At 54.1% G+C, this 56385-nt stretch carries 57 protein-coding genes, 1 tRNA gene and 1 pseudogene; 24 read left to right on the forward strand and 35 right to left on the reverse strand.

What is annotated here, in order from left to right:
• Both cas10 and WBP50_RS11140 read right to left on the reverse strand, forming a co-directional pair.
• Window positions 1-1672: type III-A CRISPR-associated protein Cas10/Csm1 (cas10, locus tag WBP50_RS11135; protein ID WP_423934505.1), on the reverse strand; the 1672-nt coding region annotated here is incomplete at its 3' end.
• Between the two features lie 330 nt (window positions 1673-2002).
• The gene (locus WBP50_RS11140; RefSeq protein ID WP_423934507.1) at window positions 2003-2179 is read right to left on the reverse strand and encodes a hypothetical protein; all 177 of its coding nucleotides are present in this window, start codon (window positions 2177-2179) and stop codon (window positions 2003-2005) included.
• 264 nt (window positions 2180-2443) lie between these two features.
• On the opposite strand from WBP50_RS11140, the gene WBP50_RS11145 reads away from it, so the two are divergent.
• Both WBP50_RS11145 and WBP50_RS11150 read left to right on the forward strand, forming a co-directional pair.
• Window positions 2444-3226, forward strand: coding sequence for a hypothetical protein (locus WBP50_RS11145; protein WP_423934509.1), 783 nt, complete (start codon window positions 2444-2446; stop codon window positions 3224-3226).
• Between the two features lie 162 nt (window positions 3227-3388).
• A complete protein-coding gene (locus tag WBP50_RS11150; protein WP_423934510.1) occupies window positions 3389-3574 on the forward strand; it encodes a hypothetical protein in 186 nt (61 codons plus the stop codon).
• A 388-nt stretch (window positions 3575-3962) separates the two neighbouring features.
• On the opposite strand, the gene WBP50_RS11155 is transcribed toward WBP50_RS11150, so the two are convergent.
• Window positions 3963-4490, reverse strand: coding sequence for a hypothetical protein (locus tag WBP50_RS11155; RefSeq protein WP_423934512.1), 528 nt, complete (start codon window positions 4488-4490; stop codon window positions 3963-3965).
• A 22-nt stretch (window positions 4491-4512) separates the two neighbouring features.
• Between WBP50_RS11155 and WBP50_RS11160 the strand changes: the two genes are divergently transcribed.
• Window positions 4513-5181 (forward strand): L,D-transpeptidase, encoded by a 669-nt coding sequence (locus WBP50_RS11160; protein WP_423934513.1) that lies wholly within the window; start codon window positions 4513-4515, stop codon window positions 5179-5181.
• A 16-nt stretch (window positions 5182-5197) separates the two neighbouring features.
• Here WBP50_RS11160 and bchY read toward each other — a convergent pair whose 3' ends face one another.
• Together bchY and WBP50_RS11170 are read right to left on the reverse strand one after the other, a co-directional pair.
• A complete protein-coding gene (gene bchY / locus WBP50_RS11165; RefSeq protein WP_423934516.1) occupies window positions 5198-6436 on the reverse strand; it encodes a chlorophyllide a reductase subunit Y in 1239 nt (412 codons plus the stop codon).
• Window positions 6417-7418, reverse strand: coding sequence for an SPOR domain-containing protein (locus tag WBP50_RS11170; RefSeq protein WP_423934517.1), 1002 nt, complete (start codon window positions 7416-7418; stop codon window positions 6417-6419). The genes bchY and WBP50_RS11170 overlap by 20 nt, the downstream gene beginning before the upstream one ends.
• Before the next feature lie 180 nt (window positions 7419-7598).
• On the opposite strand from WBP50_RS11170, the gene xseA reads away from it, so the two are divergent.
• Window positions 7599-8807 (forward strand): exodeoxyribonuclease VII large subunit, encoded by a 1209-nt coding sequence (gene xseA, locus WBP50_RS11175; RefSeq protein ID WP_423934519.1) that lies wholly within the window; start codon window positions 7599-7601, stop codon window positions 8805-8807.
• On the opposite strand, the gene kdsB is transcribed toward xseA, so the two are convergent.
• The 5 genes from kdsB to WBP50_RS11200 are packed head-to-tail and all read right to left on the reverse strand — an operon-like array spanning window position 8785 to window position 11943.
• On the reverse strand, window positions 8785-9528 hold the full coding sequence (gene kdsB / locus WBP50_RS11180; RefSeq protein ID WP_423934522.1) for a 3-deoxy-manno-octulosonate cytidylyltransferase: 744 nt from the start codon (window positions 9526-9528) through the stop codon (window positions 8785-8787). The two genes, xseA and kdsB, sit on opposite strands and share 23 nt — an antisense overlap.
• Window positions 9525-9977, reverse strand: coding sequence for a D-aminoacyl-tRNA deacylase (gene dtd / locus WBP50_RS11185; RefSeq protein ID WP_423934524.1), 453 nt, complete (start codon window positions 9975-9977; stop codon window positions 9525-9527). The genes kdsB and dtd overlap by 4 nt, the downstream gene beginning before the upstream one ends.
• Window positions 9974-10273, reverse strand: coding sequence for a DUF167 domain-containing protein (locus WBP50_RS11190; protein ID WP_423934527.1), 300 nt, complete (start codon window positions 10271-10273; stop codon window positions 9974-9976). Before WBP50_RS11190 ends, dtd begins: the two co-directional genes overlap by 4 nt.
• An 11-nt stretch (window positions 10274-10284) precedes the next feature.
• Window positions 10285-10572: an Asp-tRNA(Asn)/Glu-tRNA(Gln) amidotransferase subunit GatC gene (gene gatC, locus WBP50_RS11195; protein WP_423934529.1), complete on the reverse strand. Its 288-nt coding sequence runs from the start codon at window positions 10570-10572 to the stop codon at window positions 10285-10287.
• Window positions 10573-10599: 27 nt separating this feature from the next.
• Complete coding sequence (locus WBP50_RS11200) at window positions 10600-11943, reverse strand: citrate synthase (protein WP_423934532.1); 1344 nt, start codon at window positions 11941-11943, stop codon at window positions 10600-10602.
• Between the two features lie 315 nt (window positions 11944-12258).
• Here WBP50_RS11200 and WBP50_RS11205 point away from each other — a divergent pair.
• A tRNA-Asp gene (locus tag WBP50_RS11205) sits at window positions 12259-12333 on the forward strand.
• A gap of 73 nt (window positions 12334-12406) precedes the next feature.
• Here the strand turns inward: WBP50_RS11205 and WBP50_RS11210 are convergent.
• Genes WBP50_RS11210 through WBP50_RS11220 form a run of 3 tightly spaced genes read right to left on the reverse strand, consistent with a single transcriptional unit; the run spans window position 12407 to window position 14421 of the window.
• Entirely contained in the window at window positions 12407-13450 is a 1044-nt protein-coding gene (locus WBP50_RS11210) for an OmpA family protein (protein ID WP_423934533.1), read from the reverse strand.
• Entirely contained in the window at window positions 13447-14196 is a 750-nt protein-coding gene (locus WBP50_RS11215; RefSeq protein ID WP_423934536.1) for an NYN domain-containing protein, read from the reverse strand. The genes WBP50_RS11210 and WBP50_RS11215 overlap by 4 nt, the downstream gene beginning before the upstream one ends.
• An 18-nt stretch (window positions 14197-14214) precedes the next feature.
• On the reverse strand, window positions 14215-14421 hold the full coding sequence (locus WBP50_RS11220; RefSeq protein WP_423934537.1) for a heavy-metal-associated domain-containing protein: 207 nt from the start codon (window positions 14419-14421) through the stop codon (window positions 14215-14217).
• A gap of 111 nt (window positions 14422-14532) precedes the next feature.
• On the opposite strand from WBP50_RS11220, the gene WBP50_RS11225 reads away from it, so the two are divergent.
• From WBP50_RS11225 to menE, 7 genes are all read left to right on the forward strand, one after another.
• Window positions 14533-15135, forward strand: coding sequence for a tetratricopeptide repeat protein (locus WBP50_RS11225; protein WP_423934540.1), 603 nt, complete (start codon window positions 14533-14535; stop codon window positions 15133-15135).
• Window positions 15136-15271: 136 nt separating this feature from the next.
• A complete protein-coding gene (locus WBP50_RS11230; RefSeq protein ID WP_423934543.1) occupies window positions 15272-16699 on the forward strand; it encodes an isochorismate synthase in 1428 nt (475 codons plus the stop codon).
• Window positions 16696-18447: a 2-succinyl-5-enolpyruvyl-6-hydroxy-3-cyclohexene-1-carboxylic-acid synthase gene (gene menD, locus WBP50_RS11235; protein ID WP_423934546.1), complete on the forward strand. Its 1752-nt coding sequence runs from the start codon at window positions 16696-16698 to the stop codon at window positions 18445-18447. Before WBP50_RS11230 ends, menD begins: the two co-directional genes overlap by 4 nt.
• Window positions 18447-19232, forward strand: a complete 786-nt coding sequence (gene menH / locus WBP50_RS11240) for a 2-succinyl-6-hydroxy-2,4-cyclohexadiene-1-carboxylate synthase (protein ID WP_423934548.1) — start codon at window positions 18447-18449, stop codon at window positions 19230-19232. Before menD ends, menH begins: the two co-directional genes overlap by 1 nt.
• Before the next feature lie 7 nt (window positions 19233-19239).
• Window positions 19240-20061: a 1,4-dihydroxy-2-naphthoyl-CoA synthase gene (menB, locus tag WBP50_RS11245; protein ID WP_423934551.1), complete on the forward strand. Its 822-nt coding sequence runs from the start codon at window positions 19240-19242 to the stop codon at window positions 20059-20061.
• Complete coding sequence (gene menC, locus WBP50_RS11250; RefSeq protein WP_423934554.1) at window positions 20058-21128, forward strand: o-succinylbenzoate synthase; 1071 nt, start codon at window positions 20058-20060, stop codon at window positions 21126-21128. Before menB ends, menC begins: the two co-directional genes overlap by 4 nt.
• On the forward strand, window positions 21116-22555 hold the full coding sequence (gene menE, locus WBP50_RS11255) for an o-succinylbenzoate--CoA ligase (RefSeq protein WP_423934557.1): 1440 nt from the start codon (window positions 21116-21118) through the stop codon (window positions 22553-22555). Before menC ends, menE begins: the two co-directional genes overlap by 13 nt.
• 100 nt (window positions 22556-22655) lie before the next feature.
• Here menE and WBP50_RS11260 read toward each other — a convergent pair whose 3' ends face one another.
• The 4 genes from WBP50_RS11260 to WBP50_RS11275 are packed head-to-tail and all read right to left on the reverse strand — an operon-like array spanning window position 22656 to window position 25689.
• A complete protein-coding gene (locus WBP50_RS11260) occupies window positions 22656-23204 on the reverse strand; it encodes a hypothetical protein (RefSeq protein WP_423934559.1) in 549 nt (182 codons plus the stop codon).
• An 8-nt stretch (window positions 23205-23212) separates the two neighbouring features.
• Entirely contained in the window at window positions 23213-23959 is a 747-nt protein-coding gene (gene dapB, locus WBP50_RS11265) for a 4-hydroxy-tetrahydrodipicolinate reductase (RefSeq protein WP_423934560.1), read from the reverse strand.
• 24 nt (window positions 23960-23983) lie between these two features.
• Window positions 23984-24868, reverse strand: coding sequence for a ParB/RepB/Spo0J family partition protein (locus WBP50_RS11270; protein ID WP_423934562.1), 885 nt, complete (start codon window positions 24866-24868; stop codon window positions 23984-23986).
• A 23-nt stretch (window positions 24869-24891) separates the two neighbouring features.
• On the reverse strand, window positions 24892-25689 hold the full coding sequence (locus WBP50_RS11275; RefSeq protein ID WP_423934563.1) for a ParA family protein: 798 nt from the start codon (window positions 25687-25689) through the stop codon (window positions 24892-24894).
• A gap of 227 nt (window positions 25690-25916) precedes the next feature.
• On the opposite strand from WBP50_RS11275, the gene WBP50_RS11280 reads away from it, so the two are divergent.
• The 6 genes from WBP50_RS11280 (at window position 25917) to WBP50_RS11305 (ending at window position 32990) form a co-directional block, all read left to right on the forward strand.
• Complete coding sequence (locus WBP50_RS11280) at window positions 25917-26510, forward strand: DNA-3-methyladenine glycosylase (protein ID WP_423934566.1); 594 nt, start codon at window positions 25917-25919, stop codon at window positions 26508-26510.
• Window positions 26511-27137: 627 nt separating this feature from the next.
• Window positions 27138-27509 (forward strand): hypothetical protein, encoded by a 372-nt coding sequence (locus tag WBP50_RS11285; RefSeq protein ID WP_423934568.1) that lies wholly within the window; start codon window positions 27138-27140, stop codon window positions 27507-27509.
• Window positions 27510-28114: 605 nt separating this feature from the next.
• The gene (gene mgtE / locus WBP50_RS11290) at window positions 28115-29497 is read left to right on the forward strand and encodes a magnesium transporter (RefSeq protein WP_423934571.1); all 1383 of its coding nucleotides are present in this window, start codon (window positions 28115-28117) and stop codon (window positions 29495-29497) included.
• Between the two features lie 36 nt (window positions 29498-29533).
• Window positions 29534-31210 carry a 4Fe-4S dicluster domain-containing protein gene (locus WBP50_RS11295; protein ID WP_423934574.1) on the forward strand — a complete coding sequence of 559 codons (1677 nt, stop codon included), beginning with the start codon at window positions 29534-29536 and terminating at the stop codon, window positions 31208-31210.
• A gap of 3 nt (window positions 31211-31213) precedes the next feature.
• Complete coding sequence (gene mnmA / locus WBP50_RS11300) at window positions 31214-32290, forward strand: tRNA 2-thiouridine(34) synthase MnmA (RefSeq protein ID WP_423934576.1); 1077 nt, start codon at window positions 31214-31216, stop codon at window positions 32288-32290.
• 25 nt (window positions 32291-32315) lie between these two features.
• A complete protein-coding gene (locus WBP50_RS11305) occupies window positions 32316-32990 on the forward strand; it encodes an alpha/beta hydrolase (RefSeq protein WP_423934578.1) in 675 nt (224 codons plus the stop codon).
• Window positions 32991-33064: 74 nt separating this feature from the next.
• On the opposite strand, the gene WBP50_RS11310 is transcribed toward WBP50_RS11305, so the two are convergent.
• A complete protein-coding gene (locus WBP50_RS11310) occupies window positions 33065-33868 on the reverse strand; it encodes a hypothetical protein (protein WP_423934580.1) in 804 nt (267 codons plus the stop codon).
• 237 nt (window positions 33869-34105) lie between these two features.
• Here WBP50_RS11310 and metH point away from each other — a divergent pair, with 237 nt between their 5' ends.
• From metH to WBP50_RS11330, 4 genes are all read left to right on the forward strand, one after another.
• Window positions 34106-37792 carry a methionine synthase gene (gene metH, locus WBP50_RS11315; RefSeq protein WP_423934583.1) on the forward strand — a complete coding sequence of 1229 codons (3687 nt, stop codon included), beginning with the start codon at window positions 34106-34108 and terminating at the stop codon, window positions 37790-37792.
• Between the two features lie 174 nt (window positions 37793-37966).
• Complete coding sequence (locus WBP50_RS11320) at window positions 37967-38428, forward strand: peroxiredoxin (protein WP_423934586.1); 462 nt, start codon at window positions 37967-37969, stop codon at window positions 38426-38428.
• Between the two features lie 241 nt (window positions 38429-38669).
• Window positions 38670-40112 carry an ABC transporter substrate-binding protein/permease gene (locus WBP50_RS11325; protein ID WP_423934589.1) on the forward strand — a complete coding sequence of 481 codons (1443 nt, stop codon included), beginning with the start codon at window positions 38670-38672 and terminating at the stop codon, window positions 40110-40112.
• Window positions 40109-40852: an amino acid ABC transporter ATP-binding protein gene (locus WBP50_RS11330; RefSeq protein WP_423934592.1), complete on the forward strand. Its 744-nt coding sequence runs from the start codon at window positions 40109-40111 to the stop codon at window positions 40850-40852. Before WBP50_RS11325 ends, WBP50_RS11330 begins: the two co-directional genes overlap by 4 nt.
• Before the next feature lie 35 nt (window positions 40853-40887).
• On the opposite strand, the gene WBP50_RS11335 is transcribed toward WBP50_RS11330, so the two are convergent.
• The 8 genes from WBP50_RS11335 to WBP50_RS11370 all read right to left on the reverse strand — a co-directional run bounded on the left by WBP50_RS11335 (window position 40888) and on the right by WBP50_RS11370 (window position 47591).
• Window positions 40888-41355 carry a putative molybdenum carrier protein gene (locus WBP50_RS11335; protein WP_423934594.1) on the reverse strand — a complete coding sequence of 156 codons (468 nt, stop codon included), beginning with the start codon at window positions 41353-41355 and terminating at the stop codon, window positions 40888-40890.
• A gap of 5 nt (window positions 41356-41360) precedes the next feature.
• Window positions 41361-41831, reverse strand: coding sequence for an SRPBCC family protein (locus tag WBP50_RS11340; RefSeq protein ID WP_423934596.1), 471 nt, complete (start codon window positions 41829-41831; stop codon window positions 41361-41363).
• Window positions 41832-41835: 4 nt separating this feature from the next.
• Entirely contained in the window at window positions 41836-43518 is a 1683-nt protein-coding gene (locus WBP50_RS11345) for a L,D-transpeptidase family protein (protein ID WP_423934599.1), read from the reverse strand.
• A gap of 14 nt (window positions 43519-43532) precedes the next feature.
• Window positions 43533-44258: a murein L,D-transpeptidase catalytic domain family protein gene (locus WBP50_RS11350; protein ID WP_423934600.1), complete on the reverse strand. Its 726-nt coding sequence runs from the start codon at window positions 44256-44258 to the stop codon at window positions 43533-43535.
• 274 nt (window positions 44259-44532) lie between these two features.
• Window positions 44533-45123, reverse strand: a complete 591-nt coding sequence (locus WBP50_RS11355) for a hypothetical protein (protein WP_423934602.1) — start codon at window positions 45121-45123, stop codon at window positions 44533-44535.
• Window positions 45124-45164: 41 nt separating this feature from the next.
• Window positions 45165-45893 carry an SIMPL domain-containing protein gene (locus WBP50_RS11360; protein WP_423934603.1) on the reverse strand — a complete coding sequence of 243 codons (729 nt, stop codon included), beginning with the start codon at window positions 45891-45893 and terminating at the stop codon, window positions 45165-45167.
• 88 nt (window positions 45894-45981) lie between these two features.
• Window positions 45982-46638, reverse strand: coding sequence for a hypothetical protein (locus WBP50_RS11365; protein WP_423934634.1), 657 nt, complete (start codon window positions 46636-46638; stop codon window positions 45982-45984).
• A gap of 191 nt (window positions 46639-46829) precedes the next feature.
• Entirely contained in the window at window positions 46830-47591 is a 762-nt protein-coding gene (locus tag WBP50_RS11370) for a DUF2278 family protein (RefSeq protein ID WP_423934606.1), read from the reverse strand.
• Between the two features lie 120 nt (window positions 47592-47711).
• Here WBP50_RS11370 and pgl point away from each other — a divergent pair, with 120 nt between their 5' ends.
• A complete protein-coding gene (gene pgl, locus WBP50_RS11375; RefSeq protein WP_423934609.1) occupies window positions 47712-48533 on the forward strand; it encodes a 6-phosphogluconolactonase in 822 nt (273 codons plus the stop codon).
• On the opposite strand, the gene zwf is transcribed toward pgl, so the two are convergent.
• The 3 genes from zwf to WBP50_RS11390 are packed head-to-tail and all read right to left on the reverse strand — an operon-like array spanning window position 48517 to window position 51255.
• Window positions 48517-49959, reverse strand: a complete 1443-nt coding sequence (gene zwf, locus WBP50_RS11380) for a glucose-6-phosphate dehydrogenase (RefSeq protein ID WP_423934611.1) — start codon at window positions 49957-49959, stop codon at window positions 48517-48519. The two genes, pgl and zwf, sit on opposite strands and share 17 nt — an antisense overlap.
• 13 nt (window positions 49960-49972) lie before the next feature.
• Window positions 49973-50872, reverse strand: coding sequence for a phosphogluconate dehydrogenase (NAD(+)-dependent, decarboxylating) (gnd, locus tag WBP50_RS11385; RefSeq protein ID WP_423934614.1), 900 nt, complete (start codon window positions 50870-50872; stop codon window positions 49973-49975).
• Entirely contained in the window at window positions 50869-51255 is a 387-nt protein-coding gene (locus tag WBP50_RS11390) for an Hpt domain-containing protein (protein ID WP_423934616.1), read from the reverse strand. Before WBP50_RS11390 ends, gnd begins: the two co-directional genes overlap by 4 nt.
• Window positions 51256-51534: 279 nt before the next feature.
• Here WBP50_RS11390 and WBP50_RS11395 point away from each other — a divergent pair, with 279 nt between their 5' ends.
• Window positions 51535-52017 carry a BCAM0308 family protein gene (locus tag WBP50_RS11395; RefSeq protein ID WP_423934619.1) on the forward strand — a complete coding sequence of 161 codons (483 nt, stop codon included), beginning with the start codon at window positions 51535-51537 and terminating at the stop codon, window positions 52015-52017.
• Window positions 52018-52108: 91 nt separating this feature from the next.
• Here WBP50_RS11395 and WBP50_RS11400 read toward each other — a convergent pair whose 3' ends face one another.
• From WBP50_RS11400 to WBP50_RS11425, 6 genes and pseudogenes are all read right to left on the reverse strand, one after another.
• Window positions 52109-52828: an SIMPL domain-containing protein gene (locus WBP50_RS11400; RefSeq protein WP_423934620.1), complete on the reverse strand. Its 720-nt coding sequence runs from the start codon at window positions 52826-52828 to the stop codon at window positions 52109-52111.
• Window positions 52829-52970: 142 nt separating this feature from the next.
• Window positions 52971-54101, reverse strand: coding sequence for a glycosyltransferase family 4 protein (locus tag WBP50_RS11405; protein WP_423934623.1), 1131 nt, complete (start codon window positions 54099-54101; stop codon window positions 52971-52973).
• 139 nt (window positions 54102-54240) lie between these two features.
• On the reverse strand, window positions 54241-54705 hold the full coding sequence (locus tag WBP50_RS11410; protein ID WP_423934626.1) for an aminoacyl-tRNA deacylase: 465 nt from the start codon (window positions 54703-54705) through the stop codon (window positions 54241-54243).
• A gap of 115 nt (window positions 54706-54820) precedes the next feature.
• Window positions 54821-55408 (reverse strand): outer membrane protein, encoded by a 588-nt coding sequence (locus WBP50_RS11415; RefSeq protein ID WP_423934629.1) that lies wholly within the window; start codon window positions 55406-55408, stop codon window positions 54821-54823.
• Window positions 55409-55544: 136 nt separating this feature from the next.
• On the reverse strand, window positions 55545-56123 hold the full coding sequence (locus tag WBP50_RS11420) for an outer membrane protein (protein ID WP_423934632.1): 579 nt from the start codon (window positions 56121-56123) through the stop codon (window positions 55545-55547).
• An 82-nt stretch (window positions 56124-56205) separates the two neighbouring features.
• Window positions 56206-56385, reverse strand: a pseudogene (locus tag WBP50_RS11425) (patatin-like phospholipase family protein); the annotation flags it as partial.

Genomic DNA, 56385 nt, shown 5'->3' on the forward strand with positions numbered 1-56385 from the left:
GCTGTGAATAGGTGATGATATCGTCATCCTTTAAAGGACGTTTTTCTCCTGTTTTTTCATCATCGTCCAGATAATCCTCCATGCTGCGTCCATACAGTTCAAGATGCTCTCTGAACCGCTTGATGGTTTCAGCTTCCCAACGTGGCAGGTCCTTAACGGCAAATCGGTAGTCTGAATAGCTACCTTCGAAGTCCGTTGAGTTGAATCGAACTGTTTTTTCGCTGCTGTCGGCTGTACTGCCATTGGTAAAATTCACGTCATATCCGATCGACCTGAAAAGCTTTTTCCACTCATCACCTTCCGATTCCGGGGTGGGATTCCCGAAACTTGAAACCTTGTAGGTTTTGCATCTCAATAATCCGGTAATATCCGTATACAGGTCGCCTTTTTTCGGCTTTTCGCCTGCTGAACGTTGTGTTCTGGGTTTAAATATCTCCTCACATCCCAATTGCCTGAATTTCTGCAGTTTTGCATCCTCAAGCAGTTTGTTCACGTCAGCCCATTTCCGGCCGAACTCGCTCATGAAGTCGCCGGGAGCAACATCAACAGAAGCAAGAGAAAGGTACAGTTCGTCGTCGATGAAGTCACGGTTGAGCAGACTCTGCATTATCTCTTTCCAGCACTCATCGAGCTGAGGCTCCCGGTATTTTGGAGCAAGGATGTAAAACCTGCCGCCACCGTTGTACAGAAGGTTTGCCGGTTTAAGCTTCAGTAAATCAAGAACCTTTCTTGCGCAAACATCTGCAAAAAGCTGTACGTAAAATGACCGTGCCTTGAGTGTTTTGGCTGCTTTTTTTGAAGGCACATTGAAAATGAATTTCTGGATGCCTGAAATATCCCCGCCAATCAGAATACATGGGACAGGCAATACGGTTTGCTCTTGTCCACCGGGCTTATAGCCGATAATTTCATTCTCTCTACCCTGCCATTTGCCATGTTGCCACTCGTCATACAAACAAAGCGCTATGGCTGCCGTAACCCTTGAATGGTCGAAAAGATTGATGTCCGGCCTGTCAAGAAGTGGTCCCTGTTTTCTGTTCGGAGTCTGGGCTGGAACGGTATTGAAATACTTCCAGAGCAGCGGCAACAACTCTTCATCATTTCGAACCTTTCCGAATGATTCCTTGAATTGATCGATGATCGGTCTGTACGCCTGCTGAGGAAACCTTGGAAACTGACCTGCTGGAAACAGCGCCTCCGGTTTCATGGAAAGTGGTGTCAGATCGTGGTATTCAAGGTCAGGAGCATAGTCATCTCCAGTTTTGTCGGTTAACCTGATACTTGAGAATATCGATTGCAGCCTTGCTCTTGAATACGATACGGGCTCAAGAAAATCGACCTTTATCCGTTCTTTTGATGCCCAGACATCAGCAATCCTTATAAGTTTGACCGGAACATTCTTTCTGCACAAATCAGTATACCCTCTATCCCAGGCGGCATGGTGATGCAACACATATTGTTCGACCTGTTCAATGTTTACATCAGCAAGCCAACCCTTGTCACGGAACAGCCTGAGAAATGCTGCCGAATAGCGTTTATGCGCATGACTTCTCCCTGCACGACTGATATAATCACGTGCTGAACGAGTCCATTGAGTCAGCTGTGCGCGCTGGATGAACTTGCCAACGTCATGCAGCAAGGCCCCAAGGTAAAAAGAGTCTCTTTCCTCCATAAACGGCAATAAGCAATGGTGAAGGAGCGGAAAATGTCAATTGAGAAATCCCAAAAAAAGAATTCCGGCAAACCCGGAATATTCACATGAGGTTCTTCGGCTGAGGTCAGATAACAGAAATGAGCAACGGATGGATCTCGTAGATCGCATGATTAATCACCACTAATATAATCAATGATCACTGCAACAACACAAAGTAACCATCAATTATATCGCATCATCACTCCCTATCCGGCACTGCCCGATCAGCTTCGGATACACGATTTCGTTCTTCTGATCAGGCTGGTTGGGGTCGATGGTTTTCTCCTGTGACAGACAATTTCCGGCTTTTCACATTCCCATGGCATTACCGGATTCGGACCCATGCAAACCATTACAGATTTTCCGCAAGACTCCCGAAAGGAGCTTGAGGATTTTCACCCTGACCGGATGGCTCAGCGCCTTGGCCATACCAGCCAGCACCTCCTCGTCCCTGCTGTACTCAACCGCCGATAATGATCTCTGCATGGTCATAATTATAGTTCATCGTAAATATACGATTAAATAACAGAAAACAAATCATGGCACAGTATATGTAGATAGTAAAAAGAAGCCTCCCTGGGTGAACGGCGAAAAGCCAGCGTACTCCGGCAGGAAAGAAGCAAACAAACACGAAGGGTAAGCTTTGGCAGCAAAACAGCTGTCCTGTTCTTGATACTTAATGTACGAGAACCAGACGCGATGTCTCATTATGAGACATTATGATAACCTAATCTTTCAACACTGAGTCCCATGAAAAAAGTAAATGCCCTGTTTTTCCTGTTGTGTGCCGCTGCGATGACCGCTTACTTTCCGAACCAGGCTCACGCGTTCTCTTCCGTATATCCCAATATGCACGGCAAATCGCTTACAACTCCTGTAGCATGGGGAAATGCCTATGGGACAGTTTATGCCGGAGCGGCTTTAACGACACCGGCGCCCTACACCGATGATACGGAAACCGCAGCGGCTCTTGGAGTAGGCATAGGCAATCCCTATAAAAATCTCGGAATTCAGGCCACGCTGATCGCGCTCGATCCCGGCAAGCTCGACGACTTCACCCTGAACGTTCACGCGTTCCGCAATCTCGGAAATGCTTCTGCCATTGGCGCCGGCGTTGAAAATATCGATCTTTGCGACTCGAAGAGGTGGGATATCGAGGAGAGCTATTACGTGGTATTCAGCCACAGCGTCGGAGGAGATGCTTTCGTCGATACAGAAACCAACAGCTCCAGACTCCATTTCAGCATCGGAGCGGGCAATGGACGTTTCGGCAATAAAAGCGACCGGGATATCGTCGAAGGAAAAGGAGAACACGGTACCTATGTATTCGGCAATGTGGCTTATGAGGTGTTTAATGCATTCAACGTCATTGCCGACTGGAATGGTGTAAACCTGAATACCGGCATATCGAAAAACTTTTTTGTCGGCAATAAGGTACCGGTCGTCATAACGCTTGGAGCAGCAGATCTTACGGATAATTCCGGTGACGGTGTCCGCCTGATAGCAGGTATCGGAACCGGATTCATGCTGTAATTCGCTTAATGCATCAAACAAACAACCGCAATGAAACACAAATACCTATTTCTTCCGTTGACAGCCGCAATGCTGTTGTCGCTCTCTCCGGTGACATCAATGGCTATCTGCGTACCGGAACCTCCTCCGACATGCCCGCCAGTTATAACACCTCCTCCGGTGGTGCCTGCCATCAATGTTCCAAGCATCATTCCGGCAGTGCAAATCGGAGCCAACACGATCAATGTGACCCAGTTCAAGACGGGAGACCCTGAAACGCCCAAAGCTGTCGCACAGGATACCCCTGCTGCAGAAACGGTCGCACCGCCTGAAAACGGCGAACTTGCACCGAAAAGTCCGAGAAATTAGTCCCGACCCGGCCTGGATGGTGAAGGAGTTCCGAATAAAGACCAGCCTGAACGCAAAAGAACACCGGGGCGGCTATGCCTCCGGTGTTCTTTTGCGTTCAGGCTGGTCGGGATTATGCTTGAAATTTTTGTCAGAGCTCACAGCATCGATGGAGATGACCGCTTGCACACCGTTCTGAACAGACCCCATATTTTCATCTTTCGATTTCACCGTTATGTTTCCGTGGCGGTTGTTTTTGCCGTTTCACATACAGTATATTGAAAAAGAGAGGACACTGCCGTCAAGGTCATTGAACGCCGCTGGGATCGTAAGCCGGATGATACAGACAACCCAAAGCGCCCCCATTTAATGCATTCAATGTCAATACCTTACTTAAAACAGCCTGAATTCAAGATCCCGGAGTATCAAAAAACTTTCCTATTGAATAAACAACTGTCATGAAAGACAACCATGTATTTCTTCGAATAACAGTTGCCATGCTGTTATCACTCTCTTCAACGCCATTGATCGCAAAATCAATCTCGATATCCACGCCGCCTCCGGCAGCCCCGACTGTCGGAACCACCGCCGTAAATCCGGCCGCGCAAATCATCATCACGCATGTTAATGTCACGCAGTTTAACGCCAATGGCACTGTTCCTTCAAAAACAGCAACAGAACGGAATAACCCTGTTGAATCGCCTGCGCCACCAGAAAACAAAGGGTCTGCAGAAAAAACTCCGATAAAGTGACCCTGGATACAGGGATCGGATATCCCGGACAGGAATGATCCCGATTCAGTCGATTCACCAGTGGCGTAACTATAACTGCCATGATTGTGACCGGACCGGTTGACCGCTTTATTTTCGGAAAACCGGAAAATTCTTGCCTTTGAGTCTGACCTTATAGCTGGTACAGCAACAAAAAGACCATACATACTGCAATAAATCCCCATTGGCATGTCCCTCAGAGATAGTCTTGCCGTTCGTCTTTCCCGTTATGCTTTCGGCCTGGCAGTTCTTGCCGTTACCAATGGCATATACCCCGCCTATGGCGGTGAAAACCCAACGGATACAACTCGCTTCAGGGTTACGAATGCCGAGAAAGCCGTCGATCGGACCCTTTCCTGGATAGGCGACACAAACGACAACAAACAGCTGCCGTTTGCTCTGATCGACAAAAAAAATGCGAAAATTTTTGTTTTTCAGGCAAACGGCACGCCTGTCGCATCGGCACCGGTACTGCTGGGGATAGCAAGACTGGATCGCATAAATCCGGGCACCCTGAACGCGAAACTGGGTGATATAACCGCCGAAGACCGGGTTACTCCGGCGGGAAGATACCGCGCACGAACGGGCAGGGATCTTCACGGCAGGGAACTGCTCTGGGTCGATTACGATTACGCAATTGCCATTCATCCCGTCGCGGAGGTAGCAGGTCAGCAGAGAACCGTGCGGCTGCAGTCGGCGACTCCTGATGACAACCGGATAACATGGGGATGTATCAACGCCACGTCCTCGTTCTATAAAACCGTAATCAGCCCGCTGTTCAAACCGAAGGGCGGCATCGTCTATATTCTACCCGAAGAAATAGCGGTGGAAGACTATATAGGCAAAGGATTTCGCTGAACCGGAAAAAGCATCTTCACGTCGTGAAATACTCCTTCATCGAGAGGAAAACCTCCTTCCGGGCAAGCAGACCGCTCACCATGCCAAGCACGGTGGCCGCACCGGCAGCAAAAAACAGCGGGCGTGCCGAGATGTTGTTCGTATAGTAGATAGCCGGAATGCCCTGCTCCTTGGCGAAACTGTCGAGCGAAGTGGTGCCGATCACCAGATCGGGTTTGTAGCGCAACACGGCATCCATGTCCTCCTCGAGATATTTACGGTAGCGGATTTCGGTTCCAAGCATGGTGAGCACCTTGTGGTCCTCCTCCCCGAGAGGCATGCGGGCTACCGAGGTAGAGGCATAGGGCACATCGAGACCCGCTTCGAGCAACAGCCTGACAACCGGCAGTTCATTACCTTCGTAACCGGCAACGATGACGCTGCCCTTGAGATCACCGAAACGCGACATGACGTCACGGGCTTTCTGACGCTCCTCTTCAGCCACGGAAGCGACAAGCCCGCTGTCGAGATTGAGCGCTTCGCCGACACGCGCTATCCACTGAGCCGTTCCGTTCGCGCCGATAGGGTTGCCTTTAACGATTACCGCTCCGTTTTTTTCAAAAAATTCGGCGGTACGTTCGTAAAACGGATGCAGTACCGCACAGGCGGCCGCTCTTCCCGCCTCCATATAGTCGTCAAGGGAGGTTCCTGGCAGGGCAATAACCGACTCGACCCCGATTTTCTGCAGAACACTCCCGATAGTCATGGCGTCAACCGGAAAGATTTCTCCGAGAATCACCAGAGATTTTTTCTTTTTTGCGCCATCCGTCGAAGCGAATCGCCTGAGAAGCGTCGCGACGGTAACATCCTTCGCTTCCGGGTGTGTACGCAGCTGAAATGCCGGCAGACGCACCAGAAGCACTTCGGCATTACCGGCTTTTGCAGGCAGCAGCTCTTCTGCTATACCTGCCGTTTCGGCAACGCAGGTACTGACAACGGGAATGAATTTCACGGCCGGGTCCATACCGATTTCGGCGATGGTGCGGCGAAGATCGTCGATCATGGTGCCGCCGGAAATCTGCACGTTCATCAGTTCAGGCGTAACTACCGACTTGCGGGCCGCATAAAAATGTGAAACGAAAGTCAGCCCGTAAGCGCAGCCCTGATCGGCTACAAGACAGACCTGAACGCCGTCGATTCTCATCAGTACCCGCAAACCTCCAAATGCAGGACACATCGACTGGGGATGCAGATTGTTACAACCCTTCTTCTCCATGCGGTACTACCCTCCTCTTTGCTTGTTGTATATACGCTTTGCCGTCCCGTCCGAGACCGGTGGAATCCATCCATGCGGCGGCTGCTCCGGAACTTCTGAATCTTCCTGCGGCAAGCCGGTAATATTGCTTTCCGCCTCCGGTAACCGGCCATATGAAAATCACAGCCCCGGGAACCATTATCCGGCGACGTTCCTGCAGGGCGGACTGTTTCCGCTGAAACGTTGCCAGAACCACCGCATACTCTCCCACTTCCAGAAGCGCTCCATCCCGCGCCGATACCAGGGTGCCACTCTTCGCATCCCCGCCCGCCGCCGTCACATCCTTGTCCGCTCCGGACAAGGATGTGACGGGACGATCGGCTGCGACAGGAAGCGCTCCCTGATTCTGCCATAAAAAAACAAAGAGCGACGCGATTGCCGCCAGAACGATACCTGCGGCCACCATAACCGGAAGCCGCCGCTTCCGCCTGAGCGGCTCCGGAGCGGGCGGTGAAGAGAGGGCTATCGCTCCCAGGTTTCGGTATTCACTGTTTATAAGCTCCTGAAGCAGCGCGTCGGTCTCAAACCCCAACCGTCCCTTTTCTGAAAACAGCGTGCCGAAACCGGGAAAAACAACCGATCCCTGTTCCCTCATCCTGTTTTTAAAAAACAGGGGGAAAACGGATGCCAGGGGTCCGCACTCGGAACGTTCGAGATGCATGCGCATCGAGATCATCTTCACGAAATCCGCCACTGCCACATCGCGTTTTTCGAAAACAACCCGATTTTCGGGAGGATGATACTGCATTCCCTCTTTTCCGGGACGCCGTTCAGCCGGAAGGTGCCTGATGGTGAACATGCCAAGACCGGAAACCGGAACCGAACGGTTTTCGAGCAGTTCCGCACACATTGCACCTGAAAGCGCCGGAAGATAGCGCTCTGCCGAAGCATCACGTTCTGCGCCGTCAGGCAGGGAAATATCGTTTCTGGTACGGAGTGTCATAATTGCATGGTCAGGCCGTTGCCCCTCGATAGCTTTTGGGTTTTAATATACTATATCCCCTGCAAATCATACCCCGCCATCAGTGTGCGGAATCGGAAGAACAGGAGAAGAGGCCCGTTTTTCCACGGTTTTTGTTATCTATGATGAAGCTGCTTTTCCAACATTATCCGCATCATCCTGATGAGCCAGGCCTCACTTTCGGTCAGTGAACTGACCATGCAGATCAAAAACGAGCTTGAAAGCCTCTTCCCTCTGGTCAGGGTCAGAGGTGAAATCTCCAATTACAAGCGGCACAGCTCAGGGCACAGCTACATGACCCTCAAGGATGAGCAGGCTCAGATCGCCGCGGTGATCTGGAAGAATACCGGAAACCGGATCGGCACCGAACTGAAGGACGGCATGGAGGTGATCGCCGAAGGACGCCTGGAGGTTTATCCCCCCTCCGGACGATATCAGCTCATCTGCACCGCCGTCCATGCGGCGGGACAGGGACTGCTGCAACAGGCCTTTGCCCTTCTGCTTCAGAAACTCGCAAAAGCCGGCTATTTCAATCCGGAAAGAAAAAAAAAGCTGCCCCGGGTACCGGAATCCATCGGAATCATCACCTCCCCGACCGGCGCGGTAATCGAGGATATGGGCAAGGTGATCGAACGCCGTTTTCCCGCAGCACGAATTCTGCTCTACCCTGTCAAGGTGCAGGGCGCCGATGCCGCACGGGATGTAGAGCGGGGAATCGACTATTTCAACAATCCGCCGAACCCCCGGCACCGAACGGATGTGCTGATCGTTGCCCGAGGCGGCGGTTCCATGGAGGATCTCCAGGCGTTCAACGAAGAAAGGGTCGCCGAAGCGATCTACCGTTCATCGATACCCGTCATCAGCGCCGTTGGCCATGAAACCGATCTCACCATAGCCGACATGGTTGCCGATCTCCGGGCGGGAACTCCCTCGATGGCCGCCGAGCTTGCCGTCCCCGACAGAATGGATCTCCTGAAAACCATCGACAATCTTCAAGCACGTCAAAACACCCTCATGCAGGCCAAACTGGACGGTGCAGAAATGGAAATCGACTCGCTGCGGCAGAGTTACGCATTCAACCGCCCCCTGATACAGCTGCAGCAGCTTTCGGAAAAACTGGAAAACATTCCCGAACAGTTTGCCCAATCCATCAGAAGAAAATGGCTGCAGAAAGCGGTGGAATTCGCGGGAGCGAATCAGCATCTGGCATTGCTCGACTACCGCAAAACGCTTGAACGGGGGTATGCACTGGTGAAAAAAGATGGCCGCTTCATTACCGGATCATGCGAGCTTGCATGCTCCGACAGGGCGGAAATTCTCTTTCACGACGGCAGTGTAACGGCAACGGTCAGCGGGAAAGCGATGCCCTGAGAATCCGGCGCACCAGTTCGAGATCCTCCTGGGTATTGACTCCGGGATGATCGACGGTAGTGGTAACGCACCGTATCCTGAACCCGTTTTCAAGAAGCCTGAGCTGTTCAAGCGATTCGGCCAGCTCAAGCATGGAGGGAGGAAGGGCTGCGTAACGCTGCAGAACGTCGGCACTGAACGCATAGAGCCCTATGTGGCGGTAAAACTGTGTGGAAGCATACACCTCCCGCTGAAAGGGCACCGGGCTCCTTGAAAAATAAAGCGCGTTGCCGTGCCGGTTCAGAACGACCTTGACAACGTTGGGGTCTTCAATCTGCTGGCAATCGTCCGAAAGCATCGGAAAAACCAGTGTGGAACAATCGGGAGGATCGAGGCCGAGAAACGGCTCCAGGCAACGATCGATATTGCCGGGATCGATGAGCGGCTCATCTCCCTGGAGGTTCAGAAACACTTCGGCATCGATGCTCCTGGCCGCTTCGGCAATCCGCTCGGTGCCGCAACGCGCCTCCGGAGAGGTCATCACCACTTCGGCGCCGTAAGCCTCCAGCGCTCCGGCAATTTCCCTGCTGTCGGTAGCAACAACGACCCTGTCGGCATATTTCGACTGAAGAGCCTGCCGCCAGGTACGCACAATCAGCGGTTCGCCCTCAAGATCGGCAAGCATTTTCTTCGGCAACCTGCTTGAATCAAGCCTTGCCGGAATCAGGATAACAGCGTTCATGGGCGTCGAGGGGTATCGAGAATAAGGGTTACTGGACCATTGTTGACAAGAGCCACCTGCATGGATTCGCCGTACCATCCGGTACTGACCGGCCGGCCAAGCTCCTGCCCGGTCAGGCGGACAACCGACTCATAGAGCGGGCGGGCTGTTTCGAAGTCAGCGGAGCCTGAAAAACCCGGACGGTTCCCCCTGCTCGCGTCTCCGTAAAGGGTAAACTGCGATACCAGAAGCATCTCTCCCCCGGTATCATGCACCGAGCGGTTCATCCTTCCTGTATCGTCATCAAAAATCCTCAGATGCACAAGTTTCCTGCTCATCCATTCAGCCTCGGCAAGAGTGTCGCCGGGAGCCACGCCGAGCAGCACCAGAAGACCGCCGGCGATTTCCGACGGATTCCGGCTGGCGGCAGTGACCGAAGCTGAAAGCACTCGCTGTACAACCGCTCTCACGTTGCAGCTCCCTCCCGCAGAAGAATCCGGGCGACCTCTTCAAAAGAAATGCCCTCCACACGGACGGTTTTGTTGCGGGAGCTCATGCCGGCGACAATGCTGAGACGGGAAGGAGCCACGCCGAAAAGCTTCGCAAACAGCGCACAGCACTCACGGTTAGCGGCATCATCGACCGGAGCCGCCTTCAGGGTGACTTTCAGGCGCCCGTCATACTCCCCGCAAATCCGGCTTTTCGACGAGCGGGGCTGAGCCTTCACCTGAAAAAGCACTCCACCATCCTTCTCTGAAAGTTCCACGTCCCGAGACGCTACCCGAGCACTTTCGGAACCTTGAAAAAACGATCCTGCCGGTCAGGAGCATTCTGCAGTGCAAGCTCGGTGGAAACGGTATCGCCTTCGGCATCATCCCTGAGCACATTTGCCTGGTCGTGGATGCTGCTGAGCGGTTCAACACCATCCGTATCGATTTCGTTGAGCTTTTCCACGTAGTGCAGAATACTGTTGAGTTCCGTGGTCATGGTAGCCATTTCGTCGTCGCTGAAACGCAAGCGGGCAAGACCGGCGATATAAGCGACATCATCTCTGGTGACAGACATTGATCATGCGTTTGGTAATTAAAAGGTCTACAGCCTGCAGATTCCGAATTTCTCCTCGTCCAGCCGGTTTTTCGGTCTCTGTTCCATGGGAATATAGTCTCTTTTCTCCTGGCCGAGATATATCTGACGAGGCCTGGATATTTTCTGCTCGCCGTCCTTGACCTGTTCGATCCACTGTGACAGCCAGCCGGGAACCCTGCCGATAGCGAAGAGAACGGGGAACATGTCGAGGGGGAAACCCATTGCCTGATAAATCAGACCGGAATAAAAATCGACGTTGGGATAGAGCTTGCGGCTGACGAAATAATCATCCTCAAGAGCGATTCGCTCAAGCTCGAGCGCGATATCGAGCATGGGATTGCGGCCGGTTTCCTCAAAAACCTGGAAAGCGATGTCCTTGATGATTTTCGCCCTGGGATCGTAGTTCTTGTAAACCCTGTGCCCGAAACCCATCAAACGGCCTTCCCCGGCTTTGACGGACTTAATGAACTCGGGAACCTTGTCAAGCGATCCGATTTTGATGAGCATTTGAATGACCGCTTCGTTGGCGCCGCCATGAAGCGGCCCGTAAAGCGCCGCGCAACCGGCCGCGATAGCGGAAAAAGGATCGACACCGGAACTTCCCACAGCTCGGACTGCGCTGGCCGAACAGTTCTGTTCATGATCCGCATGCAGGATAAACAGAACGTCGAGAGCCTTTTCAAGCACCGGATTGGGCTTGTAGTGCAGCTCGGTCATCTTGAACATCATGGACAGGAAATTGCCGCTGTAGCTGAGATCATCGTCAGGCAAGACGTAAGGGAAACCCATGCTGTGGCGAAAACTCATCGCAGCAAGCGTGGGGATTTTGCCGATCATGCGACGGACTTGCAGCTTCCTCGACTCCTCGTTCGAAATATCCTTCGCATCGGGATAAAATGTTGAAAGCGCACCGATCGTTCCGACAAGAATACCCATCGGGTGGGCGTCGTAACGGAATCCGTCCATGAACTTCGTCATGTTGGCGTGAGTCATGGTGTTGTGACGGATATTGTAGGTCCAGACGGCAAGACGCTCCTTGTCCGGAAGCTCGCCCTTGATCAGAAGGTACGCCGTTTCAAGAAAGGTGCTTTTCTCGGCAAGCTGCTCGATGGGATAGCCTCGATAGCGGAGAATACCTTTGTCACCGTCAATATAGGTAATCCGACTTTTGCATGAGGCCGTGTTCAGATAACCCGGATCGTAGCCCAGCAAACCGAAATCCTCTTCGGAAACCTTTGCTTTACGCAGTTCCATGGTATTGATGGAACCGTACTCGATTGGAACCTCGTAAGATTTTCCTGTCCGGTTATCTACAATTGTCAGAGAATTCCTTGGGGCTGTAACCGTCATGACTGATGTGGGTTAAGAATTGAAGAAGATCCCGGTGGAAACACACACAGAGAAAGGCATAAGATTATCCGGAAATGCCGTAAAACATTGCGATATGAATTTACAAAACTCGGGGATTATATATGCACGTCCCTGATTAACAATCATTAAAAGAAACCGAAAAACGGCAAACGGGATCACCACGAAAAATACAGCAGAAACTCCTGCACGGTTCATGACGGCAGGACTCTTAAGGCTGTTAATTATAAAAAGAAAAAAAGGAAAAAACTTTTTGGATAAAACCCTTTCGTTATCTACTTTTACAACTCTCTACAAGGAGCTGTAGCTCAGTTTGGTTAGAGCGCCTGCCTGTCACGCAGGAGGTCGCGGGTTCGAGCCCCGTCAGCTCCGCAAAAAAAGCCCTGTATTCCAGGGCTTTTTTCATTTCCGCAACTTGGCGATTCGCATTGAACCCTGACCGCCATTATCCCGGCACCAGCTCGACACGACGATTTTTCGCCCTCCCTGCTTCGGTCGTGTTCGGAGCGACAGGAGCAAGATAGGCAACGCCGTTTGCCGTCAGACGCCCTGCGGCGATTCCGTACTCCTTCTGCAGAACACCGACCACCGCATCGGCACGGCGTTTCGAGAGCGCAATATTGAATGCATAACCGCCGATATTGTCGGTATGGCCTACGACATGCAGCTTGAGAGCCGGCTGTTTTTTCATCAGTTTGGCTATCTCGCCGAGCGCCGGTTTCGAAGCCGGCTTGATCTCCGAGCGGTTGGTGTCGAAATAGATCCCGTACAGTGATACCCGGCCGGTCGAGGCGATAGCCTGGGACATTTCGTCGGCAGTGACCGTTACCATCTTCTGCTGCATGGGCCGGGTCTCGATGATATCGAGTGCCGCATAAGCGCCGCACCGCGCCTTGTAAACCCGGTCGTCCTTCCCCCATTCGACAACCGTCAGATAGACATAGACATCCCCCTCGGGACGTTTCATTTTTGCACTTGCAACACAGATGCCGTTTTTCTCGGCTGCATAGAATACATAGTTGCTTCGGCTGGTCGCAAGATCAACGCCTCCAAACGGAGCAAGATAGTTGGTCCATTTCGTGGCTGCAGGATCTTTTCGGGAGTCGTAGAGAATGACGAAGCCCTTCGAGCGCAGCTCGTTGAGATAATTCCGGTACACTTCGAGCGAGCCGGTATCGCCCGCAGCCTCATACCATATCCTCGTAAGCCGGCCTTCAGGCTTCAGGGGAGGTCTGGCGAACTCCCTTCTTTTCGATTCCAGGTTGTAACGCATGAAGGTCGAGGTCTGCAACTCATATTCATCAAAACTCTTCGTCTGATAGCCGATGATTTCCGATCCGGCAAACCGCTTCAGAAGCGGGCTGTCTTTCGAACCCGGGATATCGGCTGCAAAAAGCTGACCTGTTGCACAGAAAAAGACAAGAAGGGAAAGAAGCTTCAGGATGTTCATGCTCCTTCCGGAAAGCCGTCCATTCCGAATGCGTTTCATGACTCGTTCTTTTTACGTTTATCCCTGACATAAATAGCTTTTGAAGGCCCTTCTCCAATAAGCCGTTCATTGACTTCGAAAAGCGAGGTGGCCCTGATCAGCTCACCAAGCTTGCCATAACCGTAATTCCGGGGATCGAACTCGGGAAGCTGTTTGGCAATGGTTGCGCCCAGTGTAGCAAGATGAGCCCATCCGCTTTCATCGGAAGAGGATTCAACGGCATTTCTCAGCAACCTGACCAGCTGGCTGTCCATTTTCAGCTCTGTGGCGGTCTTTTTGACGATAACCTCGTTTTCGTTGATCTTTGCCCGGAGAAGTTCGGTGTAGATGAACTTATCGCATGCCGAAACAAAAGGCGACGGCGTCTTTTTTTCGCCGAAGCCGTAAACGGTAAGACCCGACTCCCTCAGCCTCGATGCCAGCTTCGTAAAATCGCTGTCGCTGGAAACAATGCAGAACCCGTCGAATTTACCGGTGTAGAGCAGATCCATGGCATCGATGATCATGGCGCTGTCTGTTGCATTTTTGCCTTTTGTATAACCGAACTGCTGTATCGGCTGTATCGAGTGCTGGAGCAGAAGCGCCTTCCAGCTTTTCAGGGCTGTAGATGTCCAGTCTCCGTATATCCTCCGGACACTTGCCGTACCGTACTGCGCAATTTCGGAAAGAATGCCTTCGATTATCGACGGCTGGGTGTTATCGGCGTCGATAAGCACTGCGAGCCGTCCTGATTTTTCATATGCCATGGTAATCCGTGAAACGTGTTATGCCAGCACCTTGAATCCCTGCTCCCCGATAACCGCACTCATCGCGACGGGACTGACCATTGACGGGTCATACTCTACGGCAACGACGCCGTCGGCAAATGAAACCGTGACTGCATCGACCCCTTCGAGCTCCTCCAGCGCCTCTTTTACAAGTATTTCACATCTGGAGCAGCGCATCCCGGAAACCCTGAATTCTTTTTTCATGACCGAACCCCGCAATTATTTATATATGAACTGATTGAGTGCCAACTGCCGTTGTAGGAGGGATTGGCAGATGACTCCTGTAGTAATTATATTAATTTTCTTATGATTCATATGCTAAAACATTTCAGGAGAGCCGTAAAACCTCTTTTCGGCCTGCTCCTGCTGGCAGGTCTCGGTATCGCGTCTTCATGCTCCGGACAGGCTTCGAAGGAAATAAACGATCTTCAGCAGGAGGCCTGGAAAAATTCCGGAGACGCCAGCGCCTGGCTCCGCCTCGGCAATGCCTACGCCCGCAATGAACAGTACCGGAAGGCGGAAGACGCTTACCGGGAGGCGCTCTCCATCGATCCCGGACTTGAGGAAGGTCTCCAGGCACTGGGAGCCGCCAGTTTCAATCAGGGGAACTACCGCGATGCGCTTGTCTACTTCACGAAATATCATGCCCTTTCCCCGGACGACTCCCTGAGAAATTATGATCTCGGCAATGTCTTTCTGCAGCTGCAGGAGTACGACAAAGCCATTGCCGCATACCAGCGGGCCATTGCCAACAGTGCATCGTTCGACCTTGCCTACTACAATCTGGGAGTCTGCTACGCCCGCACCGGAAAAGGTGCTGAAGCCGAAGAAATTTATAAGTTGCTTGTAAATAAAAACAATTATCTTGCCGTCTCTCTGAAAAACCATTTCAACAGGGCTGGGTCCTCCGGGCGTTAGGCTTTTCATAAGGAGAGCCTCTTCTTAAGGCCCTGGAGTAAATCATGACGGACAGGATCGCCCGAAAAGCTTATGTCTCCTGTTTTTCAGAAAGACCCGCAAGAGCGTCTTACAGTGTGTATCATAATGGCAATAAATGCTTATGTGTGAACAGCAGAACATTATCATACCCGATCAAGAAACCCTGCAGATAGACCAGGCTGTCGCCACGCTCCGGAAGGCCATATACAACTGCACCGAGTCCATCGCAAGACCTGAGCCAGGCCTTTATACGTTCAGTCAGCCTCTTATGGCCGCCGATCCGCTTCGATGGCTTGCCAGGCAGAATCTGTTTCCCAGAGTATTCTGGATGAACCGGGAAAGAAATTTCACCATTGCCGGCATCGGATGCGCCGACCGCATCGAACTCGACGAACCGGGACCGAACAGGGAAAGCTTCGAACGTCTCGTCAGCACCCTTGCGGCAAAGGACCCTTCGACCCGTTCCGCCCGTTATCTGGGAGGCTTCCGGTTCAACAACCAGGAAAAACAGGACGGCACGTGGGAGGGATTCCCCTCCTTCTGTTTCGTGCTTCCGCTGGTTCAGCTCACTTTGGAAGAGAACGTTTTTCAGCTGACCTGCCATCTCAGGATTGAAAACGGAGAGGACATTGCCGATAAGCGGGCACAACTGCTCGACACACTCGACCATCTGGATACAGCCGAAAACAGCGAGGATGATCAGCTCCCGGAAATGATGCAGATCACCTGCATCCCCGACAGGGAGCTATGGACCGATTGTTGCAGACAGGCTCTTGAGCTGTTTGAGTCGGGCGCAATGGAGAAGATCATGCTTGCCCGCAGGACCTTTCTCGAGTTCAGCACCGGTTTTTCTCCGATGCTGTATCTGCTCCACTATCCCTATCCGAAAAACTCGACCTACCGGTTCTATTTCGAACCCGAAAAAAACCGGGCATTCATAAGCTTCACCCCGGAGCGCCTCTACCGCAGGAACGGGCCGGTAATTCTTACCGAGGCCCTTGCAGGAACCTGCATGAAAGAGAGTATCAAGGGCAGCGATGACCTTGCATCGGAAATGCTGCTCAACTCTGAAAAGGATATCAGGGAACACGGATTCGTCAAGGATACCATCTACAGGGAGCTGCAGCCGGTCTCAAGCTCCGTCGAAATGGAGGAAAAGCTCCGGGTGCTGCAGCTGAACCGTCTTGCTCATTTATACACCCGCTGCACGGCAACCCTCAAACCTGAATACTGCAGCGACAGCACCGTTCTCTCCCTGCTTCATCCGACACCGGCGGTCGGGGGGGTACCCAGGGAGGAGGCTCTGCAGCATATCATGCATCTCGAGCCCTTCTGCCGGGGCTGGTACGCAGCTCCTGTCGGATGGATCAGCCGCGACAGCGCGGAATTCTGCGTCGGTATACGCTCTGCGCTGGTCAATTCCGGAAACACAAATCTCTATTCGGGAGCCGGCCTGGTAAAAGGCTCCGATCCGGACCTTGAATGGGAAGAGGTTGAACAGAAGATCGGCGATATTATGGCTATAACCAGTCACACCGCATGAACAACCGGGAAATCACCTCGCTATGGAGCCAGGTCATCATTGAAGAACTTGTCCGGCTCGGCGCCGGATTTTTCTGTATTTCCCCTGGCTCCCGCTCGACACCCCTTACCGTTGCGGCGGCACGCCATCCCGGAGCGGTATGGAAAATATTTCCCGACGAACGCTCCGCGGGCTTCTTCGCGCTCGGTCACGCCCGAGCAACCGGCAAGCCTGCCGTACTGATCTGTACCTCCGGAACTGCCCCGGCCAATTACTATCCTGCGGTAGTCGAAGCCTCGATGGACGGCCAGCCGATGCTGATTCTTTCAGCCGACAGACCCTTTGAACTGCTTGAAACCGGCGCGAACCAGACCATTCAGCAATTCGGAATGTTCGGGGCTTACAGCCGATGGAACTTCCGTCTCCCTGAACCTTCATCCGACATTCCGCTCCGTTCGGTTATCACCTCGATCGACCACGCCCTGTCGATGGCAACCGGCTCGATGCCCGGACCGGTCCATCTGAACGTTCCGTTCAGGGAACCTTTCGAACCGGTCATACCCGAACTTCATGACCCATGGCTTGCCCCGGTTGCAGGGTGGATAGATGGTTCCGGACCGCTCTCGCGTTCCGTGCAGCCTGAACGGGTACCGGCTCCCGGGATCATTCCCCTGCTCCGGAACATGCTTGCCGGTTCGAGGCAGCCTTTTTTCATTGCAGGAAGACTCCAGAACGAAACCGATGCCCTGGCTGTCGGCAATCTGGCCCGTTCGCTCAATATCCCGCTCTATGCGGATATCTCCTCGGGGCTGCGCTTCGACGCGTCGCTGAGCCCGCTGCAACTGGCTTTTCAGTCATCCCTTTTTCCTGAAAAATTCAGGCCTGATACGGTCATTCATTTCGGCGGCCCCCTCATCGCACGCTATCCGGCGGCGGCTATCCGGCAGTGGAATCCGGAAAATTTCATTGTCGTCAAACCGAATGCGAACCGATTCGGCCCCGACCACAACGTCACCCTCAGCATCGAAGCATCGCCCTCGCTGATTGCCCGCGCCCTGGAGGGAAGCCGTAAACCTCTCCATCCGCAGAGCTACCCTCTGCCTGAAACGTTTTTCCGGCAGGCGGAAGAGTGCATCGAAAAGCACTGCATTGCCGACAAACCGGTTTCAGAAATAGCCGCGGCACGAATCATTTCGAAAATCATCACCGGAGAAGAGGGATTGTTTCTCTCCAACAGCATGCCGGTAAGAGATATGGATCTGTATGCATCGACATCTCAGCCGGCCTGCTTCATGACCGGCACGAACCGCGGAGCCAGCGGCATCGACGGCATTATCTCGACCGCGGCCGGTTTTGCCTCCGGACTCCGCAAACCGGTAACGCTGCTGATCGGCGACATAGCCTTCCTGCACGATCTCAATGCGCTCTGCCTGCTGCAATCGCTCCGGGTGCCGCTCAGGATTGTGGTGCTGAACAACAACGGCGGGGGAATTTTCTCATTCCTTCCGGTCGCATCCGAAGAAGATGTTTTCGAAACGCATTTCGCCACTCCGCAGAACTACAGCATCCGGGATGCAGCCGCGGCATTCGGAATCGCTTACCGCATGCCCGTAACGAACCGGGAATTTGAAACGACGTGCCGGAGCGCCGGAGAGAACGCCGTCACCACCATTATCGAGGTAAAGGGAAGCCGTAGGGAAAACGTCCAGCAGCACCGTGCGCTCCAGTCGGAAATCACCGCTCTCGCGGCAAGCGCCCTGAGCCGATAATGCCTGCCCCTTCAGACTTCAGCATCCTGACCAGGGGCTACCGGAACAACCCTGGCCTGATCCTTCTGCACGGCTTTCTCGGCTCGTCGGAAGAGTGGCTCCCCGTAGCGGAAAAACTCGGCAGTGACTATTACTGCATGCTTTTCGATCTTCCGGGACATGGCCGAACCCCTGCAGGAACAAACTCCTTCGAGGAACAGATGCGGCAGCTTGCCGATGCGATCGGCCGGAAACAGGACTCACCCTCGTTTCTTGCCGGTTATTCGATGGGCGGACGCATTGCTCTCTATCTCGCGCTGCGCTTTCCCTACCTGTTCAGGAAAACCGTGATCATTTCAGCCTCGCCCGGCCTGAAAACGGCGGAGGAACGCCTGCAGAGACAGAACAGCGATGCAAGCCTCGCCCTGAGTATTGAAGAAAACTTCGAAAAGTTTCTCGACTGCTGGTATGGCCTTCCTCTCTTTTCCAGCCTGAAAAACCACGCATTGTTCGAATCCACTCTGGAAGCAAGAAAAAAAAATCGCCCGGAACAGCTTGCGGCGGCACTGCGCACGCTCGGAACGGGAAGCCAGCCATCCCTGTGGAACGAACTGCCGGACTGTCGGCACCCCATCAGCTTCTTCGCCGGGGAAAAAGACGGCAAATATGTTGAGATTGGTCGTCAAATGGTTAATTTATGTCCTTGCTCGGATCTTGACATCTTTCCACAGTGCGGTCACACCCTGCACATTGAAAACAGGGAGCTGTTTATCGACCGCCTGCTGTTTTCGCTAACCAGAGAGTAAAACCCTTATGAACGCTGTACAATGGATACCTGCGGGCGAATTTACCGATATTCTTTACCACAAAGCCGAAGGTATAGCAAAAATCACCATCAACCGGCCTGAAGTGCGCAACGCATTCCGTCCCCAGACCGTCGAAGAGATGATCTCGGCGCTGTCGGACGCGCGCAACGATCAGGAGATCGGCGTCGTTATCCTTACAGGAGCAGGAGATATGGCCTTCTGTTCGGGGGGCGACCAGAAAATCCGCGGCTATGCCGGCTATGCCGATGCCAAGGGCGTCAATCGCCTGAACGTGCTTGATTTCCAGCGGGACATCCGTACCTGCCCTAAACCGGTGATCGCCATGGTAGCCGGTTACGCTATAGGAGGAGGACACGTCCTGCATATGCTTTGCGATCTTACCATCGCCGCCGAAAATGCCGTATTCGGTCAAACCGGACCCAAGGTTGGTTCGTTTGACGGAGGCTGGGGAGCCAGCTATATGGCGCGGCTTGTAGGGCAGAAAAAAGCCCGCGAAATCTGGTACCTGTGCCGTCAGTACAATGCCTCGGAGGCCCTTGCGATGGGCCTGGTCAACACGGTCGTTCCGCTTGAACGCCTCGAAGAGGAGACCGTCGGGTGGTGCCGTGAAATCCTTGCCAACTCTCCGCTTGCCATCCGCTGCCTGAAAGCGGCGCTCAATGCCGACTGCGACGGTCAGGCAGGCCTGCAGGAACTTGCCGGCAATGCCACCCTGCTCTATTATATGAGCGAAGAGGCCCAGGAAGGAAAAAATGCCTTTGTCGAAAAACGCAAGCCTGATTTCTCGAAATTCCCGAAACGACCGTGAACGCCGACTATTCACATCTCTACAGGTACTCTATCCCTTTCAGCGAGCCGGTAACCGTAAAAGGCTGCCGGCTGCACCATAGGGAAGGCATTGTGCTCGCCCTGAAAAGCCGAGACGGAAAAACCACCGCCTATGGAGAGATAGCGCCGCTTCCAGGCCTGCACAGCGAACCGCTGCCCGCTGCCGAACAGCAGCTTATGGAGGTGCTCACGAAACATGATTTCACAGAATCGGGGCCGCTCTCCGGCCAACTGTACCCTTCGGTAAGAACCGGTCTGGAAATGGCGCTCTTCAACCTCGAGGCCCAGCGTTCTCAGCTGCCGCCCCCCCTTTCCGAACGTGCTCCTGCTGAAGCCGTACCTCTGAACGCCCTGCTTTTCGGAGATTCGGCGACCGTCGGAAAACGTGCGGACGAGTATTTCCGGCAAGGGTACCGCACCTTCAAGCTGAAAGTGACTGCGGAAAGCGCGGAAGAGTCACTCAGAAGCATCAGGATGCTGAAAAACGCCTATAACGGCTCCATCGCCCTGCGCCTCGATGCCAACCAGTCCATGAGTCTCGACGAGGCGGTTGAATTCAGCCGGAATCTTCCGGAAAGAAGTATCGAATACATTGAAGAGCCGCTGAAAAATCCGGAACAGATCGAGGAGTTGCATGCGAGGACCTCGATCCCCTCGGCGCTCGACGAAACCCTCTGGCAGAATCCGGAACTTGCCGGAAGCATTCCCGCCGCATGCCTGAAGGCATACATCCTCAAGCCGAACCGTCTGGGCGGAATCAAGGCAACGCTTGCACTGGCTGAACAGGCAAAAAACAGAAACCTGCAGACCGTTTTCAGTTCGACCTTTGAAAGCGGCATCAGCCTGAGTTTCTACGCCTGGATGGCGGCATGTTGCGCATCCCTGCCAGCCGCGTGCGGGCTCGATACGTTCCGCTTTCTCAAACACGACCTGCTCGACACGCCTTTCGCTCCCGTCAATGCCCGGCTTGATACGCAGAACCTCTACTGGAACGGGCAGAAGGTTGCGTTGCGAAGCATCAAGCTCACCTCGATATGGACCTTGTAAACCGTGCATCCCTGCTTTTCAACCGCTCGCCCGCACTGATCTCCTCCGGAACCGTATACACCTTCAGGCAGTGCGACGCCATAACGTCGCATCTGGCGCTGAAGCTCCACAACAAAGGCCTCCATCCCGGCAGCACGGCGGCCATACTCTCGACGAACACCCCTGCAGCGGCATTTGCGGCCATGGCGCTGCTGAGGGCAGGTATCGTCTGCGCACCCCTGAACCATCGCTTTCCGCCGGAACAGCTCGGCAGAACCCTGCAGGCGCTCCATCCCGATCTGGTACTGGCCGCCGACCCATCCTCAATGCCGCTGAAAAGCGAATGCAGAACGGTAAGCCTGCCTGAGTCAGCAGCTGCCCCTTCAGGGTATGCGATCCCGATACCCTTTGACCGGCAGAACAGCATGGATCGCCCCGTCACCATCATCCATACATCGGCAAGCTCGGGAACGCCCAAAGCCGCCCTGCACAGTTTCGGCAATCACTGGTACAGCGCGCTCGGAGCGGCACGGAACATGCGGCTCGAATGCGGGGACTGCTGGCTGCTTTCGCTGCCTCTCTTCCATATCGGAGGCTATGCCATACTCTTCAGGGCTCTGGCCTCAGGATCGGCTGTCGCCGTACCCGATCCGCAGGAACCCCTGGAACGAAGTCTCGAACGCTATCCGGTAACACACCTGTCGCTGGTTCCCACACAGCTCTTCCGGCTTCTGGGCAATCCCTCGGCACTGCCACGCCTGCGAAAGCTCAAGGCTGTACTTCTCGGTGGAAGCGCAGTTCCCGCTCCGCTGCTCGAAAAAAGCATCAGGGAAGGCATTCCGATCCACCTCAGTTACGGCTCGACGGAAATGTGCTCACAGATCGCCACAACACCGGCTCCAGTGAGATTTGTTCAGGATAACAGCGGCAAGCCGCTCCCCTGGAGGGAGATCTCCATTGCCGGAGACGGGGAAATTCTCGTTAAAGGCGCCTGCCTTTTTCAGGGATATCTGGTCGGCGGGAAACCGGTTCTCTCTCTTGATGACGATGGCTGGTTTCATACGGGAGATACCGGCAGCCTCGATGAGAACGGAAACCTCCGGGTTTTCGGACGGAAGGACAACATGTTCATATCCGGCGGCGAAAATCTGCACCCCGAAGAGATCGAGCAGTCCTTAGGCGCAGTCAAGGGAATCGAACAGGCTCTTGTAGTGCCGCTCCCTGACCCGGAGTATGGCCAGAGACCTGCAGCATTCATCAAAACGGCTGAACCGGGAAATCCTCCTGACGACGCCATTACCGAAGCCATGCTGAACATCGCAGGAAGGCTGAAAACCCCGGTGCGCTATATCAGGGTCTCCGGGTGGACGACGCTGCCGGGATCTCAGAAAATCGACAGGAAATGGTATCTCCGGCAGATTGGCGAAGAAAACCCCCCATGGCCGTGAGCTGTTCCTGTCGCGGGTCCGGAAAAAGAACCCCGGTACCGCTCCTGAAAGTGGCCTGCTGCATGTCACAAGCTGCGGCAATGCATCAGTTGCAACTTTTCTAACGTCCCTTCGCCGCCTGGCGTTTAAGCCTGAACACGGTGAACAATCCGCCCAGACCAGCTATCGGGGCATAAAAAACCGCAGCGAAGAGAATTCCTGTAAACAGATCCGCAGGAGTGAGTGAAACAGGTGCGAGCGCAAGCGCCTCCATTTCGGTAAGCACCCTGAGCTGTTCGGTCAGTTCCGGTTTTCCGGCCGCCATATCCCTTGCCCAGTCGACCATCAGCTTCAGTCCTTCCATACCGGGACGGTAACCTGCCAGAGCAATGAGCAGATAACTGATGGTTTCGGAAAACATACCTCCGGCAATACCGCAGAAACTTCCCAGAACAAAGGCCTGATTGTAGGACAGCCTTGCCTGATAGGCGATCACGGCGTAATAGACAGCCGCCATGCCGGCAAGAAAAACCCCGGAGAAAAAGAAGGTGTTGAGCAGCGTCAGATAGGGCAGCGTGGTTGTAAACGTAACCAGCACCGCTCCAAGAGCTGTAGCCTTCAGTTTTCCTGATAACGGAAGCAGGACCCCGTCACTCTTTTCAGCAGCCATGTTCCGCCTTATGCAAACATCTCGTTGAGAAAATCATCCATGGTATAGAAACCCGGCGACGTGGTATGACGCGCCGCAAGCCATTTGGCGGTCTGCACGGCACCTGCGGCGAAACCTTCGCGGTTTTTGGCATTGTGCGAAACAGCAATTTCATCCGATTCGGAATCGATATAGGCTGTATGCCTGCCGCAAACGCTGCCGAGACGAAGTGCAGCTACCTGCAGTTCATCAGGGGCAATTTTCCGGTCATCGGAAAGCTCCCGCACGATCGTCCGTTTCCTCGGATTGACCGAGAGAATCATATCCGCGGCCCGGAGCGCGGTGCCGCTCGGGAAATCAGCCTTGCCGGTATGATGGTGTTCCGCGAACGCTATATCGAACTGTTCGAACGGCGCGATCAGGCGCGCCGCCTCCCTGACCGTTCTGAGAAAAATGTTGACACCGAGAGAAAAATTTGCCGAGTAAAGCAGCGACGAGCCGCTCTCGACAACGCGCTGCCTTACCGAATCCATCTCGTCGTCCCAGCCCGTCGTTCCGACAACGACCGGAACACGGGACTGCAGCATGGAGGGCAGGTTCTGGAGAAAGGCATCCCTGACGGTAAAATCGATTATGGCGTCACTGCCCAGAAAACTTTCTGCAGTAACGACGCTGCGATCGTCGAGAATCGCGGCGATTTCATGAATCCCCGAGCGGTTGATGATGCCTGCGATCTGCTGGCCCATTCTTCCGCTTCCTACAAGAGTGAACTTCATCTTTCCGGTAATCTGCTTCTTTGTTTACACCTCTCCCATCAGATCAAGAATCCTGTCGAGATCATCATGCGAGAAATACTGGATATGGATCTCCCCTTTTCCAGCTTTTTTTTCGATAATTCTGACTTTCGTGGCAAGTCGGCCTCTCAATCTCGATTCAAGCTGATTGATATGCGGAGAGGGCCTTGTCTCGCCTTCAGTCAGTTTCGGCTGTTCCTTGAACATCCGGTTCACCAGCATCTCAGTCTGACGGACCGAAAGCTGGCGACTGATAATCTGTTTCCACGCCTTGAGCTGCTGCTGTTCTCCTGGCAGGTTGATCAGCGCCCGCGCATGACCCGAGGAGATATCCCTTTTGCGGATGCTGTCCTGTATGGCCATGGGGAGCTTCAGAAGCCGGAGAAAATTGCTTACGGTAGAACGGTTCTTGCCGACCTTCTGGGCTATCTCGTCCTGTGTAAGCCGGCATTTCGTAGTGAGGCTTTTCAGGGCGAGAGCCACCTCTATGGCGTTGAGATCCTCCCTCTGGATATTTTCGATGAGCGCAAGCTCCAGCTTGCTGGAATCCTCATGCGCCTCGATGATATATGCCGGTATGTACTTGAAGCCCGCCTGGGTGACCGCCCTGAGACGCCGCTCGCCGCTGATGAGCTGATAGCCGTCACCATCCCTGCAAACCGTGACCGGCTGGATAACGCCATTTTCGATAATCGAGTTTTTCAGCTCCTCGAGAGCCTTTTCGTCGAACTCCTTGCGAGGCTGAAAGGGGTTCGCCCTGATTTTTTCCACAGGAAGACTGCCGATGGAGCCCTCTCTGACGGGTTCCTGCTCCTCGTCTTTCGGCGAGGCCACAAACCCCTCATCGGGGATAAGGGCCTTGAGTCCTTTTCCTAACGCGTTCTTCGACATACCGGCACCATCCTTACGGTCAGCTAAGGCTTCCGTACCTTAAATTTTTTAATATTGCCATCTCTCTCAAATATCTCTCTGGCCAGATCGAGGTAGTCTTTCGAGCCAAGGCTCTGGGCATCGTAGAGCAAAGCAGGCTTACCGTGGCTTGGAGCTTCCGAAAGGCGGACGTTCCTGCGGATGTAGGTTTTGTAAACCTTGTCCTTGAAAAACTTTTTCACCTCTTCGGCAACCTGGGTGGCAAGACGCAGGCGGGAATCGAACATGGTAACCAGAACACCCTCTATTTCAAGCTTCGGGTTGAGATGTTTACGAACAATACTGATGGTGTTCAACAACTTTCCAAGCCCTTCAAGCGCATAGTATTCGGCCTGCACCGGAATGAGTACGGAATCCGCAGCGGTAAGGGAATTCAGGGTTATGAGGCCAAGCGACGGGGGACAGTCGATGATAATGTAATCGTACCTTCCTCGAACATCCCTGAGCGCCTTCTGCATGACGTACTCGCGCTCACGCATGTTCACCAGCTCTACCTCCATACCGACAAGGTTGACGTTGGAAGGAAGAACATCAAGATATTCAAGGCTCGATGGATGAATGGCGTCTTCGATGTTGCCGCCCTTCACCATAACCTGGTAGAAGGTGTTGTCGATTTCGTCGCCGGTTTCAATGCCGAATCCGGAAGTTGCGTTTGCCTGCGGGTCGATATCGATCAACAGCGTCCTGAATTCGGAAATAGCGATCGAAGCCGCTATGTTTACGGCCGTGGTTGTTTTGCCAACCCCTCCTTTCTGGTTTGCAATCGCAATAACTCTGCCCATGTACCAAACAGGGAATTTTACAGCAGTTGAAGAGGACCTCCATTACTTGCCGGGAGCATTGCATTCAGAACCCCTGACATGGCCGGGAACGAAATATCGGCATCTCAGGGGAAGCCCGACGAAGCAATCGTACGGCGAAACAAATCGGAAGAGGTCCCTAAAGTTCAGTCATGACTTGTTACATTATAATACTTACCTGCACTTTTACAAACTGTATTGACTGATTGATGCAGCGGCTTGAAAAACAGTTCTTTGAACGTCCAACGTTTGAACTTGCAGAAAAACTGCTTGGGAAAATCTTTGTCCGGAGAATAGCTGGAGGCCCTTTTCTGAAAGGCCGGATCGTTGAAACCGAAGCCTATCTCGGTCTCGGCGACGAGGCCTGTCATGCCTGGCGGGGCAGAACGGAAAGGAACAGCATGATGTTCGCCGAACCCGGCAGCCTCTACGTGTACTTCACCTACGGCAGCCACTACATGCTCAACATCGTCAGCGAACCCCTGCATACTGCCGGAGCCGTTTTGATACGGGCCATGGAGCCCCTTTCCGGTGAATCGTTCATGCGGGAACAGCGCAACACCACCCTGGACACCAACCTCATGAGCGGTCCGGGAAAGCTCACCCGGGCTATGGGCATCGACCGGAGCTGCAACGGTCTTTCTCTCTTCGACGGGGAGTTCTTCATCGAGGATGCGCCCGGACTGCCGGAAGAGGCCATCGGCACCAGCACAAGAATCGGCATCACCCGCAGCCGCGACCTGCCGTGGCGAAAATTCATCATCGGAAACCCGCACGTCTCAAGGGTGAAAGTGCCTGGGTGAGTACAGCACAACTCTCCTCAGATACCTCTTCCAAAAAAAATCAGTTTATGCTCTTATCGGTTTCGCTGATTGAACGATATCGATGGGAGACGACTGTCCTCCCCCCTTTCCTGAATGCGAAGTTGCCCGCCCATCTCTGGCATCAAAACCCACAGACGCTCCCCTGCAACGCTGAATAACGAGCCTTTCCCGGCATCTCACACCCTGGGCGTCACCTTCGGCATCCCGATATGTTTCTCTCCATGCTTTTCGCCCCAAACAGGGTTGCTCCCTGCTCATCTCTGATGTCCTGTTCTGAAACAACTGCATCGTAACAGTCCGCATAAACCACCGGCAACAGTCATATCACTCCACTTCAAGGCCACACGCCAAATATCGCTATCTGTTTTTATAAAAACAATATAACCTGATATTGTCCAAAAAAAGTCCGATTTGGCACGATTGTTGACCCTTCTGCTGTAGAAGACGGAAACCAAAAGGAGAGTCATCATGACAGGAACTGGAAACCGCATCATCTCCGACACCCTCAGCATGAGGATCTCCAACGAGGTAATCGTCACGGTCATCAATCCCCAGGATTGAAAGGACAGCGTGTACAACCCCAAACAAAAGGAAAAGGAGAAAAAGATGAAAAAGCTGACACTTTTCGCAGTACTGGCCTCGCTGCTCATGACAGCAGCTCCAGCATACGCCGGATGGTACCGGGCCGCCAATACCTGGACGCAGAAAAATGCTCCGCTGGACAAGAACCTGCATGTCGGCATCGGGCTTGGTATTTCCCATATGCTCAAAACAAATGGAGCGAGCCCTCTGGTTTCCGTAGCCGTGCCGGCAACAATCGGACTGGTAAAAGAAAGCACCGACAAGAATTTCAGTGCGTCCGATCTGCTCTCATGGATTGCCGGCGGTATCGTCGGAGCCATACTGGACGATACCGGAGTTAAAGTAGAGCCCAACCAGGAGAACGGAGGAATAAATCTTCTTGTATATATCGATTAGAACGTCACATGATACCCGAACATCCCAAGCTGTTAGAGAGGCCTGCATTCACCGTGCTCAACCCGGATGGATGCAGGCCTCTGAAATTTACAGCCGAAGCTCCCGCATTCAACTCACATGGTCATCATCAGCCCTGCCACGCAACGAAAATCGGATCAAGCCGTTTTGTCATGCAACAGCGGAGATCGGGTAAGGGAATTTTGATGAGGAACTCCTGCCCGCTTTGCCATCATAAACCAGACAGACCTGAACGCAGAGCAGGCCGGGCACCGTTTATCAGGGAAAAACGGTATTCTGCAATGAGCAGGAAGCGCTGAATTTCGACACCCGTCAGTTTCCCGCCCATGCGATGAACTTCCTGAAGCCAAATGCCCTGCGGGGGCCAAGGATTCACCGTATTGCTACAGTGGCATTCCACGCTCTGAGGGGGAACGTCACCTTTCCTCACGTCAAAATTCGGCCTCGATTATCGAAAAAAGCGGAAAAATCACTGAAATATCCTTATAAAATATTATAAATAGGAACGCTACGGATTAGTGCCTTCAGGTGTTGGAAAGTTCGGAAAAAGTTTCTTTTTTTCGGCTGAACTCTAAACTCTATACAGCATGATCGGGACCCCAATACTTCCTGAAATCAGGGAACTGATCGAGCGCCGGAACTTCAGCGCGCTGCAGCGGATTTTCAACGACTGGATGCCCGCCGATCTGGCGGAGCTCATTTCAGACCTGCCTGAAAACGAACAGGCCATCCTTTTCAGGCTGCTCCCCAAAGAGCTTGCCACCGAAACCTTCGAGTACCTCGATTTCGATTCGCAGCAGAACCTGCTGACCGCACTTACCAAGAAGGATGTGACCCACATCCTCAACAGCATGTCGGCGGATGACCGTACCGCCCTGCTCGAAGAGCTGCCCGGACCGGTTGCACAGGAGTTGCTCAAGCTGCTTTCCTTCAAGGAGTTCAAGATTGCCAAAACCCTGCTCGCCTATGCGGAAGCAAGCGTTGGCCGTCTCATGTCGCCGGATTTTCTCAGCGTGAAGAAAGACTGGGATATAACCCAGGTACTTGAATATATCCGTACATACGGCCACGAAAGCGAAACCCTGAACGTCATCTACGTCGTGGATGACCACGGCAAGCTGAAAGGTGAGTTGCTGGCAAGGGAGCTGCTGCTCTCCTCTCCCGAAAACAAGGTGCGCGACATCATTTCGGAAGACAAAATCGTTACCCTGACGGCCACTCAGGATCAGTCGGATGCGCTCGAAGCCTTCAAGCGTTACGACAACGTGGCGCTGCCGGTCGTCGATTCCAACGGGTACCTCATCGGAGTGGTCACGGTTGACGATATGCTCGACGTCGCCGAAGAGGAAGAAACCGAAGACATCCAGAAATTCGGCGGTATCGAAGCCCTCGAAGAGCCCTATATCGATCTGCCCATCCTCCAGCTCATCAAAAAACGCGCGGTATGGCTTGTCGTGCTTTTTATCGGAGAGATGCTGACCGCTTCGGCCATGGCGTTCTTCGAGGATGAACTTGCCAAAGCGATTGTTCTGGCCACCTTCATCCCCCTTATCATTTCAAGCGGAGGAAACTCAGGCTCTCAGGCGGCAACCCTCGTCATCCGCTCCCTCTCTCTTGGAGAGATCACCATAAGAGACTGGTGGACGGTGATGCGCCGCGAAATACTCTCAGGCCTTGCGCTTGGAAGCCTTCTTGGTATTATCGGTTTTTTCAGGGTGGTTGTCTGGGCAATGATTCTTGACCGCTACTCGTTTCAATGGGCGCTGATAGGCATAACCGTCGGAATCTCCCTGATCGGCATCGTTATTTTCGGAACCCTCGTCGGCTCCATGCTTCCCCTGGTATTAAAGCGGCTGGGTCTCGATCCGGCAACCTCTTCGGCACCGTTTGTTGCAACACTTGTTGACGTTACCGGCATCGTCATCTACTTCAGCGTTGCCTCGCTGCTCCTGCGCGGCATCCTGCTTTGAACGACAGACTCTGCATTCACTGAAAACAGATGCTCCGTGAAAGAGGAACGTGAATCGCTTGCATTCGATGTGGTTTTCGCTGGAGGCGGACCGGCAAACCTTTCCGCAGCGATCCATCTGAAAAACCTGATCGTCCGCCATAACGCACTGCATCCGGCAGAAGAGCTGGAAGCGGACATAGCGGTCATCGATAAATCGCGCCGTTGGGGTTCCCATCTGCTTTCCGGTGCCATACTCGATACCCGGGCACTTGAAGAACTGATGCCGGACTACCGGGAACGCGGCTGTCCGCTTGAATCGGTCGCCAACGACGAAGGAGTTTTCTTTCTCACGGAAAAGAGAAAATTTGCATTCCCCTTTCTGCCCGAACCGTTCCGGAACATCGGCTATCCCCTGATTTCACTCAGCAGGCTCGGAGCATGGATGGCCGGTGAAGCCGAAAAAGCCGGGGTACAGCTTTTCGACAGCACTGCTGCCGTGGGGCTGCTTGTTGAAAATGGAGCGGTTTGCGGCATACTTGCCGGAGAGCTGGGGCTCGACCGGCAGGAAAAGCCGAAACCCGGCCATCTTCCAGGCATCGAGCTCAGGGCAAAGATCACGGTGTTCGGGGAAGGCGCCGCAGGAAGCCTTGCCGGGGAACTGCAGAAAACTTTTTCCCTGCAGCAGGAATCGGAGGCACAGCATTACGAAACCGGCGTCAAGGAGGTCTGGCAGATCCCGGAGGGGCGCATAAAGGCCGGAGCAGTACGCCATACGTTCGGATACCCCCTCCCGGCAGACAGATACGGAGGGGGCTGGCTCTACGCATACTCGAGCACCATGCTTTCTCTGGGCTTCGTAACGGCAATAGAGCGGTCGGCGCCGGAATGCGACCCGCACCGGAACCTGCAGCTCTTCAAGCAGCACCCCTTCATTGCATCAATCCTCGAAGGCGGCTCGCTCGTCGAGTATGGCGCAAAAGCCATTACCTCCGGAGGGCTGAACGCCATGGGGCGCATCTGCGGGCCGGGATTTCTCGTAACCGGCGAATCTGCCGGCATGCTCAACATGCAGCGCATCAAGGGAATACATCTGGCAATGAAGTCCGGCATGCTGGCGGCAGAAACCATTTTCGAGGCGCTTCTCCGGAACGACAGCTCCCCCCCGACACTCCAGGGCTATGAGGAGCGGTTCAGAAAATCCTGGGCTTATGAGGAGCTGTACGACGCCCGGAACTTCCGGCAGGCTTTTGAAAAAGGACTCTATAACGGTCTTCTGCAGGCGGGAATGCAGTTTACCATTCCCGGTCTCTCGCTGGCGTCAGGGTTTCTCAAAAAAAAAGAGAGCACCGAAGAGCGGCAACAGGAGAAAAAAAAGCACTCCGCTCTTCCTCTCACGCCATTCAGGCCCGACGGAAAAATCACCTTCGGCAAAGAGGAGTGCCTCTACCGCTCGGGAACCGTGCATGAAGAGAATCAGCCCTGCCACCTCCGCATCAGCTCCGGCGACATGACGGAAATCTGTCTTGAGCGGTGCCGGAAGGAGTACGACAACCCCTGCACCATGTTCTGCCCGGCCAAGGTATACGAGTTCACCCGGACACCGGAACCGGCTCTGAAAATCAGTGCATCGAACTGCCTGCACTGCAAGACCTGCGCTCTTGCCGATCCTTACGGAATCATTACCTGGACGCCGCCCGAAGGCGGTGGCGGACCCGGTTATAAACTCAGTTAGCACATGAACAGCTCACCTGCCGTTGTAACCGGCATATCGGGCGGCGTCGATTCCGCCGTTGCCGCCTGCCTGCTGAAAAAAGCGGGCTACCGCGTCACCGGCATCAACATCAGGGTACTCGACACTCCTGTCGAAAACCCTTCGCTCCACCCCTCTCCACTGGTGATCAGCGACCATCCCGACTTTCAGATTCCGGTATTCAGCCTGAACCTGAGTGCGAAGTTTTTTGACGATGTCATCCGGTATTTCCGGAACGACTACCTTTCCGGCCGTACGCCGAACCCCTGCATGGTCTGCAACAAAACCATCAAATGGTACGGCCTGCTCGAAGGCGCCCGCATGCTTGGGGCGGAAAAGATCGCAACGGGCCACTATGCCCGAACATCCTTCAGCGATGGCCGGCACCGGCTTCTGAAGGGCTGCGACCCGGAAAAAGACCAGAGTTATTTTCTCTGGATGCTCCGGCAAAGCGATCTGTCGAAAACCCTGCTGCCGCTGGGAGGCCTGAAAAAACCGGAAGTGCGTGAACTGGCCCGCACCTTCGGGGTAAGGGCGGCCGAAAAAAAGGAGAGTCAGGAAATCTGCTTCGTACCGAACGACGATTACTGCGGGTATCTGAAAAACTCGATCCCCGGGCTGGAGAAACAGGTTGCGGACGGCGAAATCGTTGACGCAGGGGGAAACGTACTGGGCCTGCACCGCGGGTACCCCTTCTACACCATCGGCCAGCGCCGGGGGCTCGGCATCTCGGCGCCGGAACCGCTCTACGTCACCGGAATCGACCCTGGGCAAAACCGCATCCGGGTAGGCAGCAAGGCCGATCTGGATTGCCGCACCCTCACGGCTTCAAACCTCAACTGGATCGGCATCGAACCGCCAACGTCGGCATTTGAAACCGCAGCCAGGATCCGTTACCGCGACAGGGAGGCCCCCTGCACGGTCGAACCGCTCGGCCGGGATGACGTGAGGGTATCACTCCAGACCCCGAAACATGCCGTCACGCCGGGACAGGCTGTGGTGTTCTACCGCAATGCCGAAGTGCTCGGAGGCGGAATTATCGGCACCGTCCATCAACCATGAATACAAACCGGAACTTTTTTATTCCATGCTGCAACGAAAACACCTTTCACTGACCTATCTCGACATGGCTCCCCGTGATCCGGAAAACGCTCCGGTCATGATCATGCTGCACGGTTACGGAAGCAACGAAAAAGACCTTATCCAGCTCGCCCCGATGCTGCATGAGGACATTCGCTATATCAGCGCAAGAGCTCCGCACACCCTCGATTTCGGCATGTTCGGCTGGTTTCCTATCGAGTTTACCGCAAACGGCATCACTGTCGATTACCGGGCGGCTGAAGAGGCCCGTCGGCAGCTGATCGCATTTATCGGCGAAATCATCGCCGAGTACCACCCTGCGGGAGGCCGGGTCTTTCTCATGGGCTTCAGCCAGGGATCGGTTATGAGCTACCTGACGGCATTCGAGCAGCCCGAACTGCTGCACGGGGTGATCGCCTGCTCCGGCCAGCTTCCGGAAAAAACGCTTCCCGCCGAACCGGTCAGGGAGTCGCTCGCAAGGCTTCCCTTTCTGGTCATGCACGGCATCCTCGACGAGGTGCTCCCGGTCTCGAAAGGACGCGCCGCACATGAATGGCTCAAAGAGAACGTCAGGGATCTTACCTACAGGGAATACCCCGTAGCGCACCAGATCTCCCAGAGCGGTATCGAACTGATAAGGTCATGGCTTGAAGAGAGAGTGCAAAGAATCGCAGAACCGTAAAAACCTTCCCAAAAGCGAAAAGCCTCCCGGCAAGGGAGGCTTTTCGGCAGGAGAGGAAAATTCCGGGAAATCATTCAGAAGAGCAGCGCAACCTTAAGTCCGAACTGCGTCGAACTGTTTCTCGGCTCTACCGTCGGGGCATTCGGATCACCGCTTGGCACTCCGTTAACGACAAATGGCTCGGACTCGGAATTGTCGATATCCCAGTAACGGAAAAACGGCTCGACAACAAGTTTGCCTGTACTGCCCATATCCTTGCACACTTTGACTGAAGCTCTCAGACCATACCCTCCATTCTGGTCATAAGCTACGTCCTGATAGGTAAAGCCCGTCTCGTTCATATCCGAGAAATAGGTATCCTGGGTACCATCCCAGAAAATGTCGAATTCGAACATGCCTCCAATCGACCAGCCATTTTCAAGATCGGACATGATTTCCACACCAACCGGGCTATAATAATACGTGGATTTCCGGTCATATGCCTGCGCTCCATTCGTAGACACCATACCGCCGCCATCATCGGTCAACTGACGAAACCCGAAACCTGCATAGGGAGTAATAATAATGGTTCCCTTGCCTTTCAGATCGGCTCCAAGCACAACCCTGGCCTCGAAGATGGAATCATCGATTCCGTCGATCCTGCCTGAAATCGGAGAGGTATAGTCCACCTCGCCCCATGCCGCCGTGCCGTCAACCTTTACCATATCGATAGGGCCAAGCATATTTTCCGCACGGTAGGTGAATGATCCGGAAATCCCGTACATGATTCCGCTCTCTTCCATGAGGCCCGATTCCTCATAGGTGATAGTGGAAATTTCGGGTCCTATTTCAAAATGCGCTCCCTGACGGGATGGTTCGGCCTGCAGGACAGGCAGCATAGCCGCCTGAATACAAAGAGCGCAGAAAAAGGTTTTTGTCGCACGAGTATGCATTGGGGCCTCCTTGGCTGATTGGATGGATTACGATAACAGTAATGGGGGTGAAGCATTAAATGTAGGCATTCCAGAGCTGAAATACACGTCGAAAATTAGTTCGGAAGCGGACTCGTGAAAGGAAGGAATTGCCGAGTTATCAGTATATTCTTCTTTTTTTCTAACGATGTCATGCCGTAACGAATGAAGGACACTCTCTTACACCTGCTTGAACAGCGCATCCTCGTGCTCGACGGTGCGATGGGCACCATGATCCAGCGCCACAAGCTGCAGGAAGCCGATTACCGTGGCGAGCGGTTCGCTTCGCACGACCACCCGCTGATCGGAAACAACGACATTCTCGTGCTTACCCAGCCCGATATCATTTATGCCATCCACTGCGATTTTCTGGAAGCAGGCTCTGATATCATCGAAACCAACACCTTCAACGCCAACCCGATTTCACAGGCGGACTACAACGCTGTCGAACTGATAAAGGAACTCAACGTCGAAGCGGCGCGACTTGCAAGAAAAGCTGCCGATGAGTACAGTGCGAAAACTCCCGACAAACCGCGTTTTGTAGCCGGCTCGATCGGCCCGACCAACAAAACGCTCTCCCTCTCGCCGGATGTGAACAATCCCGGTTACCGGGCGGTCACCTTCCGAGAGGTTGTCGACAACTACATCGTACAGCTCGAAGGGCTCATGGAGGGCGGCGTGGACCTGCTCCTGATAGAAACCGTTTTCGACACCCTGAACTGCAAGGCGGCGCTCTTTGCCGTCGAGGAGTATTTCAGCACCATAGGAAAAAGAATACCGGTGATGGTTTCGGGAACCGTTGTGGACGCCAGCGGGCGCACCCTTTCCGGCCAGACCACCGAAGCCTTCTGGATTTCCATCGCCCATATGCCCGACCTGCTCTCCGTAGGCCTCAACTGCGCACTGGGCTCGAAACAGATGCGCCCCTTCATCGAGGCAATGTCCTCGATCGCCGAAAGCTATGTAAGCGTCTATCCCAATGCCGGTCTTCCCAACGAGTTCGGAGAGTACGACGACTCTCCGGCATACATGGCGGCCCAGATAGCCGGTTTCGCCCAGTCGGGATTCGTGAACATCGTAGGCGGCTGCTGCGGCACCACGCCCCAGCATATCAGGGCCATAGCCGATGCGGTAAGTACCCTGCAACCCCGGCGCAAACCTGAACCGAAGCATGATCTGAGGCTTTCCGGCCTCGAACCGCTGCTGGTCAACCAGACAACCGGATTCATCAACGTCGGCGAACGCACCAACGTAACCGGATCACGCAAATTCGCCCGCCTCATCAAGGAGGGCAACTACGACGAGGCGCTCTCGATTGCACGGCAGCAGGTCGAAAGCGGTGCTCAGGTTATCGATGTCAACGTCGATGAAGGCATGCTCGACAGCGAAAAGGTGATGAAGGAGTTCCTCAACCTGATCGCTTCCGAGCCTGAAATATCCCGTGTACCGATCATGATCGACAGCTCGAAATGGTCGGTCATCGAAGAGGGACTGCAGTGCGTACAGGGCAAAAGCATCGTCAACTCCATCAGTCTCAAGGAGGGAGAAAAGCTCTTCAGGGAACGTGCGCAGAAAATTCTCCAGTACGGCGCAGCCACCGTTGTGATGGCCTTTGACGAACGGGGTCAGGCCGACAGTCTGGAACGGCGCATCGAGATATGCCGGCGCGCCTACGATATACTCACCAGAGAAGTCGGGTTTCCTCCGGAGGACATTATTTTCGATCCTAACGTGCTGACCGTTGCCACGGGCATCGAGGAGCACAACAACTACGCACTCGACTTTATCGAATCCGTTCGCTGGATCAGGGAGAACCTGCCCTATGCGAAAGTATCGGGAGGAATCAGCAACGTCTCCTTCTCCTTCCGCGGCAACGAGCCGGTGCGTGAGGCCATGCATGCGGCATTCCTCTACCACGCCATAAAAGCCGGGCTCGACATGGGCATCGTCAATGCCTCCCAGCTGGCAATTTATGAGGATATCGAACCCGAGCTGCTCCTGCGGGTCGAGGACGTGCTCTTCAACCGCCGTCCCGATGCGACGGAACGTCTGGTAACCCATGCTGAAACCATCCGTGAAGGAGGAGAAAAAACCGAAGCCAAAGCCGCCGAATGGAGAAACCTGCCTGTCGAGGAACGGCTTCGCCACGCGCTCGTCAAAGGCATTGTGGAGTATATCGATCAGGATACCGAAGAGGCCCGCAATCTCTATGTGAGTCCACTGCAGGTAATCGAGGGGCCGCTCATGGACGGCATGAACACCATCGGCGACCTCTTTGCCGAAGGCAAGATGTTTCTTCCCCAGGTGGTCAAGAGCGCCCGCGTCATGAAGCGCTCGGTTGCCTGGCTCATCCCCTATATCGAGGAGGAAAAGGCACAGCAGAAAAACAGCAGGCCTGCCGCAAGAGTACTGCTCGCCACGGTAAAGGGCGACGTTCACGACATCGGCAAGAACATCGTCTCGGTGGTGCTCTCCTGCAACAACTACGAGGTTATCGATATCGGGGTCATGATGCCCTGCGAAAAGATTCTCGAAGCTGTCGAGCGCGAAAAAGCGGACATCCTCGGCCTCTCCGGCCTTATCACCCCCTCGCTTGACGAGATGGTGCATGTCGCCCGTGAAATGGAACGTCTCGGCATGAAGATACCGCTGCTCATCGGGGGAGCGACAACGTCGAAAATGCATACCGCGGTGAAAATAGCGCCGGTCTATTCAGGCCCTGTCGTGCAGGTGCTCGACGCGTCCCGCAGCGTTCCGGTTGTAAGCAGCCTGCTCAATCCGGCTCTCAGCGACGACTACCTTTACAGGCTGAAAAAAGATCAGGCGACGATGCGCGAGAACCATGCATCGCGCTCAAAAGAGAAAAAATATCTTCCGATCGAAGATGCGAGGAAAAACCGCCCTGCCCTGCAGTGGGATGAAACAACCCGGAAAACCCCGCTGAAACCCGGCATAACCCTCTTCGAAGACGTCAGGGTCGGCGACCTTCGTCCCTACATCGACTGGACGCCATTCTTCCTCACCTGGGAATTGCACGGGCGCTACCCCGAGATCTTCGAAAATGCGGAGTTCGGCGGCGAAGCGAAAAAACTCTTCGACGAGGCAAACGAACTGCTCGAGCGGATCGACCGGGAAAAACTGCTCGGGATTAAAGGCGTTGCCGGCATTTTTCCGGCAAACAGCAGCGGAGACGATATCACGATCTATACCGACAACAGCCGCTCATCGGTGCTCATGCAGGTGCACACCCTTCGTCAGCAGCAGGAAAAGCCGCAAGGAGAACCCAATCTTGCCCTTGCTGATTTCATCGCCCCCAGAGGGAGCGGAGCAGAGGATTACATCGGCGCTTTTGCCGTCACCGCGGGCCTCGGTATCGAGAAAATTCTCAGGCGGTTCAGTATGGAGCACGACGACTACCACCGCATCCTGACCCAGGCTCTGGCCGACCGTCTTGCGGAAGCGTTTGCCGAAATGCTGCACGAAAAGGTTCGCCGTGAGCTCTGGGGGTACGCACCGGAAGAACTTCTCGGGAACGAGGAACTGCTCAGGGAAAAATACCGGGGCATCCGTCCGGCTCCCGGCTACCCGGCCTGCCCGGACCACACGGAAAAAGCCGAACTGTTCACCCTGCTGAACGCCGAAGCCGCTACCGGCATCACACTCACGGAAACCTATGCCATGAACCCGGCGGCATCGGTCAGCGGCTTCTACTTCGCCCATCCCGAAGCACGGTATTTCGTACTCGGCAAGATCGGCAGGGATCAGGTCGAGGATTACGCCCTTCGCAAGGGCATGAGTATGGATGAAGCTGAAAAATGGCTCGCACCGGCACTCAACTACGATCCGGAGTAGGAAAAACAGGAACGATGTGGACAGGCACTGACTGACAGAACTGCCTGCCCACATCCTCCACCCGGCCACTGCACGGTCCGCCGACAATTTTTCCGGCCTGCTGAAACCCCAAAGAAGCTTCGGGGGTTTTCTTCTTTACAGGAAACTCATTCACATCAAACGAGGAGAATCATTATGGTCGCCGAAGGAACCAAAGCACCGGAGTTCACCCTTCCCGATTCCGACGGGAACATGGTCTCCCTGTCTGATTATACAGGAAAAAAGGTACTGCTTGTCTTCTACCCCGGCGACGACACGCCGGTCTGCACCACGCAGCTCTGCAGCTACCGCGACAACTATACCGAATTCACCGGACGGGACATTGCCATTCTCGGCATCAGCACCGATTCGGTTGATTCGCACAGGAAGTTCGGCGAAAAGAACAGCCTGCCGTTCACCCTGCTCAGCGATCATGACAAACAGGTAAGCCGGCTCTACGACGCCATGGACTTTCTCGGCATGTCGAAACGCGCCTATGTGCTCGTTGACGAAAACGGTACGGTGCGGCTTTCGTTCAACGACCTCCTGCCGCTGTTCTATCAGTCGACCCGCGACCTGCTTGCGAAAATCGACGGCATGAAACCGGATGCACTCTAGGCGGAAAAATCTTCAGGCACCCGCAGAGGATTCGCTTGTTCTTTCAACTGCGGACCGGACGTTACGACAACCGGAAATCCCGCTGCATCGAACATCGGGCCCAGGATAACGTGACGGACTGAAGGTTGATGAATAACACATTGCGGAAAGCTTTTCATTTCTTAACTTTGCAGAATTGTCCAATTGGAGTTTCGACAACTGTAAACGCTGTCCTGCAACGAAAAAGCTGATTCTTCTCTCAATGCTGCTTGCGCTTCAGTCGCTGGCAGCCTACGGTTCCCCGACATTGCGCTGGGGAGCAGATCCCAGCGGCGGAGCCCCTTATGTGTACGCTGATCCCGCCAATCCGCAGACTTACACCGGTTTCGACTATGAGTTCGCCGAAGCGCTTGCCCGGCAGATGCGAATGAACGCGGAATTCGTTCCTACAGACTGGGAAAGCATCGTGGCGTCGCTCAACCGCAGGGAGTTCGACGTCATCATCAACGGCTTCGAACCTACCGAAGACCGGGCCAGGGAAATGCTGTTCAGCAAACCATACTACCTCTTCAGGCTGCAACTGACTGTTCGGAAGGACAACAATCTGATTTCATCTCTGCAGGACTGCAAAACCAGCGGCAAAAGTGTTGGAACGCTGGTCAACTGCGCAGCTTCGCGCCTGCTTGAAAACGGAGGCTACATCGTCAAGGGCTACCAGGACCCTGTCGGCGCCTATCAGGACCTCGAACTGGGGCGTGTCGATGCCGTACTGATGGATGTCGCCGCCGAGATGTTCTATGCCCGCCGGAACCCCTCACTCAAGCCTGCAGGAAAACCTTTCCATACAGGGGCTTACGTTGTCGGCATCCGAAAAAGCGATTCACTGCTTGCCTCGAGGATCAATACCGCCATCGATTCGCTTGCCGACAACGGCACCACCGAACGGATTTTCCGGAAATGGCAACTCTGGGACGACGAACAGCTGAAACTGCGCACGAAAGGGGCAGAAACCTACGATATGACATCGAGAACCTTCAACTGGACGGAAGGACTGATAAAACTGCTTAAAGCGGCAGCGGTCACCGTGTTCCTTGCATTCGGGGCGATGATCATTGCAGTGATACTTGGCATACCGCTTGCACTCGGCCAGTCGAAGGGTGGCAGAATCACAAGGACGCTCTGCACCGTGTACATAGAATTTTTCAGGGGCACGCCGGTGCTGGTTCAGCTCCTCTTCCTGTATTTCGGGCTCCCGGTGGTCGGCATCACCCTGCCCGGCTGGCTGACCGCCATCGTCGGTCTCGGACTCAACTATGCAGCATACGAATCGCAGGTCTACCGCACGGCATTCCAGGCCGTACCGGAACGGCAGTGGCAGGTAGCGTACTCTCTCGGAATGCGACCCTTCAAGGCGTTCCGGAGAATTATCTTCCCCCAGGCATTTCGTATCGCCCTGCCACCCATGACCAACGATTTCGTCGCGCTGTTCAAGGATACCTCGACGGCATTTGCCATTGCCGTATGGGAACTTGCAACAGCCTACAGGGAACTTGCCAACGCAACGCAGAGCTATCTCGGCATCGGCCTGATCGTCTGTCTCTACTATCTTGCAATGAGCCTTCCGCTTGCTCATTATGCACACAGGCTTGAACGGAAACTGCAAAGAAAATCAACCGGCATCCTCACTTCGGGAACAGAGCAATGATCACCATTTCAGGACTAGGCAAAACCGTCGGCGCCACGCCGCTGCTCAGCAACGTCAGCATGGAGTTTCCCGCAGGAAAAATCCTCGGCGTGATCGGCCCTTCGGGAAACGGCAAGACCACCCTGCTGCTCTGCATCAGCGGACTCCTGCCCTTTGACCGGGGCAGCATCACTATCGGGGTCACGTCGATAACTGCCGAAGAAAGCTCGCTGCGCTCGGAAAAAATCTGGCAGTTCCGACGGCAGTCCGGTATAGTTTTCCAGCACCTCCACCTTTTCCCGCACCTCACCGTACTCGGAAACATCACCGAGGCGCCGGTACACGTCAGCGGAAAACCGAAAGCCGTAGCGGAAAAAGAAGCACTGGCACTGCTCGAAAAACTCGGCATCGGACAGCACCGGAACAAGTACCCGGAAGAGCTCTCCGGAGGAGAACAGCAAAGGGTCGCCATCCTTCGCGCCATCGCGATGAACCCTGAGGTGCTGCTGCTCGATGAACCCACAAGCGCGCTCGATCCGATCAGAAGCGGTGATGTACGGAACCTGCTGCAGGACTTTGCCGCGACAGGCCACACCGTAGTCATCGTTTCGCATTCCGTGCGATTTCTCAGGGGCTTTGCCGACTATCTCGCATTCATGGGCAAATCGGAACTCATTGAAATGAACAGGACACAGCAACTGCTGGAAAACCCGCAGGATGAGCGGACACGGGAGTTTCTGCACCATTCTGAAATGAACTGACGGCCCGCTGAAACAGCGTTGCACCGATCATGTGATCACTCCCTTATCCGCACAAACAGACTCAGAAGCCACTGCCGGGCTTCGGTATGGATTCCGGGCTCGGAACTTTCCCTGGGACCGGCCACGTTCAGAACGGCGATGGCATGCTGCCGGAGCCACCTGATGACGCTCTCTATAGCCTGATCCTGCAGACCATCGAGGCGGACCATCAAAACCGGTCGCCCGATCTTTTCCGCATATCGCACGGTATAACGCGTTCCCCGCTGCAGGCGATCCCGCAGAATCACCAGCGTCCCGTCCGAGTCGCGCACATTCCTGGAGGTTCTTGTCCGGTATGCAACAGAGGATGTTTCTCTTAGCTGATAGCAGGATGGAATGGGACCGTCTTCGGCAAGGCGCCCCTTCGGGCACCACCCGCCATGCGGCACTCCCGCGGCAATTGCGGCATCGAGAGCTGCGCGGTCGACTCCGGTCTGTCCGCCGGACACAATGCTGAAATGCAACTGGGTTACAGGCTGCTGAAGGCATCCTTCAGGTTTGCGATGTACTGCTCGACCATACCGGTAAACTCCATCTGTACAAGCGGAGCGAGCGCGAATTGCAGAAAGGAGGGAAAATCCACCGTCAGTCGGCCTCTGGTACTGAGCCTCACCGTCGTGCCGTTCTCTTTCGGAGCAACGATCCACTCCCCTTCCACCGAGGCGTTGCCGACCCCTTCGATAGGCGTCCAGAAAACACGACCGGTACTGACATCGTCCCGGTATTGACAGGCATAGACCGTCTGCTGAAGCGTATAGCCGCCGATACCGATTTTCTCCATCTCCCAGCGGTAAGCGTTCCCTCCGAGAGCCACAAGCCTGTCAACCCTGGGGAAATGGGCTGCCGAACGAGGCACATCGGCAAGCAGGCTGAAAACTTCTGCCGTGCTGCAGGAGGTCAGAAGAAGGCGCTGCAGGTTTATGTCAACAGTAAAAGCCATCGTGCTAAAATCCGCAGCTTTCGACTTTGTAATCGGGAACCGGCGTATCGAGAGCCTTGAGAAGGCTGCCGTCGCGGCCGTAGACATCCTCACGGAAAAACACCTCTTCGCCTTCGGCAACGGCTGTCAGGTAGAGCAGAAAAACCGGAATCCTGCGTGGCAGACTGACCGTAGTGGTTTTCCCGGTAGCGATAGCCGCCTCTATGTTCCTGCGGCTCCATTGCAGCGTATCCTTAAGCACGAGTTCGGCAAGATCGAGAGGATTCTCGACCCTGATACAGCCGGAACTGAACGTTCGCGTGCTTTTTTCGAAAAGGTCCTTGCCTGGAGTATCGTGCAGATAGATGACGTGTTTGTTGGGCATCATGAATTTGATCCTTCCCAGCGCTCCGTGATCACCGGCTGACTGCTGCAGGCGATAGGGAAAGTTCGACGCCGTATACTGAGACCAGTCGATCGACGAGGGGCTGACAACCCGGCCGTTCGAATCGATCACCCTGAGCTTTTTCCGCTCGAGGTAGCTCCGGCTTTTGCGAATAGCAGGCAGGGCGTCCTTGGCAAGAATGGTTGGAGGAATCACCCACTCCGGGTTAAGCACGATATACTGCATATCGGCCTTGAATACCGGAGTTTCCCGATATGGCTGACCGACGATGACCCTCGTCCCCCAGCGGTAACGTCCGTTTTCAACATAATTCAGGGTAAAACCTGCGATGTTCACCAGAATGTAGGTTGGCTCGATATCACTGATGAACCAGCGGTGACGTTCAAGGTTCAGGCGGATCTGATCGACCCTCTCTTCCGCAGAAATATTGAGTTCCCTGATGGTTGCGGCTCCGGCAACGCCATCCGGCTCGAGTCCGTTTCGTTTCTGGTAACGCCTGACAGCGTCAGCCATGACTGAAGTGTAAACACCCGATGTATCGGAAACTCGTCCGGGAAAATCTCCGGACTCCTGGAGCCGCGTTCTAAGCTGGGGTATACGGCGATCCCTCGCTCCCGGCCTGAATGTCTCCCCCTCGGGAATCTTCTGCCAGCCGCCGGCTCTGGCGATGGCCCGATACCGGGCAAGACCTTTTTTCAGGTCGGCATATTTCTGGTGCCGGGGACGGAGTTCATCGAGCACCGCTCCGATACGCCCTGCCGAAACAGCCTCCTGCAGCCTGAACTCCAGTGCCGACCGGCGTACCGGATCGGAAAGATTCCAGTTCGGGTCAAGGCTCACCGGATCGACTTTGCCGAATCGCAGATGGTAGGCCAGGGTCAGAAACGCGTCACTCTGCAGAAGATCATATTTTGCCTGCAGTTCGGGAGCAGAGGGCGGTCGGGAGGATAATTCCCTGATCTCCCTGATATGATAATCGTCCGCCGCCAGACCGTCGTTTTCCGCTTCGAGGATGGCCTGGATCAGTTCGGCAGTCATTGCCGGTTTTGTCCAGACCGGCTGGTAGCCGCGGGCGGCATAAAAACGGGCCAACTGACTGTTGAGCCGCTTCCTGTCGGGACTCCCCGGCCTCGAGGCGACATCCCTGAAATTACACTGCAGCTGTTCTGCAACCGCGCTGCTGCCCGTAACTTGCAATGAAGCGGTTTTCCCTGCTCCTGCCTGATTTTTGAGTGACACCGGTACAGCCTGAACGGCACGGACCGGCACAAGCAGCAGAAGAAGAAAAACGAAGAAACCCATGGGTTGCCGGATGATTATGATGCCAGAGTGCCGGAACTCACCCGCAAGGCGGCAATATCCGGATTGACAAGGCTTGAACGGGACGTGTAGGTTCCATCCCTGTGGTAGATAAACAGGCAGCTTCCATCCTTGATCAGATCGATGATATGCTGGAAACTGTCGAACGAGACGGCAGGGCATCCCTGGCTCCGGCCAAGACGACCGTGCTGGCGGATAAAATCGTATGAAACGTAGTCGGCCCCATGGATGACAATGCTTCTCGATTCCGCCATATCGTTTATTCCGGGTTCCATACCCTGAAGTCTCAGGGAATAACCGTGCTTGCCGTCATAGGTCGTTCCCGTGGTATAGAATCCCAGGCTGCTTTTATGCGAACCGGGCGCGTTTGAAAAACTGTAGGCGAAGTTATCGCCGCTGCCGCTGCCATGGGCGACCAGACCGGAATAAAGCAGCCTGCCGCGGTTGATATCGATCACGAAAAGCCTCTCATCGACCGAAGGCTTATTGAAATCGATCACGGTCAGAATGCCGTCGCGGCTGACCTTGCCCTGCTCTTTAAGGGAGTAATACCCGGCCAGAGCCATATTGAGAACCTTTTGGTCGATCTTGTTTCTGAGTTCGGAAAAGCGGGAGAGAGTGGAAACCTGTTTACGAGGCGAATTCGGCTGGAAAGAGAAAGCATGGCCCTGTGCGGGAAGCACCGCAAGCATAAAAAAAAGCATCACGATCAGACGGATCATAAGCAACCTCACTGTAGTTTGATGCCGTACCCTGCCGGGCGAACGGCTCATTAACATGTAACTGGACACGGCACAAAACCGGAACCGGTATCAGTATGCAGAACGCATGGTTCAGCCCTTCTGACGCCGTAACATTGAAAGCGGATGCACTGCCGCAACAAGCCAGGCAACGCCGGAATCCGGTACGCATCAATCATATATACAAATCATAAAACAAGCCGAAAGATAGGCTTTTTTTCTTTACGCTCCAACCAGAGGCGCCCTGGGATGCCTTTCAGGTTACGCTTTCGGTACGCTCTCCCGCAAACCGGAAAAGTACGGGAGCCTGGGCGATTCGCTGAAAAAGGCGGGTACGAAACAGATAGGGGGCCCAGTTCAGCAGAAAGGTGGCCAACCCCTCCCAGATGGAAACCCAGGCGACGATGGTAAGGCCTTCAGCAAAAAACCTGTTCAGAAAAGAGACGGTTCCGGACAAGGCCAAAAGATGGTTCACCCGGAGAGAAACGCCGAGAATGAGAACTCCTGTTACCAGAAGAAAAGACGATGTTCTCACCATTTTTTTCATGGCGATGTATTCCAGCTCTTTCTGATACATGAAAAAGGCGTGCATGCCGTCACGCACCATCGCCATGAGCTCATCCGAAAGCGCATGCTCTATCGAGAACCTCACAACGAAATCTCTCGGTCCTATTTCGCGGACACATCCGGTAATATAGGCCACGAGATCCCCGTCGAGATCCTTGCGGTGATAGGGCGCATTTTTATCGAAATTCTCGTAGAGATCCTCAACGCGCCTGGCGGCAACATCGATGATGAGGCTGCCGGCGGAACTCTTTTCATAACGGTCAAGTATCTGCTTTTTCATCTGCACCTCCACCGGAGGGAGCAATAAAGGCTACCTCCTGTTCAGCGGGTCGAAGCACCAAGAAAACGCCACCGGGAGCTCACATTGACAACAATATCCTCATCGGAAGGAGCGATTTCGGTCGGAGCAGCTTCGGGAGCTGCCGCTTTCATGGCCATGACATCCATTGCCGGAGAGGGCCTGTACATCGGCTGACCGACGCTCAGCTCGATCACCCCTCCAAGACGTCCGCCCGCAGCTTTTGCCATGATTTCAGCATCCCCGCGCGCGTTTGCAACCGCAGCGGCAAGTGCCTGACGACGCAGGGCATCATACCGGCTCGAACTGAAAGTGATCTGCTGCACTTCGTCAGCTCCCGCCTTTACGGCCGCATCGACAGCTTTACCGGTAAGCGAAAGATTCCGGACCTTGACCATGACGAGATGACGCGCCGAATAGCCATTCAGGACGTTCTTTCCCTGTGACTGATCCCATTCCCACTGGGGAGAAACAGTAAAACTGGCGGTTGGAGCATCTTCGGCAGGTATTCCCGCCTGCCGGAGAGCCTGCTGCACAGCACGGTACTTCTCGGCGGTACGTGCGGCCGCCTGGTCGGCGGTCTTGGCTTCGGATTTCACCAGTGCCCCGAACTCCGCCATGTCGGGCTTCACCGAAACCTTGCCCGATGCCCCGACGACAATCTGGTTCTCTTCGGCAAGAACATCCACAGAGAACGCCGAAAAAAGGACAAAACTGAAGAACGCAAAAAAAAGCAGCCTGAAGGGTTTCATATGGTCTGTCTCCGTTTGGATTACGCAATAACTCTTGTGACGATCTTCCCCCGGAAAACCTGCGCTCGCTTGCTGCCGGAGAACTTTCTTACCACTCGCTGGAGTAGAGGCCAATAATCTCCTTGTAGGCTATCGCCGCAGCACAGGAAGTTACCGGAACGCTTACCAGAAGCCCTACGCCGAGAGCAAGCGCGCCAAGGAGGTTCAGGGCAAACAGTGCGAAAGCGAAACCGAAAAATGCGAACCAGTTTTTGGTGATGATTTTGCGGCTCGTCTCCATGGCCTCCCAGAACTCCATGCGATAATCGACAATGAGAAATGTGGCAAACATGTACCCGACGGCAAGGTAGATGCCGGGAATTATCAGCAGCACGAAACCGATGCTCACCAGAAGTCCGCTTGCAAGACCGGCAAGAAAAAGAGGAAGGAAATAGTTGAACCCCTTGAAAAAATCGCCGAACTGAAAAGTCTGGCCGCTTGCAAGCCGGAAAGCGGCGATCCCGTATCCTGCATAAAAAGGCGCCGCAAGCGCCGAAAAAACAAGAGAACCGGCAAAATCGAATTTCGAGCTGAGTGCTGAAACAACGAAAATAATCAGCGTAAAGCCGACAAACTCCCCGATATGCTCCCTGAACATTTCCCAGCCTTTCCTGATATAGTCCTGCACATCGATCGTGAGGGCTGCACTGAGGTGTCTGTCAAAAAGCTGCGGATCGACTTTTTGTCCGTAATCAAAAGCAGCCATGGTTTTCTCCATATAGTAGTTGAAATTGAAAATGCGGTTCCCGAAACATACCGAAGGTCAGATTAAACCGGCAGATATGGCCCCTGAAGCATCCGGTAGCGCAACGAAACACCTGCATTCTTTTTCACCCAAGTTACACAAGGCATGAACATACCGCAACCGTAAAGGGTAACCTTTATGTAAAAAAAACGTCACGTCCCATCACCCCCTGGTTCCGGCTTCAGGCCATTCGATAACCGGGCTTTTCGAGACGAACGGTCCCTGTGTGAACCGGTTACCGCTGAACCGGCAGACCCTGAAAGCGAGGGCTCTGCGTCCAAGAGAAACCCCTGGCTCTTGAATTTGCAGAGAAATGCAGCCATCGTATGGTTCCACCGCTCGGCAACGACGCCGCCATCCTGCCATGAACCGTTCTCCCTGTACCATCGGCTTCCGGGCGGGTCGCCCTGGTTCTGGTGAATATTATGCACCCCTTTGCCGTTTCTGAAGGATTCGCCGAATACATAGATTCGTCGGGCATGTTTCAGGAGGGGCTCAAGATCGCGAAAAGCCGCATTACCGGTTCCGAACCGCCATGGAGCGCAGTCCGATCCGTCGTCATTTGCACTCTTTTCGACAGGCTGCCCTGCAACGGAAACACATGCACCGGATGGCTGCAGTTCTTCCGAACGGTAGTAGTCAAGTGCTCCGGAACGGTTATCTGAACGAAGGGAATGCCATCCGTCCCTGAAACCCGCAACGCCTTTGAGCGAGGTTCTGCCAAGCTCGACAACCCGCCACTGGAAACCGTCGGATGTTTTTTTACTGTCAAGGTCAACCGGGCAGCGGTAAATGAACGGACCCGCCTTGACGTTCAGGGTGCAATGGTAATATTCGCCGTCACGGTGAGCGTGATCGCATGCATAACTGTGCAGTGTTCCGGCAAGCACCCCGTACCCGTCGTCAAGAGGCATGAACTGATTCGTTTATTGCATAAAATAACCATACGTCCAAGATAGCGCTCCCGTCAACGATGACAAAAGATCAGGAGTCAGAACAGGATATAGCGTATTTTCAGGTTGAGGAGAAAAATCATGAACACACCCGCATCTTTCGTTGCCGGAAGCGAACCCGAAGTCACCGGGCATGCCGCGGCACTCATTGTCAGCAAAGCCTGGCAGGCGGTCGCCTCCCGGGGCAGATTCACGTTCGTACTCTCTGGAGGCCGCTCGCCCCGAACGCTCTACCGAAAACTTGCCGCTGGCGTAGACGCTCAACTGATGAAGCTTCACGGCATTCAGGTCCCGGCCTTTCAGAAGCCGGAATATGGCGAAACCATGCTGGATGGCCTGATCCGCATGCCCTGGCAGAAAACCCTGATTTTCTGGGGAGATGAACGGTGCGTTCCGCCCGATCACCCGGACAGCAACTACCGCATGGCGAAGGAAACACTGCTCGGCGCACCGGGAATTGCAGAAAACCGGGTATTCAGGATGCCATGCAACGGACGGACCCCGGAGGAGTCTGCCAGAGCATACGAGAAAACCATCCGGACCGTTTCAGGCTGCGTGGATACCGGAACAAGCCGGAACATCCCTGCTTTCGACCTCATGGTTCTCGGTCTCGGCGAAGACGGCCATACCGCTTCGCTCTTCCCGGACGATCCCGGAACCCTGAACGAATCGCACAGCCTCGTCGTTGCGGTGAAAGCTCCGCAGGCAAACCCAAGGGTTCCGCGTCTGACCATGACCCTGCCACTCATCAACCACGCAGAAAGCATCCTGTTTTTTACCGCGGGAGAAAAACGGGCGGCTCTTGCAGAAACAATCAGAGCCGGCAAAGCCCCTTCATCCCTGCCAGCAGGAATGGTAAAACCTCTCAGCGGCAGGCTTTTCTGGTTTATATCGATCCCTTGAGTTCGCCGGCTGCGGGCGGCCCCCATGAACCGGCAGAATAAACTTCCGGCATCCGGTCTGCCATGCACTCCCGTATGGCATCGATAATTGCCCAGGAGTATTCCACACTGTCCTGACGGATGAAATTCATCTGATTGCCGTCGAGTGCATCGAGCAGCAGACGGTGATAAGGGGTCATTCCCGGTTGGGAGAAGGTATCGCGATAGTCGAATTTCATGTAGACCGGATCGGTAATGACCAATTCACCGGGACGTTTCACCCCGAAACGTATGGCAATGGTCTCTTCCGGCTGAATCCGCAGAATCACCTGATTGGCCGTATAACTGCAGCTTTCGGCGGGACCGAAAAAATTCTGCGGCGGACAGGCAAAGGTTATGACAATTTCGGTAACGGTTTCGGCCAGCATCTTTCCCGCCCTGATCAGAAAAGGAACGCCTTTCCATCGCCAGTTATCGACAAAAAACCGCACTGCCGCAAACGTCTCGGTTCTGGAATCGGGATCAACCTGTTTTTCCTTCCGGTAACCTTCATATTGCCCGAGAACTACCGACCGGTCAACCGTTTCGGGAGTAACGAGGCGGATCGAGCGGAGCACTTTGGTCTTTTCATCACGCACGGCATCAGCGGAGAGATCCACAGGAGGCTCCATGGCAACGGAGGCGAGCAGCTGCAGGCCATGGTTCTGGATAATGTCCCTGAGCAGTCCGGCATGCTCATAAAAAGCTCCCCGGTCGCGTATACCGAAATTCTCCGCGATGGTAATCTCTATGCCTGCGATGTGGTGGCGGTTCCAGAGCGGTTCGAATATGCCGTTGGAAAACCTGAACACAAGAATATTCTGGACGGTCTCCTTGCCGAGATAGTGGTCTATGCGGAAAATCTGGTCTTCGTTGAATGCGGAACCGATCACGGCATTGAGCTCACCTGCCGTTTTCAGGTCGCTGCCGTACGGCTTCTCCACGACGATTTTCCTCCACCCGCTGCAGCTCATCTCTTTGCCGCCAAGCCCGGCCTGGTGGAGATTGCGGACAATGTGCGGGGCAAGATCCGGAGGTGTTGAAAGATAAAACAGCAGATGGCTGCAAACGCCGGGCTTCCCTTCAGCATACATGATCTCATTCCGGAGCCTGAAGTAACCCTCGATGTGCTCGATGTCCGCCATCACATAAAACAGCCTGCCGGTAAACCCGGCAAAATGAGTCTCGTCGTCGATTGCGCCAGGCGAAAAGGAACGTATTTTTTCGGCGACCTGTAACCGGTACTCCTCGTGGGAGAGGTCGTTGCGGCCGACTCCGATGATGCGGTATTCACCTGTCAGCTGCCCCCAGCGGGCAAGCTGATAGAGCGAAGGATAGAGCTTGCGCGCCGCAAGATCGCTGCTGGCGCCGAACAGCACAATGGTAAAATCAACCCTATCTGCATGCATATCCCGCTCCCGGTTACCGTTCGGACGTGAAACCGTGCCCGCCGAATTCGTGGCGAAGGGCGGCTACAACCTTATCGGAAAAATTATTTTCGCTGCGAGACCGGTATCGTCTGAAAAGCGAGGCGGAAATCACCGGTATCGAAACCTGCTGCCGGAGTGCAGCCTCCACGCTCCAGCGGCCCTCTCCCGAATCGGCAATGTTCCCGGCCAGATAGCCGAGTTTTCCATCCTTTTCGAAAGCCCTTGCGGCAAGATCCATGAGCCATCCCCTGATTACCGAACCGTTCGACCATACGCGGGCAACTTCGGCATGGTCGAGCTCGAAACCACTCGATTCGAGCAGATCGAAACCCTCCCCCATGGCCTGCATCATACCGTACTCGATGCCGTTATGCACCATCTTCACGTAGTGCCCCGATCCCGACCGGCCCATATATCCGTAACCGCCCGGAACACAGAGCGCTTCAAGCAGCGGTTCAATGGCGATGTATGCATCGCGATCGCCGCCCACCATGATGCATGCGCCGTGCCGTGCGCCTTCGAGTCCTCCGCTGGTTCCGGCATCAAGAAAACGGATCCCCTGCTCAAGCAGACGGACGGCCCTCTGTACCGAATCGGCATAGTGCGAATTTCCTCCATCAACGACAATATCCCCCCGATCGAGATAAGGCATAAGCGAAGCCAGCACCTCGTCAACGGGATTTCCTGCCGGGACCATCAGCCATACTACACGTGGATGCTGTACGGTACGGACAAGCTGTTCCAGGGAATATGCCGGCTCAGCCCCTTTCAGGGCAAGCGCCTCGACAACGTCGCTCGAAAGATCATAAACCGCAACCTTTTCGCCCAGTTCGAGCAGATGCTCGACCATGTTGAGCCCCATCTTTCCGAGACCGATAAAAGCCGTATTCACTGCGATTTTTCCTGAAAATTGTCGCTGGTGGCACCCGAATAAAAACCGGTGCGTATCACCTCCTGAAGAAAACGGCTGAAGGCATTCGGCAAATCCCTCAGCGGACCTCCGGCCTTTTCCATCTTACCGGACTTTGCCGCCTGCTCGATTGCAGAAGCCAGAAAACTCAGTTCATTTCCGGCAACCGTAGCCGCTGCCCCTTTAATGGTATGGGCAAGTATGCGAACCGCCTCATGGTCGCAGGCGGAAACTGAAACCTGCATTTCGGCGATCTGCCGCGGGGTATCGCTGATAAACTGCCTGAGGATTATACGTATGATTTCATCATCGTTCTGCAGCCTCACAAGAAGCTCCTCAAGCTTGAACACATCTCTGGGGGTCATTTTTCCTTATTGTTTTTAGCTGTTGTTACCGACTGATTCAAGATCGGCTTTACCCTTCAATTATACAACACTTCTCAACATTACCCGAAGCCTGCATAAAAATAACAAGCACCCTTCCAAAGGGGAAACAATAACTTTCCCGCTCAAAATTTCATCACGGCACCTCAACATTTTAGAAAAACGGGGTGTTATGAAACTTACGGGTTAAAATGGCGCCCGCCGTTTTTCTCGAGCTGCTGAGCACCTGCCTTCATCAACAACAACCATGGAGGAAAACTCATGTCAGGATCATCTTTTGCAAGAAAGGACCGTTTTCTGAAGGAAAAACGGCATGATGTATACAGGGAAAATCAGAAACATTCCGAACCGGCAAAATGCCCCGTCTGTGGCTGCGTTTTTGCAAACGGAAGATGGCAATGGCTGGATACGGACAAACATGCCGCCGAGGTTGTCTGCCCTGCATGCCGAAGGACAGCCGACAACTGTCCCGCAGGTGAAATCGAACTGAAAGGGAGCTTCCTCGTCAGCCATAAAGAAGAGATCATCAATCTTGTCCGCAATACTGAAAACCAGGAAAAAAACCTCCACCCGCTCGAAAGAATCATGACTGTTACGGATAACGGAAGCTCAGCAAAAGTGACGACAACGGGAATTCATGTCGCACGCAGAATCGGAGAGGCCTTATCGAAAGCCTTCAAGGGAAATCTCGTCCTGCGTTATGGTGATGGCGAACAGAGCATTACGGCACGCTGGGAACGGTAAAAACACATGCATGCCGGCGGCAGCGTTCAAGCCGGCATGCGGACCGGGAAAAATGGGCTTTTCGACGGACAGGAGATTTGCCTCCATGCAATCAGTCGGTCAGATAGTATTCGAGCGTGGACACCACCCTTATTTTCTTGATATGAGGAGTATTGCTGTCGCGATCCTCTATGGTGAACTGACCCTGGCTGGCGCTTTTTATCTTTCCCAGCCGGCTTTTTGAATCGCTGGCGAATTTCTCGGCCACAGCACGTGCGTTATTGGTCGCTTCCTCGATCATGGAGGGCTTCAGGCGGTTAAGTCCGGTATAGATAAACTCGGTTTTGGCGTCATAATTTTCACCTGAAACCGCCACGCCAAGTTTGCCGAGATCGACAAGTTTCCTGATGGTTTTGCGCACCAGAGCGACATTGCCGGTATAGACGCTTACCGTTGAGCTGCCGGCATACCGGAAGGTGAACCTGTTCGCATCCCCATATCCCTGAGCCTGGCGGTCAATGATTGCAGGCGCCGAAACCGAAATATCTTTTGCATCGAAACCGCTGGAAATCAGAAAATCGTAAACCACCCTGTTTTTCTCCTCTATACCGCTTACCAGCGCTCCCAGATCGTCAGCGGCCACCTCGAATTTGATCGGCCATATGGCAATATCTGCCGGGACCTCTTTTTCGGACAGTCCTTTTACCGAAACGGAGCGTTCGAGTGCCTTGAGCGTTACAAAGCCGGAAGAAACAAGATATCCGGCCAGCACAAGACCGGCACAGAGAAAAGCGCCGAGAATGAATGCTTCCGATGTACGTTTGGTGTTCATTGCACTGAAAGGTTTTCTGAAGAGAATCCGGGCACTCCCTTTTCAGAAGGAATTGCCGGCATCAAAAGTTCCTCGAGCCGGATGAGCAAAAAAACAGGACGGCGGGCGACGACGGATCCGCTCCCGGTCGAAACCTGCCGATTCAGCCGGGCTTTTTGGCTGTCAGCCCGATATAGCGGTCAATCAGGGCGCCATTGACCGCATCCCATGATTTTCCGTCTGCAAAGCGGAGCCCTTTTTCACGCATTGCGGCAAATGTCTCACGGTCATCGATCAGGGTGAGGCAATGCCGGTAAAACTGGTCGATATCGCCGGCTTTTGCAACCAGTCCGGCCTCCGAATTGGCGACCAGCTCCATACAGCCTCCGATATCCGAAACTACCGCCGGCAAACCGGAGGCCAAAGCCTCGAGCACGACGTTGCCGAACGCTTCGGTAGTCGAGGGAAACAGAAAAACATCCCCGCTCGCATAAGCCTCCGGAAGGGCTGTCCCCGTCAGATATCCCGTAAAAACCGCTTCGGGCATCCGTCGGCGCATCTCGGCCTCTTCCGGTCCGGAACCGATCATGACAAAACGCACCCTCTGCTCAAACCCTTCGGCCACGAAGCGCTCATAGACACTCATGACCACCTCGATATCCTTGTAGAGCACAAAACGTCCGGCATAGACAAAAACCGTCCGCCCGGCGGCGTTCCACTCTTCGCGAAGCGGCCCGGAACGACGGGACGGGTCGAAAAGATTCCGGTCGATGCCCCTCGACCAGATTGCGAGATTGCGGATCCCCCGGTCTTTAAGATTGCCCAGTACAACCTCATTGGGAGCAAATACGAGATCACAGGTATTGTAGAACCACCTCAGGTATTTCCATACCGGCTTGAGGGCAAATCCCAGCCTGTAGTAGCTGAGGTAAGAGGGGAAATCGGTATGATAAACCGATGTCGCCGGAAGTTTTCTCTTCTTTGCGTAAAGAAGAAATTTTCGTCCGACAATATCCGGTGTCGATATATGCACGATATCCGGAGCAAAGGCATCGAGCTGTTTGCCGGTTACAGATCCAAAAAAACCAAGCCTGTAATCGGGATAGAGAGGAATGGGAACCGAAGGAAGACGATAGACTTTCAGACTGCCGTGATTATCCTGTTCAGATACATCGGACGACCAGACCACAACCTCATGACCGTTTTTCCTGAACGAGGCGACAAGCTGATAGATGGACCGCACCGCTCCGTCCTTGTCTTTGACATACGTACCCGCGTATAAGGCAATCTTCATGGAATCCCGGAATAACGGATAATGGCAGTTTCCCTGGAATCACTCCGGCACGCTGTTCTGGACAGCACGTCGGCCGGCAGTAAAAAAGCTAAAGTAACATTTCCACACGAAAAACCATCATGCCGTTACCCGAAGCATATTACTTCAGGGTCAATGCAGCAACAACAGGATTGACAAGTCTCTTGAAATCCCTGTATGCCAGCCTGACCAGTTCGGTGTGGGAGCCTGCATTGAAGGCAATATCATCATCTTCTTCAAGTTCTTCGGCAACATACACATCCAGCCCGTAAAGGTTGCCGAAAGGCGGCATGGCGCCGGTTTCGCATTCGGGGAAAAGAAATGCAAACTCCTGCTCTCCTGCAAGCCCGGCATCCCTCGTACCGGCAATCGACCTGAACCGCTCAAGATCGAGCTGCTTCGAGGCGGGAAGTACCGCCATGGCCAGCTTGCCTTCTATGGTCACCATAACGGTTTTGGCGAGCTCTTTGCCGGGGACATGAGCCGATGCGGCAACCTCCTGGGCCGTATAGGCCGGAGAGTGGCTCACCACGAAATACTTTATATCGTGGCTGTCGAGAAACTCTCTCAATCTGCGTATAGGCATGAAACATCTCCTGTTTGGTTTATTGAAAACAACAAGGAATTCAGGCCGGGCATTAAAAAAAGAGACTCCCCTTATCGGAGCTCGGCGACGGGAAAAGCACGCGAAAAAAATATGGTCAGAAACCGGCCCTGAGGCCGAACAAAAAATTGTGGTTGTCGATATCCATTTCAATATTACGGGAACCGAGCTCGATGCCCGGATCGACTCCCGCGAAGTACCGGTACTTCGCGTCTATGGTAACACCACTTGAAACCTGAAAGCCAACACCCGCGCCAAGCTGAAGGGTCACGACGCCGTCGCTGCCGCGCGCTCCAAGAGCATCCACGCTTACTTTTGCATAGCTCAATCCGGCACTGAGAAAGGGTGTGACTTTATGCTGTTCAAGCCGGCAATTGAGATACCCGTTGGCAATGACCGAAAAAACAGAAACATCGCTGCCGAGATTATCGATTTCATTTTTCTGATAGGCTACCTCGCCTCCCAGCCGGTAACCGTCATAATCCTTACCGAAAACACCGCTGAACGCCGCACCGGTATCGTACTGCGGATCGCCGAGACAACTGCCGTTTATGGAGATTTTTTCCCCGTTTGGAAAAGCAAAACCTTTTGAACCGCCGACATAGGGTGTAGCGGCAAGAACCGGTGAAGCAAGAAAAAAAAAGGGCGAAAAGAGAAAAATCAACCCCCGAAACATCATGGTCATGATATTCTCCAGCAGAACAGGTGAAGCAAGCGCCGGCCCGGAAAACAATCTTTAAAAAGCAAAGCTACAATTCCCGAACGATTTTTTCAAGAACTTTTCAGACCGACGGCTCCCGAAACACCAGTCATAACCCTCCTCAGAATCCTATTCTCATGCCGAGCGCGAAATTGTGGGAAGCGATACTGTACTCCTCATCATCGGCAAGTTCGGGATTGGAGGTGGCAAAATACCGGTATTTCGCATCGATCGTCACTTTCGGAGCAACACTGAACCCTACTCCCGCACCGATCTGCCAGGCGAACACCGTATCGTCGATGGGCGTGATGCCGTCGCTCCATTCAACCGTGGCGAAACCGAGACCAACCGAAACAAATGGTTTTATGCCTGCCGCAGGGAGTTCGAAATCCAGATAGCCATTCCCCAGATAGGTCATCATCGACACCTTTTGAGCGAAACCCTCAAGGTCGTTTTCCTGATAGCCCACCTCCGCCTCCACGCGGTATTTCCCGCTGTCGAGTCCGATTGCCGCCGTAAGGGCATAACCGGTATCGTAGCTCCAGTCGCCGACATGATCACCCTCGATTGTGATTTCGGAATCATTCAGCAGGGGAATGCCGGCAGAACCGCTTATATAGGGCGTCGCGGCGTTTGCCGCAGGACCTGAGCAAATCAGAGCCAGAAGCCCGCACGCTGTTGCTGAAAGTAGTTTTTTCATTATCGACTCGCTTTTTTCATGGTTGGGGGAGTGAACAGGCCGAATACCCGATCTTACCGTCAAATTAACCCATTGCGGGTTTTTAATCAAGCTTCCCTCCTGCATTTGCCTGCTCGAGCCACACGCTGAGGGCGGAATACGCATCACGGTATCCGATATCCATAATATCGGATACCCTGGACGTATCAACCAGACTGAATGCCGAAAGATCCGGTATAATGCACAAATCCGCCTTGCCGGTCTGTATGGCGGTGGTATTGGT

The organism is Chlorobium sp., assembly GCF_049593655.1.
Lineage (GTDB): Bacteria > Bacteroidota > Chlorobiia > Chlorobiales > Chlorobiaceae > Chlorobium.

Bases quoted from the DNA above. Each gene is read 5' to 3' on its own strand.
- dapB (WP_423934560.1), bottom strand. From the start codon at position 23,959: ATGAAGTTCACTCTTGTAGGAAGCGGAAGAATGGGCCAGCAGATCGCA.
- WBP50_RS11350 (WP_423934600.1), bottom strand. From the start codon at position 44,258: ATGATCCGTCTGATCGTGATGCTTTTTTTTATGCTTGCGGTGCTTCCC.
- gatC (WP_423934529.1), bottom strand. From the start codon at position 10,572: ATGTCTGTCACCAGAGATGATGTCGCTTATATCGCCGGTCTTGCCCGC.
- zwf (WP_423934611.1), bottom strand. From the start codon at position 49,959: ATGCATGCAGATAGGGTTGATTTTACCATTGTGCTGTTCGGCGCCAGC.
- WBP50_RS11325 (WP_423934589.1), top strand. From the start codon at position 38,670: ATGCTGCTTGCGCTTCAGTCGCTGGCAGCCTACGGTTCCCCGACATTG.
- metH (WP_423934583.1), top strand. From the start codon at position 34,106: ATGAAGGACACTCTCTTACACCTGCTTGAACAGCGCATCCTCGTGCTC.
- WBP50_RS11340 (WP_423934596.1), bottom strand. From the start codon at position 41,831: ATGGCTTTTACTGTTGACATAAACCTGCAGCGCCTTCTTCTGACCTCC.
- WBP50_RS11415 (WP_423934629.1), bottom strand. From the start codon at position 55,408: ATGACCATGATGTTTCGGGGGTTGATTTTTCTCTTTTCGCCCTTTTTT.
- WBP50_RS11310 (WP_423934580.1), bottom strand. From the start codon at position 33,868: ATGCTGCCTGTCCTGCAGGCCGAACCATCCCGTCAGGGAGCGCATTTT.
- WBP50_RS11355 (WP_423934602.1), bottom strand. From the start codon at position 45,123: ATGAAAAAGCAGATACTTGACCGTTATGAAAAGAGTTCCGCCGGCAGC.
- WBP50_RS11145 (WP_423934509.1), top strand. From the start codon at position 2,444: ATGAAAAAAGTAAATGCCCTGTTTTTCCTGTTGTGTGCCGCTGCGATG.
- menD (WP_423934546.1), top strand. From the start codon at position 16,696: ATGAACAACCGGGAAATCACCTCGCTATGGAGCCAGGTCATCATTGAA.
- WBP50_RS11405 (WP_423934623.1), bottom strand. From the start codon at position 54,101: ATGAAGATTGCCTTATACGCGGGTACGTATGTCAAAGACAAGGACGGA.
- xseA (WP_423934519.1), top strand. From the start codon at position 7,599: ATGAGCCAGGCCTCACTTTCGGTCAGTGAACTGACCATGCAGATCAAA.
- WBP50_RS11230 (WP_423934543.1), top strand. From the start codon at position 15,272: ATGCTTATGTGTGAACAGCAGAACATTATCATACCCGATCAAGAAACC.
- WBP50_RS11320 (WP_423934586.1), top strand. From the start codon at position 37,967: ATGGTCGCCGAAGGAACCAAAGCACCGGAGTTCACCCTTCCCGATTCC.
- mgtE (WP_423934571.1), top strand. From the start codon at position 28,115: ATGATCGGGACCCCAATACTTCCTGAAATCAGGGAACTGATCGAGCGC.
- pgl (WP_423934609.1), top strand. From the start codon at position 47,712: ATGAACACACCCGCATCTTTCGTTGCCGGAAGCGAACCCGAAGTCACC.
- menH (WP_423934548.1), top strand. From the start codon at position 18,447: ATGCCTGCCCCTTCAGACTTCAGCATCCTGACCAGGGGCTACCGGAAC.
- WBP50_RS11345 (WP_423934599.1), bottom strand. From the start codon at position 43,518: ATGGGTTTCTTCGTTTTTCTTCTTCTGCTGCTTGTGCCGGTCCGTGCC.
- WBP50_RS11215 (WP_423934536.1), bottom strand. From the start codon at position 14,196: ATGGCATATGAAAAATCAGGACGGCTCGCAGTGCTTATCGACGCCGAT.
- WBP50_RS11220 (WP_423934537.1), bottom strand. From the start codon at position 14,421: ATGAAAAAAGAATTCAGGGTTTCCGGGATGCGCTGCTCCAGATGTGAA.
- WBP50_RS11170 (WP_423934517.1), bottom strand. From the start codon at position 7,418: ATGACACTCCGTACCAGAAACGATATTTCCCTGCCTGACGGCGCAGAA.
- WBP50_RS11155 (WP_423934512.1), bottom strand. From the start codon at position 4,490: ATGTATGGTCTTTTTGTTGCTGTACCAGCTATAAGGTCAGACTCAAAG.
- WBP50_RS11410 (WP_423934626.1), bottom strand. From the start codon at position 54,705: ATGCCTATACGCAGATTGAGAGAGTTTCTCGACAGCCACGATATAAAG.
- WBP50_RS11305 (WP_423934578.1), top strand. From the start codon at position 32,316: ATGCTGCAACGAAAACACCTTTCACTGACCTATCTCGACATGGCTCCC.
- WBP50_RS11160 (WP_423934513.1), top strand. From the start codon at position 4,513: ATGTCCCTCAGAGATAGTCTTGCCGTTCGTCTTTCCCGTTATGCTTTC.
- menB (WP_423934551.1), top strand. From the start codon at position 19,240: ATGAACGCTGTACAATGGATACCTGCGGGCGAATTTACCGATATTCTT.
- WBP50_RS11140 (WP_423934507.1), bottom strand. From the start codon at position 2,179: ATGCAGAGATCATTATCGGCGGTTGAGTACAGCAGGGACGAGGAGGTG.
- mnmA (WP_423934576.1), top strand. From the start codon at position 31,214: ATGAACAGCTCACCTGCCGTTGTAACCGGCATATCGGGCGGCGTCGAT.
- WBP50_RS11280 (WP_423934566.1), top strand. From the start codon at position 25,917: ATGCAGCGGCTTGAAAAACAGTTCTTTGAACGTCCAACGTTTGAACTT.
- WBP50_RS11395 (WP_423934619.1), top strand. From the start codon at position 51,535: ATGTCAGGATCATCTTTTGCAAGAAAGGACCGTTTTCTGAAGGAAAAA.
- WBP50_RS11400 (WP_423934620.1), bottom strand. From the start codon at position 52,828: ATGAACACCAAACGTACATCGGAAGCATTCATTCTCGGCGCTTTTCTC.
- WBP50_RS11260 (WP_423934559.1), bottom strand. From the start codon at position 23,204: ATGGCTGCTGAAAAGAGTGACGGGGTCCTGCTTCCGTTATCAGGAAAA.
- WBP50_RS11420 (WP_423934632.1), bottom strand. From the start codon at position 56,123: ATGAAAAAACTACTTTCAGCAACAGCGTGCGGGCTTCTGGCTCTGATT.
- WBP50_RS11330 (WP_423934592.1), top strand. From the start codon at position 40,109: ATGATCACCATTTCAGGACTAGGCAAAACCGTCGGCGCCACGCCGCTG.
- kdsB (WP_423934522.1), bottom strand. From the start codon at position 9,528: ATGAACGCTGTTATCCTGATTCCGGCAAGGCTTGATTCAAGCAGGTTG.
- WBP50_RS11365 (WP_423934634.1), bottom strand. From the start codon at position 46,638: ATGGCTGCTTTTGATTACGGACAAAAAGTCGATCCGCAGCTTTTTGAC.
- WBP50_RS11360 (WP_423934603.1), bottom strand. From the start codon at position 45,893: ATGAAACCCTTCAGGCTGCTTTTTTTTGCGTTCTTCAGTTTTGTCCTT.
- WBP50_RS11285 (WP_423934568.1), top strand. From the start codon at position 27,138: ATGAAAAAGCTGACACTTTTCGCAGTACTGGCCTCGCTGCTCATGACA.
- menE (WP_423934557.1), top strand. From the start codon at position 21,116: ATGGACCTTGTAAACCGTGCATCCCTGCTTTTCAACCGCTCGCCCGCA.
- WBP50_RS11275 (WP_423934563.1), bottom strand. From the start codon at position 25,689: ATGGGCAGAGTTATTGCGATTGCAAACCAGAAAGGAGGGGTTGGCAAA.
- WBP50_RS11370 (WP_423934606.1), bottom strand. From the start codon at position 47,591: ATGCCTCTTGACGACGGGTACGGGGTGCTTGCCGGAACACTGCACAGT.
- WBP50_RS11210 (WP_423934533.1), bottom strand. From the start codon at position 13,450: ATGAAACGCATTCGGAATGGACGGCTTTCCGGAAGGAGCATGAACATC.
- WBP50_RS11270 (WP_423934562.1), bottom strand. From the start codon at position 24,868: ATGTCGAAGAACGCGTTAGGAAAAGGACTCAAGGCCCTTATCCCCGAT.
- WBP50_RS11200 (WP_423934532.1), bottom strand. From the start codon at position 11,943: ATGACGGTTACAGCCCCAAGGAATTCTCTGACAATTGTAGATAACCGG.
- WBP50_RS11390 (WP_423934616.1), bottom strand. From the start codon at position 51,255: ATGACCCCCAGAGATGTGTTCAAGCTTGAGGAGCTTCTTGTGAGGCTG.
- bchY (WP_423934516.1), bottom strand. From the start codon at position 6,436: ATGGAGAAGAAGGGTTGTAACAATCTGCATCCCCAGTCGATGTGTCCT.
- WBP50_RS11225 (WP_423934540.1), top strand. From the start codon at position 14,533: ATGCTAAAACATTTCAGGAGAGCCGTAAAACCTCTTTTCGGCCTGCTC.